Source organism: Streptomyces sp. NPDC048441 (assembly GCF_043200235.1).
Lineage (GTDB): Bacteria > Actinomycetota > Actinomycetes > Streptomycetales > Streptomycetaceae > Streptomyces.
This window is the reverse complement of record NZ_JBICXM010000017.1, coordinates 113,845-169,096: the sequence shown is the minus strand read 5'-3', so window position 1 is coordinate 169,096 and position 55,252 is coordinate 113,845. Positions and strand designations below refer to the sequence as shown.

The 55,252-nt window shown below is 71.7% G+C and carries 55 protein-coding genes and 1 pseudogene (2 of these 56 running past the window's edge); 21 read left to right on the top strand and 35 right to left on the bottom strand.

Going from position 1 to position 55,252, the window contains the following annotated elements:
• The 3 genes from ACGFSB_RS33035 to ACGFSB_RS33025 form a co-directional block, all read left to right on the top strand.
• Window positions 1-1,318 carry the 3' portion of an amidase gene (locus ACGFSB_RS33035; RefSeq protein WP_393406949.1) on the top strand. 128 nt of this gene lie to the left of the window's left edge, so only the last 1,318 of its 1,446 coding nucleotides appear in the window; its start codon lies beyond the left edge, outside the window; its stop codon occupies window positions 1,316-1,318.
• Between the two features lie 196 nt (window positions 1,319-1,514).
• A complete protein-coding gene (locus tag ACGFSB_RS33030; RefSeq protein ID WP_393406947.1) occupies window positions 1,515-1,901 on the top strand; it encodes a gas vesicle structural protein GvpA in 387 nt (128 codons plus the stop codon).
• Window positions 1,898-2,677 (top strand): GvpL/GvpF family gas vesicle protein, encoded by a 780-nt coding sequence (locus tag ACGFSB_RS33025; RefSeq protein ID WP_393406945.1) that lies wholly within the window; start codon window positions 1,898-1,900, stop codon window positions 2,675-2,677. Before ACGFSB_RS33030 ends, ACGFSB_RS33025 begins: the two co-directional genes overlap by 4 nt.
• Window positions 2,678-2,751: 74 nt before the next feature.
• Here ACGFSB_RS33025 and ACGFSB_RS33020 read toward each other — a convergent pair.
• Window positions 2,752-3,002 (bottom strand): annotated as a pseudogene (locus ACGFSB_RS33020) (hypothetical protein); the annotation flags it as partial.
• 130 nt (window positions 3,003-3,132) lie between these two features.
• Here ACGFSB_RS33020 and ACGFSB_RS33015 point away from each other — a divergent pair.
• Both ACGFSB_RS33015 and ACGFSB_RS33010 read left to right on the top strand, forming a co-directional pair.
• Window positions 3,133-4,143, top strand: coding sequence for a Ppx/GppA family phosphatase (locus tag ACGFSB_RS33015; protein ID WP_393406943.1), 1,011 nt, complete (start codon window positions 3,133-3,135; stop codon window positions 4,141-4,143).
• A 130-nt stretch (window positions 4,144-4,273) separates the two neighbouring features.
• Window positions 4,274-4,558, top strand: coding sequence for a type II toxin-antitoxin system Phd/YefM family antitoxin (locus ACGFSB_RS33010; RefSeq protein ID WP_393406940.1), 285 nt, complete (start codon window positions 4,274-4,276; stop codon window positions 4,556-4,558).
• Between the two features lie 84 nt (window positions 4,559-4,642).
• Here ACGFSB_RS33010 and ACGFSB_RS33005 read toward each other — a convergent pair whose 3' ends face one another.
• Window positions 4,643-5,653: an ABC transporter permease gene (locus tag ACGFSB_RS33005; RefSeq protein ID WP_393406938.1), complete on the bottom strand. Its 1,011-nt coding sequence runs from the start codon at window positions 5,651-5,653 to the stop codon at window positions 4,643-4,645.
• A 108-nt stretch (window positions 5,654-5,761) separates the two neighbouring features.
• Between ACGFSB_RS33005 and ACGFSB_RS33000 the strand changes: the two genes are divergently transcribed.
• The 8 genes from ACGFSB_RS33000 to ACGFSB_RS32965 all read left to right on the top strand — a co-directional run bounded on the left by ACGFSB_RS33000 (window position 5,762) and on the right by ACGFSB_RS32965 (window position 12,902).
• On the top strand, window positions 5,762-6,382 hold the full coding sequence (locus ACGFSB_RS33000) for a TetR/AcrR family transcriptional regulator (protein ID WP_393406936.1): 621 nt from the start codon (window positions 5,762-5,764) through the stop codon (window positions 6,380-6,382).
• A 198-nt stretch (window positions 6,383-6,580) separates the two neighbouring features.
• Entirely contained in the window at window positions 6,581-6,883 is a 303-nt protein-coding gene (locus tag ACGFSB_RS32995; RefSeq protein WP_361040408.1) for an urease subunit gamma, read from the top strand.
• Between the two features lie 32 nt (window positions 6,884-6,915).
• Window positions 6,916-7,227: an urease subunit beta gene (locus ACGFSB_RS32990; protein WP_393407002.1), complete on the top strand. Its 312-nt coding sequence runs from the start codon at window positions 6,916-6,918 to the stop codon at window positions 7,225-7,227.
• Window positions 7,220-8,941, top strand: coding sequence for an urease subunit alpha (locus tag ACGFSB_RS32985; RefSeq protein ID WP_393406933.1), 1,722 nt, complete (start codon window positions 7,220-7,222; stop codon window positions 8,939-8,941). The genes ACGFSB_RS32990 and ACGFSB_RS32985 overlap by 8 nt, the downstream gene beginning before the upstream one ends.
• Window positions 8,942-8,952: 11 nt before the next feature.
• The gene (locus tag ACGFSB_RS32980; protein WP_393406931.1) at window positions 8,953-9,627 is read left to right on the top strand and encodes an urease accessory protein UreF; all 675 of its coding nucleotides are present in this window, start codon (window positions 8,953-8,955) and stop codon (window positions 9,625-9,627) included.
• Window positions 9,628-9,693: 66 nt separating this feature from the next.
• Window positions 9,694-10,377, top strand: a complete 684-nt coding sequence (gene ureG, locus ACGFSB_RS32975; protein WP_393406929.1) for an urease accessory protein UreG — start codon at window positions 9,694-9,696, stop codon at window positions 10,375-10,377.
• The gene (locus ACGFSB_RS32970; RefSeq protein WP_393406926.1) at window positions 10,374-11,147 is read left to right on the top strand and encodes an urease accessory protein UreD; all 774 of its coding nucleotides are present in this window, start codon (window positions 10,374-10,376) and stop codon (window positions 11,145-11,147) included. Before ureG ends, ACGFSB_RS32970 begins: the two co-directional genes overlap by 4 nt.
• A gap of 150 nt (window positions 11,148-11,297) precedes the next feature.
• Entirely contained in the window at window positions 11,298-12,902 is a 1,605-nt protein-coding gene (locus ACGFSB_RS32965; RefSeq protein ID WP_393406924.1) for an alpha/beta hydrolase, read from the top strand.
• A gap of 58 nt (window positions 12,903-12,960) precedes the next feature.
• On the opposite strand, the gene ACGFSB_RS32960 is transcribed toward ACGFSB_RS32965, so the two are convergent.
• The 23 genes from ACGFSB_RS32960 to ACGFSB_RS32850 all read right to left on the bottom strand — a co-directional run bounded on the left by ACGFSB_RS32960 (window position 12,961) and on the right by ACGFSB_RS32850 (window position 38,451).
• Window positions 12,961-13,455, bottom strand: coding sequence for a YbaK/EbsC family protein (locus ACGFSB_RS32960; protein ID WP_393406921.1), 495 nt, complete (start codon window positions 13,453-13,455; stop codon window positions 12,961-12,963).
• A 23-nt stretch (window positions 13,456-13,478) separates the two neighbouring features.
• A complete protein-coding gene (locus ACGFSB_RS32955; protein WP_393406919.1) occupies window positions 13,479-14,207 on the bottom strand; it encodes a lysophospholipid acyltransferase family protein in 729 nt (242 codons plus the stop codon).
• 283 nt (window positions 14,208-14,490) lie between these two features.
• A complete protein-coding gene (locus ACGFSB_RS32950; protein WP_393406916.1) occupies window positions 14,491-17,022 on the bottom strand; it encodes a hypothetical protein in 2,532 nt (843 codons plus the stop codon).
• Window positions 17,019-19,112: a hypothetical protein gene (locus ACGFSB_RS32945; protein WP_393406913.1), complete on the bottom strand. Its 2,094-nt coding sequence runs from the start codon at window positions 19,110-19,112 to the stop codon at window positions 17,019-17,021. The genes ACGFSB_RS32950 and ACGFSB_RS32945 overlap by 4 nt, the downstream gene beginning before the upstream one ends.
• On the bottom strand, window positions 19,109-21,673 hold the full coding sequence (locus ACGFSB_RS32940) for a hypothetical protein (protein ID WP_393406911.1): 2,565 nt from the start codon (window positions 21,671-21,673) through the stop codon (window positions 19,109-19,111). Before ACGFSB_RS32940 ends, ACGFSB_RS32945 begins: the two co-directional genes overlap by 4 nt.
• A 125-nt stretch (window positions 21,674-21,798) precedes the next feature.
• Entirely contained in the window at window positions 21,799-24,258 is a 2,460-nt protein-coding gene (locus tag ACGFSB_RS32935; protein ID WP_393406908.1) for a hypothetical protein, read from the bottom strand.
• A 5-nt stretch (window positions 24,259-24,263) separates the two neighbouring features.
• A complete protein-coding gene (locus ACGFSB_RS32930) occupies window positions 24,264-24,635 on the bottom strand; it encodes a hypothetical protein (RefSeq protein ID WP_393406906.1) in 372 nt (123 codons plus the stop codon).
• Complete coding sequence (locus ACGFSB_RS32925) at window positions 24,632-24,961, bottom strand: hypothetical protein (RefSeq protein WP_393406903.1); 330 nt, start codon at window positions 24,959-24,961, stop codon at window positions 24,632-24,634. Before ACGFSB_RS32925 ends, ACGFSB_RS32930 begins: the two co-directional genes overlap by 4 nt.
• A complete protein-coding gene (locus ACGFSB_RS32920; RefSeq protein ID WP_393406901.1) occupies window positions 24,962-25,453 on the bottom strand; it encodes a phage baseplate assembly protein V in 492 nt (163 codons plus the stop codon).
• Window positions 25,453-26,526, bottom strand: coding sequence for a phage late control D family protein (locus ACGFSB_RS32915; RefSeq protein WP_393406898.1), 1,074 nt, complete (start codon window positions 26,524-26,526; stop codon window positions 25,453-25,455). Before ACGFSB_RS32915 ends, ACGFSB_RS32920 begins: the two co-directional genes overlap by 1 nt.
• A gap of 2 nt (window positions 26,527-26,528) precedes the next feature.
• Window positions 26,529-26,801, bottom strand: a complete 273-nt coding sequence (locus ACGFSB_RS32910) for a hypothetical protein (RefSeq protein ID WP_393406896.1) — start codon at window positions 26,799-26,801, stop codon at window positions 26,529-26,531.
• 5 nt (window positions 26,802-26,806) lie between these two features.
• Complete coding sequence (locus tag ACGFSB_RS32905) at window positions 26,807-27,406, bottom strand: hypothetical protein (protein ID WP_393406894.1); 600 nt, start codon at window positions 27,404-27,406, stop codon at window positions 26,807-26,809.
• Window positions 27,397-27,582, bottom strand: a complete 186-nt coding sequence (locus ACGFSB_RS32900; protein ID WP_393406891.1) for a hypothetical protein — start codon at window positions 27,580-27,582, stop codon at window positions 27,397-27,399. Before ACGFSB_RS32900 ends, ACGFSB_RS32905 begins: the two co-directional genes overlap by 10 nt.
• Complete coding sequence (locus ACGFSB_RS32895) at window positions 27,579-29,510, bottom strand: ATP-binding protein (protein WP_393406889.1); 1,932 nt, start codon at window positions 29,508-29,510, stop codon at window positions 27,579-27,581. The genes ACGFSB_RS32900 and ACGFSB_RS32895 overlap by 4 nt, the downstream gene beginning before the upstream one ends.
• Complete coding sequence (locus ACGFSB_RS32890; RefSeq protein WP_393406887.1) at window positions 29,507-30,634, bottom strand: DUF4255 domain-containing protein; 1,128 nt, start codon at window positions 30,632-30,634, stop codon at window positions 29,507-29,509. Before ACGFSB_RS32890 ends, ACGFSB_RS32895 begins: the two co-directional genes overlap by 4 nt.
• Window positions 30,628-31,380 (bottom strand): hypothetical protein, encoded by a 753-nt coding sequence (locus ACGFSB_RS32885; RefSeq protein WP_393406884.1) that lies wholly within the window; start codon window positions 31,378-31,380, stop codon window positions 30,628-30,630. The genes ACGFSB_RS32890 and ACGFSB_RS32885 overlap by 7 nt, the downstream gene beginning before the upstream one ends.
• A 778-nt stretch (window positions 31,381-32,158) precedes the next feature.
• A complete protein-coding gene (locus ACGFSB_RS32880) occupies window positions 32,159-32,839 on the bottom strand; it encodes a hypothetical protein (protein ID WP_393406882.1) in 681 nt (226 codons plus the stop codon).
• Window positions 32,840-32,842: 3 nt separating this feature from the next.
• Window positions 32,843-33,340 (bottom strand): phage tail protein, encoded by a 498-nt coding sequence (locus tag ACGFSB_RS32875; RefSeq protein ID WP_393406880.1) that lies wholly within the window; start codon window positions 33,338-33,340, stop codon window positions 32,843-32,845.
• A 1-nt stretch (window position 33,341) separates the two neighbouring features.
• On the bottom strand, window positions 33,342-35,339 hold the full coding sequence (locus ACGFSB_RS32870; protein WP_393406878.1) for a phage tail sheath family protein: 1,998 nt from the start codon (window positions 35,337-35,339) through the stop codon (window positions 33,342-33,344).
• Between the two features lie 113 nt (window positions 35,340-35,452).
• Entirely contained in the window at window positions 35,453-36,214 is a 762-nt protein-coding gene (locus ACGFSB_RS32865) for a hypothetical protein (protein ID WP_393406876.1), read from the bottom strand.
• Entirely contained in the window at window positions 36,208-37,350 is a 1,143-nt protein-coding gene (locus ACGFSB_RS32860) for a DUF4157 domain-containing protein (protein ID WP_393406874.1), read from the bottom strand. The genes ACGFSB_RS32865 and ACGFSB_RS32860 overlap by 7 nt, the downstream gene beginning before the upstream one ends.
• A gap of 23 nt (window positions 37,351-37,373) precedes the next feature.
• Window positions 37,374-38,153 (bottom strand): BTAD domain-containing putative transcriptional regulator, encoded by a 780-nt coding sequence (locus tag ACGFSB_RS32855; RefSeq protein WP_393406872.1) that lies wholly within the window; start codon window positions 38,151-38,153, stop codon window positions 37,374-37,376.
• 94 nt (window positions 38,154-38,247) lie between these two features.
• Window positions 38,248-38,451: a hypothetical protein gene (locus ACGFSB_RS32850; protein ID WP_393406869.1), complete on the bottom strand. Its 204-nt coding sequence runs from the start codon at window positions 38,449-38,451 to the stop codon at window positions 38,248-38,250.
• 90 nt (window positions 38,452-38,541) lie between these two features.
• On the opposite strand from ACGFSB_RS32850, the gene ACGFSB_RS32845 reads away from it, so the two are divergent.
• Window positions 38,542-39,417 carry a hypothetical protein gene (locus ACGFSB_RS32845; protein ID WP_393406867.1) on the top strand — a complete coding sequence of 292 codons (876 nt, stop codon included), beginning with the start codon at window positions 38,542-38,544 and terminating at the stop codon, window positions 39,415-39,417.
• A 131-nt stretch (window positions 39,418-39,548) separates the two neighbouring features.
• Window positions 39,549-39,965, top strand: coding sequence for an SSI family serine proteinase inhibitor (locus ACGFSB_RS32840; RefSeq protein ID WP_393406864.1), 417 nt, complete (start codon window positions 39,549-39,551; stop codon window positions 39,963-39,965).
• Window positions 39,966-39,996: 31 nt separating this feature from the next.
• Here the strand turns inward: ACGFSB_RS32840 and ACGFSB_RS32835 are convergent, their stop codons facing one another.
• The 5 genes from ACGFSB_RS32835 to ACGFSB_RS32815 all read right to left on the bottom strand — a co-directional run bounded on the left by ACGFSB_RS32835 (window position 39,997) and on the right by ACGFSB_RS32815 (window position 44,476).
• Window positions 39,997-40,158, bottom strand: a complete 162-nt coding sequence (locus ACGFSB_RS32835; RefSeq protein ID WP_393406862.1) for a hypothetical protein — start codon at window positions 40,156-40,158, stop codon at window positions 39,997-39,999.
• Between the two features lie 85 nt (window positions 40,159-40,243).
• A complete protein-coding gene (locus ACGFSB_RS32830) occupies window positions 40,244-41,197 on the bottom strand; it encodes a cytochrome c oxidase assembly protein (RefSeq protein WP_393406860.1) in 954 nt (317 codons plus the stop codon).
• A gap of 102 nt (window positions 41,198-41,299) precedes the next feature.
• Window positions 41,300-42,325 carry a 6-phosphofructokinase gene (locus ACGFSB_RS32825; RefSeq protein WP_393406858.1) on the bottom strand — a complete coding sequence of 342 codons (1,026 nt, stop codon included), beginning with the start codon at window positions 42,323-42,325 and terminating at the stop codon, window positions 41,300-41,302.
• A gap of 143 nt (window positions 42,326-42,468) precedes the next feature.
• Entirely contained in the window at window positions 42,469-43,197 is a 729-nt protein-coding gene (locus ACGFSB_RS32820) for a type 1 glutamine amidotransferase (protein WP_393406856.1), read from the bottom strand.
• Between the two features lie 40 nt (window positions 43,198-43,237).
• Window positions 43,238-44,476 carry a MurT ligase domain-containing protein gene (locus tag ACGFSB_RS32815; protein ID WP_393406853.1) on the bottom strand — a complete coding sequence of 413 codons (1,239 nt, stop codon included), beginning with the start codon at window positions 44,474-44,476 and terminating at the stop codon, window positions 43,238-43,240.
• A gap of 142 nt (window positions 44,477-44,618) precedes the next feature.
• Between ACGFSB_RS32815 and def the strand changes: the two genes are divergently transcribed.
• A complete protein-coding gene (gene def, locus ACGFSB_RS32810) occupies window positions 44,619-45,158 on the top strand; it encodes a peptide deformylase (RefSeq protein WP_393406851.1) in 540 nt (179 codons plus the stop codon).
• Between the two features lie 20 nt (window positions 45,159-45,178).
• Here the strand turns inward: def and ACGFSB_RS32805 are convergent, their stop codons facing one another.
• Complete coding sequence (locus tag ACGFSB_RS32805; RefSeq protein ID WP_393406848.1) at window positions 45,179-45,826, bottom strand: TetR family transcriptional regulator; 648 nt, start codon at window positions 45,824-45,826, stop codon at window positions 45,179-45,181.
• A gap of 167 nt (window positions 45,827-45,993) precedes the next feature.
• On the opposite strand from ACGFSB_RS32805, the gene ACGFSB_RS32800 reads away from it, so the two are divergent.
• From ACGFSB_RS32800 to ACGFSB_RS32785, 4 genes are all read left to right on the top strand, one after another.
• A complete protein-coding gene (locus ACGFSB_RS32800) occupies window positions 45,994-47,220 on the top strand; it encodes an acyl-CoA dehydrogenase family protein (RefSeq protein ID WP_393406846.1) in 1,227 nt (408 codons plus the stop codon).
• Between the two features lie 147 nt (window positions 47,221-47,367).
• Window positions 47,368-47,820 carry a MarR family winged helix-turn-helix transcriptional regulator gene (locus ACGFSB_RS32795; protein ID WP_393406844.1) on the top strand — a complete coding sequence of 151 codons (453 nt, stop codon included), beginning with the start codon at window positions 47,368-47,370 and terminating at the stop codon, window positions 47,818-47,820.
• Complete coding sequence (locus ACGFSB_RS32790) at window positions 47,817-49,214, top strand: MFS transporter (protein WP_393406842.1); 1,398 nt, start codon at window positions 47,817-47,819, stop codon at window positions 49,212-49,214. Before ACGFSB_RS32795 ends, ACGFSB_RS32790 begins: the two co-directional genes overlap by 4 nt.
• A gap of 47 nt (window positions 49,215-49,261) precedes the next feature.
• Window positions 49,262-49,810 (top strand): isochorismatase family protein, encoded by a 549-nt coding sequence (locus ACGFSB_RS32785; protein ID WP_393406839.1) that lies wholly within the window; start codon window positions 49,262-49,264, stop codon window positions 49,808-49,810.
• Between the two features lie 41 nt (window positions 49,811-49,851).
• Here the strand turns inward: ACGFSB_RS32785 and ACGFSB_RS32780 are convergent, their stop codons facing one another.
• The 4 genes from ACGFSB_RS32780 to ACGFSB_RS32765 form a co-directional block, all read right to left on the bottom strand.
• Complete coding sequence (locus tag ACGFSB_RS32780) at window positions 49,852-50,640, bottom strand: GNAT family N-acetyltransferase (RefSeq protein ID WP_393406836.1); 789 nt, start codon at window positions 50,638-50,640, stop codon at window positions 49,852-49,854.
• Between the two features lie 51 nt (window positions 50,641-50,691).
• The gene (locus ACGFSB_RS32775; RefSeq protein WP_393406834.1) at window positions 50,692-51,732 is read right to left on the bottom strand and encodes a type III polyketide synthase; all 1,041 of its coding nucleotides are present in this window, start codon (window positions 51,730-51,732) and stop codon (window positions 50,692-50,694) included.
• A 107-nt stretch (window positions 51,733-51,839) separates the two neighbouring features.
• On the bottom strand, window positions 51,840-52,661 hold the full coding sequence (locus ACGFSB_RS32770; protein ID WP_393406832.1) for a helix-turn-helix domain-containing protein: 822 nt from the start codon (window positions 52,659-52,661) through the stop codon (window positions 51,840-51,842).
• Window positions 52,662-53,105: 444 nt separating this feature from the next.
• On the bottom strand, window positions 53,106-53,996 hold the full coding sequence (locus ACGFSB_RS32765) for a Gfo/Idh/MocA family protein (protein ID WP_393406830.1): 891 nt from the start codon (window positions 53,994-53,996) through the stop codon (window positions 53,106-53,108).
• A gap of 228 nt (window positions 53,997-54,224) precedes the next feature.
• Here ACGFSB_RS32765 and ACGFSB_RS32760 point away from each other — a divergent pair, with 228 nt between their 5' ends.
• A protein-coding gene (locus tag ACGFSB_RS32760) for an MFS transporter (RefSeq protein ID WP_393406828.1) crosses the window boundary here: on the top strand, window positions 54,225-55,252 show its 5' portion. The gene runs 469 nt beyond the window's last position; 1,028 of the gene's 1,497 nt are visible here — the first part of the coding sequence; its start codon is at window positions 54,225-54,227; its stop codon lies off the right edge, out of view.

Below are 55,252 nucleotides of genomic sequence, written 5' to 3'. Positions count from 1 at the left end.
GGACCGGATCGAGCAGGTCAACGGCGCGGTGAACGCCGTGGTGACCCTGGTGGCCGAGCGCGCGCTCGACGAGGCGCACGCCGCCGACGAACGGGCCGCGCACGGCGAACCGCTGGGCCCGCTGCACGGGCTGCCCATCGCCCACAAGGACACCCACGACACCCGCGGTATCCGGACCACTTACGGGACGCCGCTCCTCGCCGACAACGTCCCGGACCGCGACGAGCTGATCGTCGAGCGCATCCGCGCCGCCGGGGCGATCACCATCGGGAAGACCAACGTGCCCGAGTTCGCGGCCGGTTCGCACACCGTCAATCCGGTCTTCGGGGCGACCCGCAACCCGTACGGCCTCCGGTGCTCCGCCGGCGGCAGCGGCGGGGGAGCGGCGGCCGCGCTCGCCTGCAACATGCACCCCCTCGCCGACGGCAGCGACATGGGCGGATCGCTGCGCAACCCCGCGTCGTTCTGCAACGTGGTGGGCCTGCGCCCCTCGCCGGGCCGGGTGCCTTCCTGGCCGGACACCGACCCGTGGTCGACGATGGCCGTACAGGGGCCGATGGCGCGCACGGTCGGCGACGCGGCGCTGCTGCTCTCCGTCATCGCCGGGCCCGACCCGCGTTCACCGATCGCCCTGGAGACTCCGGGCAGCGCGTTCGGCGGGTCACTGGAGAGTGATCCGAGGGGGCTGCGGATCGCGTGGTCGCCGGATCTGGGAGGGGCGGTGCCGGTGGACCGCGAAGTCACCGACGTACTCGCCCCCGCCGTACGGGTGTTCGCCGACCTGGGGTGCATGGTCGAGGAGGCTTGCCCCGATCTGTCCGGCGCCGACGAAGTGTTCCGGACCTTCCGCGCCTGGCAGTTCCACCTGGGGCTCGGCGCGCTCCTGGAGACGGAAGCCGACCGGATGAAACCCAGCCTGGTCAGGAACGTACGGCAGGGAAGCACGCTCACCGGCATCGACCTGGCGCGGGCCACCGAGCTGCACGGCCAACTGTTCCACCGGGTGCGGGAGTTCTTCGAGAGGTACGACGCCCTGGTCCTGCCGACCAGTCAAGTGGTGCCGTTCCCCGTCGAGTTGGAGTATCCGGAGCAGGTCGCCGGGGTGCCGATGGATGACTATCTGGACTGGATGCGCTCGGCGTACCTGGTGTCCGCGACCGGCAGCCCGGCCCTTTCGGTGCCCGCCGGGTTCACTCCGGGGGGCCTGCCGGTCGGGCTGCAGATCGTCGGTCCGCACCGGGCCGACCTACAGGTGCTGCGCATCGGGTACGCCTTTGAGCAAGCGACCCGGCACGGCGAGCGCAGGCCTGAGGTCTGAGATGTTTGACCAATGGCTTACGGGCCACTCGGGTGTTCGAGGTGGCCGTATGGAACACATCGTCGGATCCGGAGAAGAAGGCGAGTCCAGCGGCTGTAAGAGCGCGAGTCCAGCGGCTGTAAGAGCAAGAGCGCCGTTCCGTGCGGGTCTCCGTAGATCTCCCACAGATTTACCAGAGTAAGGAGGGCCGGTCGGCATGACCGTTGTCCCTGCACAGCAAGCCGGCGGATCGGGCGGCACCAGGGGCCTGTACGACGTCCTGGAGCTCGTCCTCGACCGCGGCCTCGTCATCGACGCCTTCGCGCGCGTCTCGCTCGTCGGCATCGAGATCCTCAAGATTGATGTACGGGTGGTTGTCGCGAGCGTCGACACTTATCTGCGCTTCGCCGAGGCGTGCTACCGCCTTGACCTGGAGGCGGGCCCGCACAGGGACCCCGGCCTCCCCGACCTCATGGGCGAGCTTTCCGGTGCCGCCGAGACGATTTCCGACGCGTTCAAGCAGTCCCGTGAAGAAGGCCAGGCGGAGCCCCGGCCGCGCCCCCGCAAGAGCACAGCCGCGCGCAGGAAGGAGGAGCAGGAGTGAGCACGTACGTCTACGGTGTCACCGCGAGGTCGCACCCTTCGCTTCCCGAAGGCATGAACGGCGTGGGAAAGCCGGCGCGCTCTGTGCGCATCCTCGAGGAAGGCGAGCTCGCGGCCATCGTCAGCGACGCGCCCGAGGGGTTGCGCGCCAAGCGCAACGACCTGCTGGCCCATCAGAACGTGTTGAACGAGGCGGGCGCGGCAGGTCCGGTGCTTCCCATGCGGTTCGGCAACGTGGCCCCGGACGACACGGCCGTCACGAGCGTGCTCGCGGAACGCGCCGAGCACTACCGCGAGCGGCTCTCGACGCTTGCCGGCAAGGTCGAGTACAACGTCAAGGCCAGCCACGACGAACAGGGTGCCCTGCACCGCGTGATGGCCGACACCCCCGAACTGCAGACTCTCGTCGAGGCCAACAGGCAGGCGGGCGGCGGCAGTTACGAACAGAAGCTCCAGCTCGGCGAGATGGTGGTGGCCGCACTCCAGAACCGGGAGGCCGAGGACGCGGTCCAACTGCACCGCACCCTGGAGCCGACGGCGCACGCCGTCAGCGTGGGCCCCGAGTCCACGGGATGGCTGGCCAACCTGTCGTTCCTGGTGGAGCGCGATGCGGCCGGGGTGTTCCTCGCCGCGGTCGAGGAAGCCCGGAAGGCGAATCCGCACGTCGAACTGCGCGTCAACGGCCCGCTCCCGCCCTACAGCTTCGTAGAACCCGGACCCTCCGACCCGGCGGGCGCCACGCCTGAGGCCATGGGTTCGCGGAGCGGCCGGGAGTAGGCGCATGGGACTGATCGGCGAAGTGCTGATGCTGCCGTTCACACGCAGTCCTTCGCTCTCCTCGATCGCCGCCCGGACGGGCTTGTGGTGCCGAACAGGTCCGCCCGCGAGTTCAGCACCGTCGGATCGATCAGATCGCCCGGGAGAGGGAAGACGGAACCCTGCTCGAGGCCGCTGCCCATCGTGTGGATGCTCGTCACGCAGATGTCGGCGCCCGCGTCCATCGCCCAGGACCGGCGAGGATCAGGGCGGAGACGACCGACTTGTGCGCGTCACGCCCGATGAGCAGTTCCTCGTGCGGACCCGCGGCCGACAGCATCGCCGCGGGACCTCCCGAACCAGCGGACCGGCCGGGGGGCTCGCGCGTGGTCGACGGTTGTGGATCACGGGTTCCCTGTTCCCGCCAAGGCCAATCAGGTTGACTGACCACTGCCTTGATGGGTACTCAGAGTCACATGCGAATGAGTGTGATGGATGTGGGCGCGAACGCGGTCCGGCTGGTCGTAGTGGACGCCGAGGACGGTGTGCCCTTGCCGGTTCACACCGCCAAGTGGAAGCTGAGACTTTCCGATGAGGTCGGGCCGAGCGGGGTGATCCCCGAAGAATCCGTGGGGCAGCTGGTCTCCGCGGTCTCCGCGGCTGCCGGGACCGCCCGGCGGTGGGGCTCGGCGGAGCCGCTCGCCTATGCGACGACGGTCGTACGCGGCGCGCCCAACCGTCTTGACGTGTTGCGGACGATCACCGAGGAGACCGGTGTACGACTGTGCACGCTGCCCGGCGAGGTGGAGGCCGAGCTCACCTTCCTCGGGGCCCGCCGGTGGATGGGCTGGCGCGCCGGACCTCTTGCGCTGTTCGACATCGGCGGCGGCTCGCTCGAGGTGGCCTTCGGGCGCGGGCGGCTGCCGGATTACGTGGCCTCGCTGCCGCTGGGCGCACGCCGGCTGACCAGGGACTTCTTCGACGGCGATGACCCGCCGAGCGAGGAGAGCGTGAAGGCGCTGCGGCGCAACGTGCGCCACCAACTGCGGGACGTCGCCGCCCGGATCCGCTGGGAGGGACCGCGCACCGCCGTGGCGACCTCGCGGACGTTTCAGCAGCTGGCGCGGCTCGGTGGCGCCGCCCCTGGCCGCCAGGGTCCTTTCACGGCACGGCAGTTGAGCCGGGCCGAGCTGCGCAAGTGCCGCGACCGGCTCGCCGCGCTGCCGGCGGCCGAGCGCGCCGGGCTGCCGGGGGTCTCCGCGCCGCGGGCCGCGCAGAGCCTGGCCGGAGCGATCGTGGGGCACACGGCGATGAAGCTGACGGGCGTCAAGACGGTCACCATCTGCCCCTGGGCCATCCGCGAGGGTGTGCTGCTGCGGCACATGGAGGACGGCGGAGCATGGTGGGCGGAGGTCAGTCTGCAGGACGGGGGAGCACTGCCCGCCGCACAGCTGACAGCACTGCGGATCGCGGCTCTGCAGAACTGAGGCGTGCGCGGAAGCGGGACTGAGGTGGTGCGCGGACCTCTCGGCAGTGGGCGACGCCCCATCTGACCTGCGATGAACGGGTCCCGCGGGGACAGGATGGCGGCGCCGGGTGCCGGTTAAGCTGGGGAGCATGGCCTACGAGATTCCGGTGACGCAAGCACGAGCAGAGCTCGCCGAACTGATCAACCGCGTCGTCTACGGCGGTGAGCGGGTGGTCGTCACCCGCCACGGCAAGCCACTCGTGGCCCTGGTCTCCGCCGCCGACCTGGAGCGACTCCAGGAGTTGCCGGACGAAGGCGAGGAGCAGGTGATCAGTTCCGTGTCGTCGGTGCACTCCACCTCGTCCACGTCCGGTGCGGGCGAACGGCAGCGATTCGGCATCGCCGCCGAGCACCGGGGCCCCAAGGCGACATAGCCGTACGGCTATTGAGCGCGTGAAAGGCCGTACGCCCCCGTCCGCTACAGCGGAGGCGTACGGCCGTCTCTGTGCGGTGCCGGGTCAGCCGACCGGCGCCGCTTCCCTCGCTGCCGGCGCCTCCTCGCGCACCGGAGTGGTGCGGCGCCGGAGCGAGCCGAGCAGTACGGCGGTCAGGCCGAGCAGGGCCCAGACGCCGAGGGTGAGGGCGGGGCCAGCGATGCGCGCACCGTCGAAGAACGAGACCGAGCGCAGGAGGGTGCCGCCCGCTCCCGGCGGCAGCAACTGGCCGATGTATCCCACCGGTTCGGGCAGCAGCTGCGGTGCGGACGTCACGCCGGAGAACGGGTTGCCGAGCAGCACCATCGCAAGCGCGCCGACCCCGATGCCCGCCGTGCCGATGAGCGCGGCGACCCCGGCGACCGTGCCGCTCACCGCGAGCGTGGAGAGGCTCAGCACCCCCGCTTCCGCCCACCAGTTGCCCGTCAGTACGCCCAGCCAGGTGTGTGCAAGGGCGGCGGCGACCATGCCGACCGCCGCGGCGGCGATGGTGAGGGCGACCGCCGCGCGGATGCCGCGCAGCCCGAGCATCGTCACGATCGCACCGGCCGCGACGCCCGCGATCGCGAGCGGCAGGACGCTCGCGCCGAGTGCGGCGCCCCGCGGGTCGGCCGAAGGCGCGGCCACCACATCGGTGGTCGTCACCTTCGTCCCTTCCGGGGCCTGACCGGCCACGGCCTTCTCCAGGAGCTGGGCGACCACGGGGCTCGCGGCCGTCGCGGTCAGCAGCTTCATCCCCTGCGGCGTGACGGCGACCGCTCCGTATACGGACCGGTCCTTGATGGCTTCGCGGGCCGCGCCTTCATCGGCGTAGCGATGGACATCGAACGCCCCCTTCTGCTGCTGGAGCTGAGACTGAAGGGGAGCCGTCGCCGTGGCGGGCCCCGCGACGCCCAGCGGGAGGTCGCGGGGAGCGGTCCTCGCGGCGGGCCAGGCGAAGGCCCATAGGGCGAACGCCGCGATCGCGGAGACCAGGACGGCCACCGCCACGATGCGGCGGCCCTGCGGGGGTGAGGTGGCGGGCGGCGTGGACATGGCCGGGCTCCATTTAAAGAGAAGGATCGTTCGTTTTACGGGATGTCCTCACTGTGCTTCCGGCGCGGACGCTTGTCAAGAATGAATGTTCGTTCTATTTTTGACGGCATGGCCCGCGTATCCCAGGAGCACCTCGACGCACGACGACGCCAGATCCTCGACGGCGCCGCCCTCTGCTTCGCCCGCAACGGCTTTCACGCCACCTCGATGCAGGACGTGCTCAAGGAGGTCGGCCTCTCGGCCGGAGCGGTCTACCGCTACTTCCGGGGCAAGGAGGAGCTGATCGGGGCGATCGTCGGGGAGGTCCTCGAGTGGATCCAGGCGACCTTCGAGGCCGCTGCCCAGGAGACCCCACCCCCGCCGCCGGACGTCCTTGTCGGCCGCGCCCTGACCCAGGTGCTCGGTCGGAGGCCGGGGGTGGCGGAGGAGACGGTCGACTACCTCCCGCGCCTGATCGTCCAGGTGTGGGCCGAGACCCTGCGCAACGAGGAACTCGCCGCCGTCCTGAAGCAGGGGTACGCCAAGGTGCGGGTGGCCTGGGTGAAGATCGTCGAGGGGTATCAGGCGGCGGGGATGATGCGTGACGACATCCCGGCCGACCATGTCGCGCGGGTGATGGTCGGCGCGGCTCAGGGGTTCGTCGCTCAGCTGGCGCTTTTCGACGAGGTTCCGGTCGACGCCCTCCAGGACGGCCTGCGGGGCCTGATGAGTATGGGGAAGCCCAGCTGATGGTCATGGGACGGTCAAGCGCTGGTTAACCTCGTTGAAACTCCTCCCAACTAGCCTGCAATGCCACGCCACCAGGGGTTTTCGTAGCCGGGGTGCGCAAGATCGACGCGCTGCTTGTGTGTTACATCTATATCCGTCGCGGTGGCCGCGGCAGCCGGGCCCCGCACGGTCCGGAGCGAGGACTGTGAGGTGGGACGCGTGCAACTGACGCCGCACGAGCAGGAGAGACTGCTCATCCATGTGGCCGCGGATGTGGCCGAGAAGCGAAGGGCGCGGGGGCTGCTGCTCAACCACCCCGAGTCGATCGCGCTCATCACGTCCCACATTCTCGAGGGCGCCCGGGACGGCCGTACCGTCGCCGAACTCATGTCGTCGGGGCGCAAGGTGCTCACCCGCGACGACGTCATGAGCGGCATCCCGGAGATGATCCACGACGTCCAGGTCGAGGCCACCTTCCCCGACGGCACCAAGCTCGTCACTGTCCACGACCCGATCGTCTGACGGGGGCCCGGCACATGAGTCCCACGCAACCCGTGGTCCCCGGCGAGATCCTCTTCGCCGACGAGCCCGTCACCTTCAACGAAGGCCGCGAGGTCACCGCCCTCACCGTCCTCAACGCCGCCGACCGCCCCGTCCAGGTCGGCTCGCACTACCACTTCGCCGAGGCCAACCCCGGTCTCGACTTCGACCGTGCCGCCGCGCACGGCAAGCGGCTCAACATCGCCGCCGGCACCGCCGTGCGCTTCGAGCCCGGAATCCCCGTCGACGTCGAACTCGTCCCCCTGGCCGGTCTGCGGATCGTGCCCGGACTGCGCGGCGAGACCGGAGGTGCCCTCGATGCCTGAGCTGTCCCGTGCCGCGTACGCGGACCTGTTCGGCCCCACCACCGGCGACCGGATCCGGCTCGCCGACACCGACCTCCTGGTCGAGATCGAGGAGGACCGCTCCGGCGGCCCCGGACTCTCCGGCGACGAGTCGGTGTTCGGCGGCGGCAAGGTCATCCGCGAGTCGATGGGGCAGTCGCGCACGACGCGCGCCGAAGGCGCCCCCGACACCATCATCACCGGCGCCGTGATCATCGATCACTGGGGCATCGTCAAGGCCGACATCGGCATACGCGACGGCCGGATCACCGGAATCGGCAAGTCCGGCAACCCGGACACGATGGACGGCGTCCACCCGGACCTCGTCATCGGCCCTGAGACCGAAGTCCTCGCGGGCAACGGCAAGATCCTCACCGCAGGCGGCATCGACACCCACATCCACTTCATCTCGCCGACCATCGTCGACGAGGCGCTCGCCTCCGGGGTCACCACCCTCATCGGCGGCGGCACAGGACCGGCCGAAGGCAGCAAGGCCACCACCATCACGCCGGGTTCGTGGCACCTGGCCCGGATGTTCGCGGCGATGGAATCGAGCCCCGTCAACATCGGCTTCCTCGGCAAGGGCAACACGGTCTCCAGCGAGTCCATGCACGCCCAGCTGCGGGCCGGAGCCGTCAGTTTCAAGATCCACGAGGACTGGGGTGCGACACCCGCCACCATCGACGCCTGCCTGAACGTCTGCGAGGACACCGGGGCGCAGCTCGCCGTCCACACGGACACCCTCAACGAAGCGGGCTTCGTCGGCGACACGTTCAAGGCCGTCGCGGGCCGCACGCTGCATGCCTTTCACGTCGAGGGCGCGGGCGGCGGGCACGCCCCGGACATGATCACGGCGGTGTCCCTGCCGAACATGCTCCCGAGCTCCACCAACCCGACCCGGCCGCACACCGTCAACACCATCGAGGAACACCTCGACATGCTGATGGTCTGCCACCACCTCAACGCGGCGGTCCCCGAGGACCTCGCCTTCGCCGAGTCCCGGATCCGGCCCACCACCATCGGGGCCGAGGACATCCTGCACGACCTCGGCGCCATCTCGATCATGTCGTCGGACTCGCAGGCCATGGGGCGCATCGGCGAGGTCGTCATGCGTACGTGGCAGACCGCGCACGTGATGAAGCGACGGCGTGGCTTCCTGCCGGGGGACACGCGGGCCGACAACCGGCGTGCGCGTCGCTACGTCGCCAAGTACACGATCAACCCCGCGGTCGCGCAGGGCTTCGACCACGAGATCGGCTCGGTGGAGAGCGGCAAGCTCGCCGACCTGGTGCTGTGGGATCCGGCGTTCTTCGGCGTCAAGCCGCAGGTGGTCATCAAGGGCGGGCAGATCGCGTACGCGCAGATGGGTGACGCGAACGCCTCCATTCCCACGCCGCAGCCGGTCCTTCCGCGGCCCATGTTCGGCGCCCGGGGCGCGGCACCGGGGCTTAACTCGGTCAACTTCGTGACCCAGTCAGCTTTGGATGACGGCCTGCCCGAGCGCCTCGGTCTGGCCAAGGAGTTCACCGCGATCCGCTCGACGCGAGGCCGTACGAAGGCGGACATGCGCGAGAACGATGCCCTCCCGAGGGTGGAGGTCGCCCCCGACAGCTTCGCCGTCACCATCGACGGGGAGCTCGTCGAGCCGTCGCCCGCCGCCGAACTGCCGCTCGCGCAGCGGTACTTCCTGTTCTGACGGGCGCTGTCATGTCCAGAGCCGCACTACTTGTTCTGGCCGACGGCCGGTTTCCCGCCGGAGGGCACGCGCACTCCGGCGGGGCCGAGGAAGCCGTCAAGGCCGGGCGGATCACCGGCGCCGCGAGCCTGGAGACGTTCTGCCGGGGCCGGCTGCACACCACGGGGCTCGTGTCCGCCGCGTTGGCGTCGGCCGCCGCCCTGGGGATCGATCCACTGGAGCTCGACGAGGCCGCCGACGCGCGGACACCTTCCGCTGCTCTGCGGGTCGCGGGGCGGCGCCTCGGGCGGCAGATGATGCGGGCCGCGCGGGCCGCGTGGCCCGATCCCTCGCTGGACCAGCTGGCCGCCGCCAGGCCCAAGGGCGCGCACCAGCCCGTCGTGCTCGGGCTCGCGGCCCGTGCGGCGGGTCTTGGGGCACAGGACGCCGCGTACTGCTCCGCGTACGAGTGTGTCAGCGGGGCCGCGACGGCGACCGTGCGGTTGCTGAGCCTTGATCCGTTCGACGCCACGGGTGTGCTGGCCCGGCTTGCGCCTGAGCTTGATCTTGTGGCGCGGGCCGCGGCGGAGGCTGCGCGGGCTGCCCTTGAGCAGGGGGTCGATGCGTTGCCTGCGGCGTCGGCGCCGCTGCTTGAGGTCGGGGCGGAGGCTCATGCGGCCTGGCCTGTGCGGCTGTTCGCCTCCTGAGGAACACCCGCCCCCCCAGCCCCGTCACCCAGGGCGAAATGAACTTTGAACCATAGGAGTCGCACCATGCACCTAGACCACTCCCACGACGAAGCCGCGGCCGTGAGTGCTGACGCGCACCGCCCCGACGGACGTCGCCGGGCGCTTCGGATCGGGCTCGGTGGGCCCGTCGGGTCCGGAAAGACCGCCACTGTCGCCGCACTCTGCAAGGAGCTGCGGGACGAGCGTGCCCTCGCTGTCGTCACGAACGACATCTACACCCGCGAGGACGCCGAGTTCCTGCTGCGTGAGGCCGTCCTGCCGCCCGAGCGGATCACCGCAGTGGAGACCGGCGCCTGCCCGCACACCGCGATCCGTGACGACATCTCCGCCAACCTGGAGGCCGTGGAGGACCTGGAGGACGAGGTCGGGCCACTGGACCTGATCCTCGTCGAGTCCGGCGGGGACAACCTCACCGCCACCTTCTCCAAGGGGCTCGTCGACGCGCAGATCTTCGTCATCGATGTCGCGGGCGGCGACGACATCCCGCGCAAGGGCGGGCCTGGCGTCACCACCGCCGATCTGCTCGTCGTCAACAAGACCGACCTCGCCCCGTACGTCGGCTCCGACCTCGCCGGCATGGCCGCGGACGCCAAGGCGCAGCGTGCCGAGCTGCCCGTCGTCTTCCAGTCGTTGAGGTCGGACGAAGGTGTCGGCCCTGTCGCCGCCTGGGTACGTGCGCAGTACGCCGCCTGGACCGCGTCCGCATGAGCGTGGACACCGTCGTGGCATCCGGAGTGCGCGGCACCGCCCGCATCACCGCGCGCGGCGACGGGCGGGGTGGCACCGTCCTGCCCGTGCTCGACGGGCAGGGGCCGCTCGCCCCGCGCCGCACCCGGTCGGCCGGAACAGGTGCCCAGGTCACCCTCGTCGGAGCGATGAGCGGCCCGCTCGGGGGTGATCACCTCACCGTCGAGGCCGCCGCCATCGACGGGGCCCGGCTGCGCATCGGTTCGGCGGCGGCCACCCTGGCCCTGCCGGGGCAGTCGAAGGAGGCGGCGCGGTACGACGTGCGGATCACTGTGGGTGACGATGCGGAACTCTGCTGGCTGCCGGAGCAGTTGATCTCCGTGCGTGGCAGTGAGCTGCGGGTCAGCACGCGGGCCGAGCTCGCCGGGAGCGCGAGCCTTGTGCTGCGGGAGGAGCAGGTGCTCGGGCGGACCGGGGAGGAGCCGGGGCGTCTCACCAGTCGGCTCACCGTCCGGCGGGCCGGCCGGCTCCTCCTCGACCAGGAGCTCTCCTGCGGGCCCGGCGCACCCGGCGGCTGGGACGGTCCTGCCGTCCTTGCGGGGCATCGGGCGATCGGGCAACTCGTCGTCGTACGACCGGAATTCGAGCAGAACAGGCCCCAGCCCGCGCTTCTCGGCGACACGGCCGCGCTGACTCCGCTCGCCGGGCCCGCCGTCCTGGTCACCGCGGTCGCCCCGGACGCGCTGCGGGTCCGCCGCGTCCTCGACCAGGCGCTGCGCACACTCACGTGAACGGGGCATAACCGCTCAGCGGAGTTCCGTGCACCGTCTATCGGATTGGTAAAGAAATACCTGCCCGGTCTGTCGCACTGAACCCGTTGACCGACAGGATCCTCCTACTGTTCGAAAATCGACAGGGAAATCGACAGGGGGAGGAACCAGTTGAGACGCACCACAGCATTCGGCGCCGCCGGCACGCTGATCACGGGCTCGCTCATAGCGGGCGCGATCATGGCGCCGGTTGCCAATGCCGACGCCCGCCAGGGCAGCGGCGGCGCTGACGCCCGTCAGCGCACCAGCTCGGAGGCGCGCGGTGTCGCGCTCGCCGCGCAGCGTGCCGCCAAGGCCGGTATCGACTGGCAGGCGTGCCCCGCCGACTGGGGTCTGGACAAGGCGATCAAGTGCGGCTTTGTCACCGTCCCGCTCGACTACGCCAAGCCCGACGGCAAGAAGATCAAGCTTGCCGTCGACCGCATCGGCAGCACCGGGACGAAGAAGGAGCGCCAAGGCGCTCTTCTCTACAACCCGGGCGGCCCCGGCGCCTCCGGGCTCCGCTTCCCCAACCGCGTGGTCACCAAGGCCCCGCTCTGGGAGAAGACCGCGAAGGCGTACGACTTCGTGGGCTTCGAGCCGCGCGGTGTCGGGCATTCGGCGCCCATCTCCTGCGTGGACCCGCAGGAGTTCGTCAAGGCCCCGAAGCTCGACCCGGTGCCGGACTCCGAGGCGGACAAGGGTGCTCAGCGCAAGCTGGCCGCCGAGTACGCGGACGGCTGTGCCGAGCGCAGCGGCGAGATGCTGCCGCACATGACGACGCCGAACACCGCACGTGACCTGGACGTCATCCGGGCCGCGCTCGGTGAGAAGAAGCTGAACTTCCTCGGCGTCTCCTACGGCACCTACCTCGGCGCGGTCTACGGGACGCTCTTCCCGTCGCACCTGCGCCGTATGGTCGTCGACTCGGTGGTCAACCCCTCGAAGAAGAAGATCTGGTACGAGGCCAACCTCGACCAGGACGTCGCCTTCGAGATCCGCCTCAAGGACTGGATGAAGTGGGTCGCCAAGTACGACGCCACCTTCCACCTGGGTGACACGGCGGAGAAGGTCAGCGAGCAGTGGACCAAGCTGCGTGCCGCCGCGAAGAAGGAGCCGCTGGGCGGGACCGTCGGCCCCGCCGAGCTCATCGCGTACTTCCAGAGCGCTCCGTACTACGACTCCGCCTGGGTGGAGATCGCGACCAACTGGAGCAAGTACGTCGCCGGTGACGCGAAGCCGCTGATCGAGGCAGCCAGCCCCGACCTGTCGGACACCGCGGGCAACATCGCGTCGGAGAACAGCAACGCCGTCTACACGGCCGTCGAGTGCGCGGACGCCAAGTGGCCCACGAGCTGGCAGAAGTGGGACCGCGACAACACCCGCATCCACCGCGACAACCCGTTCATGACGTGGTCCAACGCCTGGATGAACCTGCCCTGCGCGACCTGGAAGAGCAAGCAGCACGAGCCGGTCGAGGTCAAGACCGGCAAGGGCCTGCCGCCCGTCCTGATCGCCCAGTCGACCCGCGACGCGGCCACCCCGTACGAGGGTGCCGTCGAGCTGCACAAGCGGTTCAAGGGCTCGCGTCTGATCACGGAGAAGGATGCCGGATCGCACGGCATCACGAACCTGGTCAACCCGTGCCTCAACGACCGTGTCGAGGCGTACCTGCTGACCGGCAAGCTGGACAGCAAGGACGTGACGTGCACCCCGCACGCCACGCCCAAGCCGTAATGGTCTGCCGCTAGGCATCTGAGTAAGGGGCGACCGGGATCTCCCGGTCGCCCCTTCGCTATGCCGCCTCCTGCGCGATCGCGGCCCTGCGCGGCTCGGCGATCGCCTCGTAGTCCGCGGTCCGCAGCGCCAGCGAACGGTCCAGGCGCGCCGCGTTGAAGAACAGCTCGTCGTGGGCCAGGAGCGCCGGGTCCACGACCAGTTCGAGCTCCGGGTCGAAGGAGAACGGCAGGATCGTGCCGCTCACGCTGCCCGCGAGCCGCTCGGCGGCCTCCTGCGTGGCGAACCCCGCGTACGTACCGCCGAGCAACTGCTTGACGGCGTTCAGGTCGACGCGGCGGTCACCGGGCACCACCGCGAGCACGTACCGCTTCGTCTTCTTGCCGATCTTCACCATCACCACGATGCACTTGGCGGCCTGCTGGAGGGTGTTGCCGCGCAGCGCGCTCACCGCCTCCGTGGCGCCCTGTGCCTCGTGCTCGATGACGCGGTACGCCGCGCCCCGCTCATCGAGGAGTCCGACCAGCTTGGTGTACAGGCTGTGTTCGCTCATGGGCACGACCGTATGTCAGGACCTCAACTCAGCGGCATCCGGGGGAATTTCCGCCTGCTCGCCGCGGCGGCCCGCTCGGCCTCCTCCGCCTTCACGACCGCCGCGTACTTGTCGACGTACTCCTGTCCTGAGAGCCCGAGGATGGCGTACATGATCTCGTCCGTGACCGCGCGAAGGACTGCCTTCTCGTGCTCCATGCCCGCGTAGCGCGAGAAGTCGAGGGGAGCGCCGAAGCGGATGGACACACGCTGGAAGGTCGGCCACTTCTGGCCCGGCGGCTGCGCCTCGAACGTGCCGATCATCGCGCACGGGATCACCGGCACCTGCGCCTTGAGCGCCATCGCGGCGACGCCGACCTTCCCCTTGTACAGGCGGCCGTCGTGCGAGCGCGTGCCCTCCGGATAGATGCCGAGCAGCTCGCCCTTGCGCAGTACGCCCAGCCCCTCGCGGATCGCGGCCTGGCCCGCCTCCTTGCCGGAGCGGTCCACCGGGATCTGCCCTGCGCTGTGGAAGAACGCGGCCGTGAGGCGGCCCCGGATGCCGGGCCCCGTGAAGTACTCGGCCTTCGCGAGGAAGGTGATCCGCCGCCTGATGATGGCGGGCATCAGGAAGTGGTCCGCGAACGACAGGTGGTTGCCCGCCACGATCGCCGCGCCGGATTCCGGAATGTGCTCGAGCCCCTCGATGCGCGGCCGGAACATGAGCCGCAGCAGCGGCCCGAGGACGACGTACTTGAGCAGGTAGTAGAACACCCGTTGCTCCTTGACGTAGGTGGACCGGCCTGGGTGCTGCGTCGTCGCAGGTCACGGGTCCTCGCGCAGCGGTCAGTTTAAGTGCGCCACTCCCACGGGAGAAGGGACCGAAGCCTGGTGGCCTCGGTCCCTTCGTGTAACTGTGTGCCCGGCTAGAGGAGTCGAACCCATTGAGCTTGCGGAGACGGCGAACCGCACCCCGAAGATCACGCCCAGCGCACCTAGCGCATTACCGGAACACTTCAGACGTACTGCGGAACCGGTGGCCCGTCAAGGTCCGCCGTTACGCCAGGAACAGAGGCATGGCTATGTTGCGTTCCTGCTCCGTCAGGGCGAGGTCCGGGGCGACCAGGGCCGCGGACGCGCCCTCGGCCGCGGTCTCGCTGACGCGCCACAGGCGGTTGGCGGACACGGGGCGCTCCGAGACGGCGACGACGCGCACGCCGGTCGTGAACCGGGTGAGGCTGGAGTCGCGGACGACGAGGCGGGCGCCGCGCCTGCCGTGGACGCGGATGGCGTCGGTGGGGGAGTTCTCCAGGTTGCCGCGCCGGGCCAGATCCGCGACGGTGCCCAGCACCGAAAGGCGCAGCGCGTCGGCGACGAACACCGCGTGCCGGGCGCGGTTGTAGACGGCGGGGAAGCTCACCTGGATCACATTGCCGGAGATCAGCACCTGACCGGCCGCCGGGCCGCGCGCGGTGCCGACGTGGATGCCCTGCGCCGCCCCTTCGATGACGTTGTCGGAGATACGGGCGGTGGCCAGGGTGTGCCCGGCAAGGACGATGCCCTGCAGCGCCCCGCCCAACTGTGCGGCGGTGGTGGCCGCGACGAGCGTGTGCAGCCGGTCGCGTGGGCCCGCGTCGATCCGGTCGCGGGCCACGGTGCGCCGGGCCAGGCTCAGGGAGAGCCCGGGAGTGCGGGCCATCAGGGCGGCGACCGCCGACTGGAGACTGCTCCGGATCTGCGTCAGTTCGGGCCCGTAGCGGGTCGTGCTGGGGTCGGCCGCGATACGGGTCAGTTCCGTGGCGATCAGCACCGGGGAGATCCTGATCGGCGTCGCCGTGGGGACGTACTGGATGCGATTGCGGCTGACGAGCGCGGAGCTCGCGTCGAGGATGAGGATCCCGATCTGGCGGACACCCACCTCCAACCGGTTGTTCTCGAAAGCCACTTCGGGCACCACACCCGCGGCGAAGGGGCCGCGGAAGGTGAGGCAGGTCTGGGACCGTTCATCCCCGGGGGAGTCCACGCACGCCACGTCGCAGTCGCGCACCCGGACCTTGGTGCACCCGGTGAAGGTCAGCGCGCCGTCGAGATGCTCGCCGCCCGGGGCGCCCTCGGCGCGCAGCCCGCGGACCTCGACCTCCGCGCAGCCCTCGAAGAGCAGCGCGCCCTCGCTCAGCGTGGGGGCCAGGACGGTCGCGGGGCCGACACCCGTGACGACGATCCGGCGGCGCCCGATCACCCGTACCGGCGAATTGAGGACGAACCGGCCCGCGGCCAGGCAGAGTTCACCCCCGGTCGACGGCAGCTGGTCCACCGCTGCCTGGAGATCCTCGCCGGGGAAGGCGGTGACCGTGCAGGTACCGCGCGGTAGCCGGGTCAGCTGCGGGAACCTGGGGCGGCCGTCCTCGATCACGGTCTGGGCGCTGAAGTCGACCAGGGCGAGGGGCAGTGCGGTGTGCGGGGTGCCGTCCGGTGGTGCCGAGGTGAGCCGTTCCACGCCCTCCGCCGAGGCCGGGCGGAGCCGGGCACCCCACCAGTCGCCCGGCAGGTAGGTCCCGGCGCCCGCACTGAACCGCAGGCCCAGGTCGGCGCCGTGCACGGTCGCGGTGACCGGGGCGGTCGCGCCCACGGCCTGGCCGTCCCAGCGGCGGACCACCAGGCCGGTCGCGTCCTGTGGCGCGGACACCAGGCGGTTCAGTACGAGGACGTCCCCGGCCACGTCCGGCGTGACGGAGACGACCGTGTACAGCTCGCCGTGCGGCAGCCGGTCCGCGCGCCGGGTGCGCCAGCCGACCTCCACCAGGTCCTGCTGGGCGAGTTTCACCGCGGGCGAGGCCGCGAGGGTCACTTGGGTGCCACTGAAGGTCTTGATCCGGGCGGCGGTCGCTCCGTTGTCGGCGGCCCAGACGAAGCGCGCGGTGGCCGCGGTGCCGCCGTCCAGGACCTCGACGCGCAGGATTCCGTCGGGCAGCAGGCCGAGCGGATCACCCGGCGGGTCGCAGGGGTCCGGCGTCGTGGTGGGGCTGGTCCGGGTGACGGTCAGGCGGCCGGTGGAGAGCCGGGGGAAGGCGAGGGCGTCCAACGCCGCCCGCGCGGAGCCCAGCACGGTGGGCACGACCCGCACCCGGTAGCCGACTCGGGTGCGGGCGCCCGCGTCCAGCGGCTCCAGGGCGGGGTCGGCGATCTCCTCCCAGTCCTCGGCGGGCTGGAGGTGCTCGCTGAACACGTCGAGGAAGACCACGGCTCGCCCGATGCCGGGGAGGGGCGGCGGGCTCTCCTGGGAGAAGTAGAAGAACGGGGCGGGCGCGAACGCGCACAGCCCGTCCGCCCAGATCCGCCCGGCCTGGACGGTGACCTGGCGCAGCGCGGGGAGCACGTTCGGGACGAAGCCGACCTGGAACGCGGGACTGCCTTCGGGCACCCCGCCCGAAGGCCCGACCACGTCGCGGAACGCGTCGGCCGCGGCGCGCGCCGACGCGTCGAGGTTGAGGTTCCACTCGTGGTCCAGGAGGACCCGGCCCTGCTGCATCCGCGCACCGGTCCAGCGCTCCGCGTCCCGCAGCGGGACCTTGGTGTAGTCGCCGGTCATCGTTCCTCCCAGGGTGCGACGGACACCTCGGCGGTGAGGCCGAGGGGGGTGAATTCGCCGATCCGGCGGCGGAGTTGGCGGATCCGAAACGCGCGCCGCGAACGGTGGTACGCCCCCACTTCGCCGCCGTCGCCCGCGGCGGCGAGCAGCGGATGGTCGGGTTCCAGCTCCAGGCAGTAGTAGCCGGACGACTCGAACGCGTCGGAGACGAAGGCGGGGGCCGGCGCGGTCACGGAGCGATACGTCGCCGGGTGCCGGGCCGGGGTGGTGAGTGCGGGCCCGAGGTAGCTGGTCCGGATGCACCCTTCTTGTTGTTGCACGGCATCCACCCCGTCCGCGAAGACACAGTCGCGGGCGTCGACGGCGTCCGCCCTGACAGGTCCCGCGAAGGTGACCGAGTCGGCGTGCAGCACCGGGCCGAAGCGGTTGACCTGGGCCACCGCGTCCGTGCGCACGCCTTCGTCCGCCGGGCCGCACGCGCGAAAGCGGCGCAGCCGGCCGTCGACGACGCACTCGGTCAACTCGACGGGCAGCGCCGAAAGTTCGGCCCGGACCGGGCCGAGCACGCAGCGCGTCGCGCGGAGATCGAGTTCCCAGGCGTCCGGGTCCGTACGCAGCCCGCCCGCCCCCGGATCCATCGTGAGGCCATCGGCGAAGAGCCCGGCGAGCCGGGGCCCGGCGGTCAGTGAGCCCTTGAGGAAGAAGCCCTCCAGGCTGACGCACGCCCCGGCGAGGTCCAGCGTGAGGTCGCCGACGACGACCGGGGTCGCGAGCGGTGGCGCGACGATGCGCCAGCGTGGCAGCCGCGGCGTGAAGGACTGCGGCGGCGGCGCTTCGAGGCGGTCACCGGCGAGCAGCCGGATCTCCACGTCAGGGACTCCGGCAGCGGATTCCTCCGGTGCGAGGCCCGCGCTGCGCTGCTCGGCCAGCTTGAAGGCGTCGGCGAGGGAGCCCACGACACCGGGCCCGCTGCTCTTCGACACCTCGACGACCACGCGCGCCGCCGGATCGGTGTCCGCGAGGGCGGCGAGCGCGCCGACCCGGCCCGGCACCGCCCGGTACCAGGTCGCCCGCACCGGCCCTGCGAGCTCGCTGCCGAGCTGGACGAACCCGCGCTGCGTGTCCACCAAGACCTGGAATCTCGAAGGGGGCGCGGCAACCGCCCCCGTGGGCGGCACGCTGCCGAACCGCAACTGCTCCCACAGCACGGCACCCGCGGGCGTGGACAGCGAGATCAACGGCGGCTCCGCACCGGGCACCGTGGCCAGCGGGTGAGTCGCGGCGAGCGTCAACGAACCGCCGTACGTGATGTCCCCGGGGCCGGCGAGCGCCTCCAGGACGCGGTAGGTCGCCCGCGTCGGAGCGTCCGACTCGTCGCCCGTGCGGTTGGCCGGATCCGCGCCCTCGGCGGCCACCCGCGCCTCACGGGGCCGCAGATACAGGGGTGCGGCGATGCCCAGCGGATGCAGGGCGAACCGGCCCTTGAGCTTCGTCTGGTCGAACGGCGCCGCCTCGGTGGCGACCAGCTGCCGTACGGACCACGGCCATACGACAGCGGTGACGGACCGCGGCGTCCACGGCCCGGCGGGGCGCACACCGCGCCTGCTTCGCTCGAACGGCGTGCCGAGTCGTTTCACCGACGCCCTGTCGCGCAGGTCGAGCGCGGCGGTCCGGGGCGGCGGCGGATGACCGAGGCGCTGCGTCCACAGCGTCGTCTGCCAGCCCTCGCTCACACGCGCGATCAGCCCCGTCACGGCGAACGCGAAGTCCTCGAGGGCGGCCGGAGTGCCCTTGCGCCGCCGCAGAGCGACCGCGTGGGCGACCTCGAGCCGCTCGGCGTCCTGCCCCAGGCCCAGCAGGGCACCGATGTAGGGCACGGCCCAGTCGGCGCAGCTGTCGATGAACAGGTCGTCGTACGCCCGCTGAATGTCCTCGGAGAGCAGCCGCCGCTGCCGGTCGACGGCGGCCAGCAGCGCGTCGAGGAGGCGTGGCCCACCGGGTTCCGCCGCGTCCCGTAGAGCGGACGGCAGCCAATGCGCGACCCCGTCCGGGTCCGCGGGCGTCACCGGCTGCGGCGGGGGCTGGGTCATGGCTGCTCCACCCGGATCGTCAACTCATCGGCCAGTGCGAGGAGTTCATGGCGCTCGGCGAGGACCCGCACCGGCGAGTCCGCGCCGACGTGCAGGGCGAGCGCGAAGACGCCCAGCACGCCCGGCACTCCATGGATCACGGCCAGGACGTCGGAGCGGTCAAGGGCGCGGCCCAACGGCCGTTCCGACGGGTCGAGCGGGCCGCCGCTCCGGGTGAGCGCCGCCCGCACGGCGCCGGTCACCTCGCCGGGAACGCGGCGCGGATCCACGGACACCCCACAGGAAAGGGGGAGTTGGCTCACGACCGCCCCCGCGACACACAGCGGCACCGTCACATCCCGGCGGCCGTCGAGGAACGCGGCGAGCGCCCGCACCTCCTCCTCCGCCGGAGCCTTCGGCCGCCCGTCCGCCGCGAGCCGCAGGAAGGCCACATGCTCACCCGTGCCACCGCAGCCACAGCCCGGCGGTCCCGCGCCGTGCCAGGCGGTCGAGTGACTCACGCCGGGGAAGGCGAGCGCCAGATCGGCCAGGTCGGAACGGGAGACCGCACGGCCGAACGCACGGGCCCGGCCCGGGGCGAGGCGCACGATACGCCGCTCGTCGTCCTGGTCTGCGCCCCCGCTGGTGGGCCCCGCACCGCGCACCCCGGTCACCCCGGGCACCCGGCCGAGGAGTGTGTCGATCACGCCGGACGGCACCTCGCCCGCCGTACCGCCACCCGTGCGGTGCGTCTCGGTGACGTTGCCGCGTCCGGTGGGCAGCCGCGCCCCGGAGGCGCCGTCGCCGAACCTGACGCGCTGCGACCCGTCGGCGTCCAGGAGGGCGGCGTAGGCCTCGGCGGGACCGGCGCCGAACAGCGAAGGCAGCTCCTGCCACCGCACCCCGCCGACCCGGACCTCCAGACTGGACACGATGCTGCCGTCGGCGGCCACGTCATGGGCCACCGGCGGCCTGGCCACCGCCATCTCCTGCCCCGGCAGGGCGGCGTCACCGCTGCCGAGGGTGCCGGACTCGCTGCGGCCGTGCCGGACGGGCAGCAGATTGGCACAGGCAGGGGCGCGGCCGACCGGGGCGGTGCGCACCGGGTCGTCGGGCGCGAGAGCCAGGTCGAGGACCAGCCCGGCGGGGAGCGGGGGTCCGGGGAACGGCGTGCCGGGGGCCGGTCCCTGAGGCGCCTCCTGATCGGCCGCGGCGGCACACGCGTACACACGCCAGTCGCTGTCCCGCGGACCGCCGCGGACGGCGATACGGGACGGAGTCTCGACCGGCGCGGGGAACACCCGGACGCGGGCGGGCCCTTGGGTACCGATCAGGTCGGGGATGACATGGGTACGGGCCACCACGCGGCGGTCGACGACATAGGCGGTCACCGGCAGCCTCGCGCGGAGCGCGCCCCCGAGCGTGGGCACGTTGCCGGCGAAGTCGAGACGGGACGCGCGGGTGCGGGTGCCGGGGGCGGCGAGCCAGTCGACCGGGGCGTGGCGGTCGGCCGTCACGATGTCGCAGGCTCCCGTCTGCCAGTCGACGAGTGCGACCGTGCGCTGGGCGGAGAGTTCCTCCAGGGCCGCGTCGAGCACGAGATGGCGGGCGGAGAGCGGGGCGTCGGTCGTCGTGTTGTAGAAGGGGCTGCCGAGGGGCACGTTCGTCGGCGTGCCGGTCGCCGACAGGTGCACCAGGTCGGTGAGCCGCCGTGCGCTGCCCGCGGTGGCGAGCACACGGTAGGCGGCGAACGGCGTGGTCTGAGGACTCAGCAGCTCCTTGAGATCGCGGTCGAAGGTGACGACGACCGTGCCGAGATCCTCCGCCCGCTCCTCCACCACGGCCAGTGCGACGGGCCGGCTCTGTGCGGGCTGAGCGAGACCGAGGAGCTGCAACAGCCACAGCCAGTAGTCGAACCAGTCGAAGCCGGCCGGCAGCACCGGCAGGCCGGCCCCCCGCTCCGCCACGAACAGCACCCGGTCGCCGGGCCGGAACCCCGGCTCCCGCAGGAACCGCATCGACCGGCCCTCGGGCAGCGCGGGCCGCGGCACCGGCGTCACCGTCAACCCGGCCCAGTCCGCCCGCAGTTGTACGTCCCTCTCGACCTCGAACGTCTGGGCGTCCCGGCCCGGCACGGCGGGAGACTGCAACCGGGTCCCGGCCGGTACCAGCGGCGACGCCCCCCGGTCGGTCTCCGCGACGGCCCAGCCGCGCGCGGCGACCCGGGGGCGCGGCCGGAAGCCCACAAGTGCCGCGATGCGCCGCAGGTCACGCCAGTCGGACGCGGCGGTGAGGAAGGCCTCGGAGGTGGTCAGCGAGGTGTAGGCGGCCACCCCGTCGGCGACGTACGCCCACAGCCGGGCCAGCGGCAGTGCGGCCGGATCCCCCTCGATGTCCCAGCCCCGCCCGAGCACCGGCGCCCCCGGCGCGGGCCTGCTCTGCTCCACGTCCCGGATCAGGGCGGCCAGGAAGTCGTCGAAGGTGCCGATCGCGCGGTCGGGCCGCGGCAACCCGGCCGCGGGCGCGGGAGGTTCGAGCGTGGGCAGGTGCTCACCGCAGGGGCGGCCGGGGGTGCAGCTCATGTGTCACCTCGTACGGTGTCGTCGGGTCGAGTCGGGCCGACTCGACCCGGCCCGGGATGTGTGGCGCCGCGGGGCGACGTTCCCCGCCGCGCGGCCCGCGCGGCGTCGCCTGCCCCCTGCCGCTCTCATGCGCCGCCTCGCACCGTGATGTCGAGGCGGCCGCGCTCCGGCCTCGCGGGATCGTCGTCGAGCACGGGGAGCTCCGCCGCCCCCACCCGAATCACCTCGTGCACCGTGCCCGGAGGTTCTCCGCTCCGGCGTGCCTCGAGCAGCTCGACCCCGTCGACGCCCGGAACCGCGGCGACGGCGGCCAGCGCCGCGGACACGTACACCGGCTTGCCCAGCTCGAGGCGGGAGGAGTGGAAGAGGCCCGGCCGCGCGGCGGTGCCGGGGCGCAGTGCCGTCAGGGCCGCGCGCCGGATCGCCTCGGGGTCGTTGCCCGGCAGCGCGCACAGACGCAGGGCGATGAGGAGACCCACCGGCGCGCCCTCGGCGACCGTCGCCTCGGTCCCCAGCATCCGGATGTCCGCCAACAGCACGTCCAGGGACGCCAGTCGGGACGCGTGATCGGCCGGGTCCGACGTGTCGAGCAGGTCGACGACCGTACGGATCAATGGCCAGGAGCCCGACGTGCCGCGCTCCGCCGCCGCCCCTTGCACGCCCGGCACGCGGGCCGCCGCGACCGCGTGGTCGGCGGTGGTCACCGCCCGGCGCGGGGTCACGGCGAACGCCTCGGGCGCGTCACGGCGCACCACGTCGAGTGCCGCCGCGTCCCGGCCGCCGGTGGCGGGCAGCGGATTGCGGGCCACGAGCGAGGGCACCGCCTGCCAGCGCGGGGGAGCGCCGAAGTCGAGCGGGTCGGCCGTGTCGTGCTCCAGCAGACGCAGCGCGTTCGCCGGTACGTTGCCCACCGCGCCGCCCCCGGTCTCGTACCGCGCCGCGACCCCGTCGGCGAGTGGGGGCAGCAGCCCCACCGCGCCGGTGCGAAAGCGCAGCAGGGGTGGTTCGTGGTCCTCGAAGTCCAGGACGCAGGCGAGTCTGCCCGGCGAGGTCACATCGAGCAGCGCGCGTACCTGGTCGACCTCGACCCGCGGGCCGGAGGGCAGCGCGGCACGGACCTCCAGGAGGTAGGGAACCCCGGTGGGCCGCAGGGCGACGCCCGCCCCGCCGCGCCCGGGAACTCCCGCGGAGGTCAGCGCGTACTCCCCGGGCACCCCGCCGTCCCGCCGCCGCAGCACCCCGGTGCCTGCCACCAGGCGGCCGTGGTGCGCCGGCACCGCGTTGCCGCGCGCCACCGTCACCTCCGCGCCCCCGGCGCCGGTGTCCACCGACGCCGGATACGCGCGCGCAAGCGCTTCCGCCGCCGCCCAGCGCACCCGGTACAGGCGCAGCTCGGGCGGGGCCAGCGGATCGTCGAACTCGGCGACCTCGGTGAGGCTGACCGCGGTCGCGCGGCGGCTGGGCAGCGGCTCACGGAACCGGGGCCGCCCGTCCGCGCCGACGGCGGGCCAGTCCGTCCCCGGGAGCCGCGCCGCCCAGTCCCGGTGCCGCGCGAGGTCCTCCGGATCGACGGCTTCGAACACCAGCTGGTCCCCGGCGCGCAGCCACGGCGCACCCGGCGCGTCGGTGGGCCTGGGGCGCACCAGAACGCACTCGGTGGCGCCCTCGGGAAGGCAGCACAGGTCCTCGCCCCAGTCGTAGAGCGCGATCTCGCCGAGCCCCGGATGGACCACCCGGTCCTCCTCCAGGACGAAGCCGAGCCCGGCGCCCTCATCGGCGACCGCCGTGTCCCCGCGCACCACGTGGACCGTTCCGCCGCTCGGGTCCGCCTGTAGCAGGACGAGGGTCCGGGACGACGCTGCCTCGGGCACCTCGTAGTCGACCAGGTGGGCGTGGCGGCGCACGGACGTGCGCAGCCGGGCCGTCTCCAAATAGGCCTCGGTGGCCACCCGGTCGAGTCGGTAGTGCAGCAAGTCGCCCACATGCGCGAAGAGTTCGAGCACGGTGATCACCGGATCGGCCGGTGACAGGTCCGCCGTCGGGTCGTCGCGGCGCAGGAACTCCACGAGGGCGGCGCGCAACGACTGCCAGTCGCGGGCGAGATAGTCGTGCACCGGGGACGGCCCGGCCGTCGCCACGGCCGCCTCGGGTGTGGCACACGCCCCGGGGTCCGGGCACTCCGTACGCAGCCGCACCGGCAGCCGTACCCGGAGCGGATCGAACGGGATCGGCGGCAGCGCGGGATGCGTTCCGTCGGCGGGCCGCTGCGGGAACACGGACAGGAGGTGCCGCCCGGCATCCGCCCGCCCGTTGATCCGCAGCTCCACGTGTGGTTGTGGCGCTGCCACCACCAGCGCGGAAGCCACCTCGGCCCGCCGCCCACCGGCCGGCGGCCGCAGCTCCCAGCGGCGCGGGTCGGCGAGGGCGGCAGGCGGGTCCGCGTACAGCCAGACGTCGACGGCGATTCCCCCCGGGACCGGCCGCGCACCCGCCGCCCGCAGCCCGTGCGCGGCGGCACCCGGGGCGCGCAGCCGGGCGGGGCGGTGCAGTGGGGGACAGGCGGGAAGCAGCGGGTCTTCGGCCATCGCCCTCACGCCTCCAGTCGCGCCGTGACGGTCGCCACGGGTCCGGGCGGGCTCTGGGGGCGGTAGTCGACGGTGATGTCCAGGGTGGAGTCGCCGACCCGCGTCACCGTGATCCGGTCCACCAGGACGCGGCCCGCGAGTTCCCGTTCCAGGGCGCCCTTCGTGCGCATCTCCAGGAGCCCGTCCAGGAGTTGGGGCAGCGGCTCGAAGAGCGCGGTGGCGCCGAGGCCGGGGCCGAAGCCCGGCCGGTGCAGCCGCTCGGTGGCGCCGGTGAGCAGCACCAGACGTACGAGATCGGCCAGATGCCCCGCCTCGTCGGTCACCGCGACGCGACGCCCGGACGTCAGCCGGAACGGATGCTCGGCCGCCGCGCTCATATCGCCTTCACCTTCGTCTGGAAGCCACTGACCTGGGCGGTGCCCTGCGGGGCCCCGGCCGCGTTGACGCACAGCGCCAACGAGTCGGACAGCAGCACCGCCTTGCCGCCCGCCGTCACTTTGGTCGCGGGCAGCTGCCACTCGACCCGCAGGCAGGGTGACGGGGCGGTACCGATGGTGAAGGCGCAGCCGCTGATGGTGGTCGCATCCTGGGCCAGGGCCACCTTCCGGCCGCCCACCAGGAGTGTCGACGACGGTGTCAGACGTCCGTTGCCGCCGTGCGGACAGGCGATGGTGATTCCCTCGTGCAGGAGATGGCCCGGCACTCAACTCACCTCCAGAGAACCGCCGTTGAAGGAGATCTTCGAAGACGTGACCTCGATCTTCTGCTTCTTGAACTCGGCCGTGATGCCGCTCGCGTCCATCCGCACGACCGCCCCCGAGGCCGCCGTGAGCCGCAGCGCCCGGTCCCCCGACGGCTCGTCGATCAGCTCGATCTTGTGACCGCCCGGCGTGATCAGCAGCACCGCGTTCGGTCCGGCCCCGGGCACGCCGTTCCCGTCCGACCACACCGCGCCCGACCACACGGGGACCCGGCTCACATCGCCCGCGGGCCATTCGACGAAGACAAGGGCCTTGACGGGCGGCACGGCGGCGAAACCGATCCCGGGCCCCGCCCACGGCGAGCTGGGCAGGCACCAGCCGGACGTCTCCTCACCGAGCACCTCCGGCACCCGCACCCGCACCCGGCACAGGTCCTTGGGATCCTTGTTGTCGGTGACCTGGCCGATGTACCGGCCGTGGAATCGGTCCGTCATTACAGTCCTCCCAAGCCGAACCCCGCGGTGCCCAGGGCGTTGCGCCGCAGGGTCACCTCCTGCCGATGGGCCTCCAACGTGACGACATGCCGCACCCGGTCCACCAGATAGCCGCCGGACAGGACCGGCCCGAGGCCCCGCACCAGGACCGTGCGCCGGGCCCTCAGCAGCAGGCCGGTCCGGTCGGTGTCCAGGGCTGCTGTGAGGGTCACGCCGTACGCACTGCGCAGCGCGCGCCCGGTGGCCGCCTGCTGTACGTCCACCTCTCCCGCCACGTCCTGCGGCGCGAGCAGCTCGGTCACCTGGGCAGCGAGCGACACCTCGGCCATCGCCTCGTCGTCGCCCGCCGCGTCGTGGGTGACGGGGGCGGCGGCAAGCGGCGGTATCCGACGGGCCAGCACCCGCCGCCCGGCGAGCAGGTCGACCCGCACCTGCGCCTGGTGGGCGTCCCCGCCGAAGCCGAGCGCCAGCTCGCCCTGGGGCTCGGCGAGCGGCGTGAGGGGGTGGAAGTGGCCGGTCACCTGTCCGCTGTCGTCGGCCTCCAGATACGCCACATACCCCCATTTCACGGCCAGTTCGCGGACGAAGGCCCAGTCCGTGCCGCGCTGCATCACCGTGTGCACATCAGGGTCGAAACCGGCCGGCGTCGGCTCGACCCGCGCCCGCAGTTTGTGCTCGGTGAAGATGGTCTCGGCGATCGCGCTGTCGCGCTGACCGGGCCAGGCGACGGCCTTCTCCTCGCGGTCCAGATCCAGGCTGCGGTCGACCGCCTTGACGGTGAGCGTGGAGCGCCCTTCGGCGTCCAGGTCCCAGACGGCCTGAGCGGAGTAGCCGTCGAACAGGTAGCTCCTGCCGTCCCGTTCCAGGCGCACGGTCAGCGGCGTACGCGGAGTGACGAGCGGGTCGAGGAGGCTCGGCCAGCCGCCGGTCGCGTCGGGATCGACGCGCATCGTGACCGTCGCGGCGTCGGCCTCGTCGGTAGCCTCCTCGGCCCGCACCTCGATCACCGCGTCCAGCGCGTCACGGCCGACTTCCGTGCCGTCGATCTCCAGCAGCATCCGGGTGGGGGGCACGGTCAGCCTCCCGGCAGGTCGACGGCGATGCCGGGGGTCTCGAGCCGGGTGGCGTCCGCGAACGGGTTGGCGTCCGCGACGCGCCACCACTGCGTGGAGTCACCGGTGAGTTCCGCCGCCATCAGATCGAGGCGGTCACCGGGCGCCGTAAGCCGCTGCCCGCCCGGCGGCGGCGCGGGCGCGGTGCGCGGCGCCGACATGGTACGGACGGTGCCGTCGGGCAGCGTCACGGACAGCAGCGGCTGCCGGGCGTAACGGGACGAGGGATCCAGCACGCCGCTCACCCGCCGAGCTCGGACATCTGCGGCAGTTGCAGCACGGCCTTGACCTCGCGCAGTCCCTGGTAGAAGTCGGCGGCGAGGCGCGCGAGGCGGTCGTTCTCGGGGAGTTCGGCCCTCAGGAGCACGGTGAGCCCCAGGTCCGCTGTGGCGTGCACCGGGTTGAGCGCGCTGTCGAACGCGGTCTCCTGGATCGTCAGGGATTTCAGCGTGACCGGCGTGATCCTCCCGGGTCCCCAGACGAACAGCGTCAACGGCAGCCGTCCGGCGGGGATCGCCGTGCCCTTGGACGCCCCCGGGATGCGCGGCAGGACCTGGCCGCCGACCGGCTGCATCAGCATCTCGATCGCGGCGAGCCGGGGCCCGATGCCGAACGCCATCGTGATGGCGCCCTCCGTCTCCAGGCCGTCGGTGGCGTCCAGTTCGAGCTTCAGCGCGTACGTCTCCCTCGCGGGCTGTGCCGCGGCGCTCGCGCTCGCCCCGCTGGGGCCGGTCAGGACGCGCGTGACGTTCACCGGGTTGTACTGGAACGACACGATCACCGGCACGAGCCCGAGCAGCGGGTCGGAGTACGAGAGCAACATGCCCTTGATCAGCGCCATGGACCCGCCTCCCGCAGGACGTGCGCGGCCACGGCCTGCGCGACGGTCGCCTCCGGCCCCTCGGGAACCGGGCGCCCCGCGAGGCGCGCGGCGATCAACGGCCGCAGCAGAAAGGGGTCGGGGGCCACCGGGACCTCCACCGTGATGCCCGGTGGACCTGTCAGGTGATCGGTCATGCCGTCTCCTCCGCCCAGACCTTGCCGAGCTTGTCGTATTCGCGCCGCAGCGCGTGGGTGAGATGCGCGGGCCGTACGCGTCCGCCGTCCGACGCGGCGAGGAACGCGGCCGCGAGCGCCGCGTTCCGCACCGAGCCGCCCGCGAGCTCCCGCCGGGACAGGGCGTCCACGTCCAGCTCCTCGCAGGGCGCGTCGGCGGGGAACGAGCGCAGCCACAGCTCGCGGCGCAGCGCCCGGTCCGGCAGTTCGAAGCGGATGGAGAAACGCAGCCGCCGCAGGAACGCCTCGTCCAGCGCCTGCTGTTTGTTCGTCGCGAGGATCACCAGGCCGGTGAACGTCTCCACCCGCTGCAACAGGTAGTTGACCTCCAGATTGGCCCAGCGGTCGTGGGCGTCACGCTGCTCGGTGCGCTTGCCGAACAGCGCGTCGCACTCGTCGAAGAACAGCAGCGCGCCGCAACGTTCCGCGTCGTCGAAGGCGAGTGCCAGGTTCTTCTCGGTCTCGCCGATGTACTTGGAGACCACCGCCGAGAGATCGATACGGAACAGGTCCTGGCCGAGACCGTTCGCCAGCGCCTCGGCTGCCATCGTCTTTCCGGTGCCGGGCGGCCCCGAGAGGAGCACCGCCACGCCCTGCCCGCGCGGCAGCCGCGCGCGAAACCCCCAGTCGTCGAGGACCACGTCCTGTAGGGCGACATGGGCGATCACCTCGTCGAGCTGGGCCCGCACATCGGCCGGCACGCTCAGGTCGTCCAGGACGAAGGCGGGCGTCAACAGGTCCGCGAGACGCCCCAGTTCGTGGCGCGGCAGACGCCGGGCGGCACGCCACACGTCGTCCACGGTCCAGTCCCGGCCCGCCGCTGCCGCCTCCGCGCGCGCCTGCGTCAGGGCGGCGGCGGCCTGGGTCCCGTCGAGTGTCAGCCGTGCCCCGAGCCGCCGCCCCTGCGCGCGCGCCTCCTCGGGCGCGAGACCGGCGGAGCCCAGGGCCCGATCCCACGCTGTGGCGCGATCCGCCGGGGACGGCTGCGGTACGTCCACCACCTGTACGCCGCACGGATCCGAATCGGCGCTGCCCCAGCCGATCAGCGCACCGTCGCCGGGCGACCAGGCCAGTGCGGGCAGCCGGTCCGCGGGCAGTACGGGAACGTACCCGCCGAAGCGCGCGGCGACGCGCACTTCGGGGTCGCTCAACTCCCGTGCGTTCAGTGGCAGTCGGTCGATCTCAGCCGTCGCGTCGTACGCCATCCCGCTGAGGTCTCCGGACCCGCGCAGGAGGACACCGCCGCCGAGCAGTGCGGCGATCCGCGCGGTGAGGGCGGTGCGGGCGTGGGCGCGCACCGGGTGCGGTGCCGTACCGGGCAGCGGAAGCCCCGAGAGGAGGCGGCGGGCCGTCGCCGTCAGCGCGAGTGGCCCTTCGGGGCCGGCCCCCGGGGCGAGCACACCGAGACGGATCAGCGGATCGGCGGGCTCCCAGGACGGGGGAGGCGCCGCGCCGAACGGCAGGAGAACGAGGCGCAGGAGCGAGGCGGAGGCATGGCGCCGTGCGCCGTCGTCGTGACCGCAGCCGAGCAGCACACCGAACTGCGGGTCGGTCTCCGCCCACCAGACGGCGGCGGTGGTCAGCCGCTCGACGGGGTCGAGGCCGAGGGCGGTGCACAGCCGTGCGTACGGCTCGTCGCGGACCGTGGGAACCATGACGCCCGCGAGGTGCGTACCGAAGTGCAGCCGCGTCGCCTCGTCCGCGCCCGGCGGCGTGCCGACGGTGCCGAACAGCTTCTGGAGGTCCGTGACATCGGTCGCCGGGCCCCACACCGACCGCAGCCTGCCCAGATAGCTGCCCAGCGCGCAGCACAGCGCGTCGAGGGCGGAGCCGATCGCCGGGCCGGGCGCGGAGTCCGGGGCGGGCACGGGTGCGGCGGCCTCGCTCATGAGCGCACCTCCACGGGACGCGGCTCGCCCGCGAGGCGCCGGGAGCGCAGCGACACCATGGGCCGGCCGGGCCGGTCCGGCACATCGAAGGTCACCGAGGTGGAGGTGACCGCCACGGTGGGGACCGCGACCCCGTCGAAGAAGAGCTCGGTGTCCGCGCCGCAGTGCGCGGTGGCCAGGGTCACCCGGCCGCCCACGGTCAACTGCCCGTTCCCGGGCACCGATACGACGACCGGGGCCACGGCGAGTGCGACGCCGCCGTGCCCTATGGGCAGACCGTCCGCGCTCGCCACGGCCACCAACTCCCTTACACCGGGCGCCAGATCGTGCCGGGGAAGCCGGAGTGTGAACTCCCCCTGCTCCTGCGCGACCGTCGTCATCGGCCACCCCGGCGGCCCATGGCCCGGGGGGTCGCCCGGCGCCGCCGCGAGGAAGAAGGTGTCGCCGGGCCCTGCCCCTTCGACGCGCACCGAGGTCGTGGCGTCACCGCCGATGCGGTCGGGGCGCGGCGCTCCGAGCCGGGGTCCCGGGGACGTGGACGACAGGGTGCGCACGGACGAGACCGGCGGCGCCTCCGTGTGCGTACGCTGCGGCTCGATCACCACCAGGCTCACCGTGTACGCCACCGAGAGACGCAGTGGTCTGGTGGAGGCTGTCCAGAGCTTCGAGTAGTTCTCGAGGTCGAACTCCTCCAGCGTGATGCGCAGGGGCTCGGCGAGCGCGGGCTCGGGTGACGGGAGGAAGGGCGACCCCGGGCTGACGATGGGACTCTCGTGCAGGCGGCGCATCACGGCGGCGAGCGAGGTGTGAATGATCTGCTCCGAGTCGCCCCCGGTGGTCGGGGTCGCGCCGTACGCGCTGAGGAGATAGTGCAGTTGTACGGCGAGCGGCGGGGCGCCCATCGAGGTACGGCTGCCCGTGCGGGGGTGCTCCATGGAACGGAACGCGGTGTTCGGCGAGATCCGGTAGAGGAACCAGTTCAGCCGGGGCCCGGGGTCGTCCCGGTCCAGCGGCCCGACCGTGACCGCGGGCTTCGCGCTGATACCGGCATCGACGAACCCCGCGTCGGTCAACCGCTTGAGCGTCTCGTCGACGGCCATGAACGCGTTCGCCGGGGTCACCATGCGTCACCGCGCCGGGAGCGGCCCTGCCTGCGGTCGGCCAGTGAGGCGAGAGGGTCGGGGGCGGCGGGGGTGGAGACGGGCGGTGACACGACGGTGATCTGCCCGATGTGGACGTCGGGGGCGCGAGGCATGGTGCCGGGTGAGGGCTCGTGGGTGGCGGGTGAGGGCTCATGGGGGGCGCGTCGAGCTACGAAATCGCCTGCGTCATACGGGAATTCGCCGGATGCGAAGGTGGATGGCCGCGCCACTGCCTCGATCTCCGGGCTTGCGGATGGGGCGCCGTCGGCCGGGGGCCGGATGTCTCGTGCGGGGGTGGGCACGTCTGCGCGGGCCAGCCGGGAGAGGAGGCCGGTAGGGGTGGCAGGGCCGGGCGCGCCGCCCCCGGCGGCCGGAGCGTCACGTGTCTGCCGCGCGGCGTCGATGCCCCGGCTCAGGACTCGATCGAGACTCCCGGCCAAGGGTTCGGCACGGCTGCCGACCGAGGCTCCCGCGTCCGACCTGAGGCCGGCGGCTTCCCGGGTTGCTGATGGCTCGGCACTCACCCGGGCCGCCGCGCCCGGCTCGGGGTCGGTGCCCGGCGGGCTCACCGCGCCAGGGCCGACGATCGCGCCCCGCCTGGTGCCTGCTCGATCCCCGGCAGTCATCCCTGAACTTGCTCCCGCCTCAACCTCGTTGTCGGCGTGGGCCCGAGGGGCCGCCGTGGCCGAAGACTTCGCCGCCTCGGATGCGGCGCTGGTATCGGGCATGACTCCCACAGGGGCCCCGGTGATCACACGCGCCCGAACGGCTGCCGAGTCCGGTCCGCCACCCGTGCTTGCGCCGACTACGGCGCCCGCGCCGGTGCGTGCCTTGACCTGGGCAACTGCCGCTGAGCCGCAGCCGGTGTCGGGCCCGGCACCTGAACTGGCGCCGGCTCCGGTACGTGGCGTGGCCGCCGGATGCGACCCGATATCGGCCTGGGCCCGGGTGGCTGTCGAGTGCGCGTCGGCATGTCGACCGGGCTTGCTGCTTGTACGGGGGGAGGCGTAGGTGCCTGGCCCGGGATTCACCCCCGTCTCCGTCTGACCCTGAGCGGTTGACCTGCCCGAGACGTCATGGATGGGGGACCTGGTGCCTGTGCCGGCGCTGGGTGCGGCGCCGCGCGTGGCCGCGGGATTCATGCCGGTGCCCGCGCGTCCTTGAGCAGCTGTCGTGCCCCAGCCGACCTGCGCGAGAGGCCTGGTCCCTGTACCGGCGTCGGCTTCGGTGCCGCCTGGCCTGGCTCCCCGATCTACCCCGGTCTCCGCGTGACCCAGGGGCGCCGCCATCCCCCGGCCGACACGTGCGTCGCGCCCGGCGACCGCACCCGACCATGCCGCCCTGCCCGCACCGCCACCACCGATGCTCATACCGATACCGGGCCAAAATTCCGGCCCCGTACCTCTCCGAACCCCGGCCCGTCCCGCACGGCTCGCCATCCGGGACAGGGTGCTGCCCTGCCCCCCGACGGCGGAAGGGACGCCGCCACCCGGGTCCTTCGCCACGTCACCCACCCCCCACCGCGAACGCGGCCAGTCGGCGTCGGCGGTCGCGGGGCAGCGCGTCTATTGCGGCGAGGTCCCAGCCGTACGCGGAGGCCAGTACGTGTACGTCGTGGTCGAGTTCGTCGAGCAGCGTCAGCAGGCCGCGCAGCACCAGTGTCTGGACATCGACCGGGTACGACACTTCGGCGCCGCACGCCGGGCAGTCGAAGACCAGAGGGCCGGCGAGTGAGTCGTCGACCGCTTCGAAGTCCCCTGGTTCCGGGGGACGTTCGGGGTGGCCGACGGTGCACCTGCGCAGCAGCTCCGCCGCCCCGGACTCGCCGGGCGGCAGGCCGAGCAGATCGCCGTACGCGGGCTGCCTGAGTCCGCCGCCGCGCCCGAGCACCGCGGTGCGGGGCCGGGGCGGCGGTACGGTGTCGGCGCCCAGGCGTACCGTGCTGAACTCCCCGCAGCCACAGGTCAGTACGGGCTCGATGTCCTGGCCTGTGAGGTCGCGGTACAGCGCGAGCAGCAGCCGGTCGCCGGTGGCGACGGGCAGGTCCGCCGGGTCGTGTCCCGCGGCGGAGAGGACCGCGATGACCTGGCCGAGCTCGGTCGTCCGCTCCCGTGCACCGGCCAGCGTGGCGAGGACGGCGAATTCGGCGAGCTCGGCAGGCCCGGTCCCGGCGGGCGTCCGCGTCATGGCCTAGGGCTCCGCCGGAGTGACCCAGGCGGTGTCGCGGTCGAAGGTCTCGAAGGACAGCTTGATCGTCTCGATCGCGACCGCGGCGGTCGCCGCGTCGAGCTGGGGGAGCGCCGTGTACTCCGAGACCCAGCACCGGTTCAGCTTGTACGAGAGGACCTTCTGCTGGGCCTCGTTGTAGAGGTCGACGATGACGTCTTTGCGGAAGTCCTTCAGTGACATGGGACTGCCGGTGGCGTGCACCTTGTTCGCCCAGGCCTCGAACTCCCGGTCCAGCGTCACCCCGCGCTCCAGGGCCACATCGTCGTAGCTGGTCACCCCGGGACTCTTGCGCTGCCGCGCTGGATCGGAGCCGTCCCGATGGGCGACGACAGTGGTCTTGCGGCTGAGCGGCCCCATCTTGGACAGGCCCGCCACGGTGCGCCCGTCCCACAGCACACGGAACATGAAACTCTTGTAGGGGTCGAAGCGGTCGACACCGCCGACCTTGAAGGGGGCCACGTCATGCCTCCAGTTGCGAGATCTGCGTGATCGTCACGACCACGAACTCAGCGGGCTTCAGCGGTGCGAACCCGACGACGACATTGACCCGGCCCAGATCGATCTCCGACTGCGGATTGACGGTCTCGTCGCAGGTCACGAAGAAACTGTCGGCCTCGGCGCGGCTCGTACTCTGCTGGAAGGCCCCCTGGTCGAAGAGCGTGCGCATGAACGCCGTCACCGCGAGCCTCAACTGGGTCCACAGATCAGGGTCGTTGGGCTCGAACACTGCGAACTGGGTGCCCAGGTAGAGCGAACTGGCGATGAGGTCCGTCAGCCGCCGCACCGGTACGTACTTGAAGTCGGAGCTCTGGGTGTCGGCCCCCTTGAGCGTCCGCGCGCCCCACACGACGGCCCCCGCTCCCGGGAACGTACGCAGCACATTGACGCCGCGCGGGTTCAGTACGCCGGACAGCGCGTCGTCGGTGGGCACATCGAGCCCGGCGATGCCCGCGAGAGGGCCGTCCGCGAGGCCGGCGGGCGCCTTCCACACACCGCGTCCCGCGTCGGTGCGGGCCATCACCCCGGCCACCGCGCCGCACGGCGGCAGACTGAGCGTCACCGGCAGCCCGCCGGGTCCGGTCTCGATCATGGTGACCCGCGGATAGTAGAGCGCGGCGTGTTCGCCGAGGGCAGGCAGTCCGCCGAGGCCGGGGGCGGGACTCACCGGCCAGTCCCGGGGGGTGTCGACGATCAGGAAGGCACGCTCGCGCGTGCAGAACGCCATCGCCTCGGTCAGCTTCTGATTGTTCACCAGGGTCGCGGTCTTGGTGAGGTCGGTCGCGGGCAGGTCGGGCAGGCACAGCAGATTGAACCGGGGGAACTCGAGTGTGCCGAAGGCGTAGATGCCGCCGGAGCCGGATGACGGAACGACGCTGTCGGCGGAGAACGTGCCGTTCGATCCACCGGCGAACCCGATCGTCCCCGACGTCGTCTCGTTCGGCCTGACGCCGGCCGCACCGGAGATCTCGATGCCGCCCCAGGCCCGGCCGAGACCGAGCGTCTGCGAGGCGTCGTTCTGCGCCGCGGGCAGCACGGTGACGGAGCGGTCGGCCCCGCCGCCGGTGGCGGTCGTGGTGAGCTCGAACCGGTTGTCGGGCGTGGGGATGTTCCCCTTCGAGGTGAGGAGCAGCCCGGCGGCCAGGGCGGCGGCGTCGATCGCGTCGCGCACGGCGCTCTTCGTGAGATCGGCCGGTGTCGTGAAGGGGAGCACCAGATCGACGGGCGGCCCGTAGTCGGCCGAGACCCGCAGCGTCGCGTTGGACGCCCCGAGCCTGACCGTCGAGATGCCGACGTCGACGCCGCGGGACACGGCTTGGTCGGTGGTGGTCTGCGCGCCGGTGGCGAGCGTGGCCGCGACGAGAGCCGAGTCGGCGAGCACCCGTGGCGCGAAGCGCGGATGGGCTGTGGACATCGACAGGCCGGTGTACGTCTCCTCCGTGAGCACGGCCGATTCCCCGGTCCGCGGATCGGGCCCCCGCAGCCGCACGGTGACGCCGAACTGATCCTTCGGATTGTCGGAGGTGCCGTACGTGACGGCCCCCTCCATGCCGGTGCCGCCGACCTTGTTGGCCCATGTCCCGGCCCCGCGCGCGGTGAGCACGAGCCGCGCGGGCGGTGGGCTCCCGGTGCCCCCGAACAGGGTCGCCGAGGCGGCGGGAGCGGGGCTGACCGTGCCGCTCACGGTGACTGTGCCGACGACCCGCACCACCACGGCCTGGGAGCCGCCGTTGGCGAAGAACAGCTGCACCGCGTGCCCCATGGGCCGTGCCTCGTCCCAGGGCGCCCCGAAGGTCCGTACGTACTGCGCGAGCGAAGTGACCGGCACCGGCACATTCACCGGCCCCCGCCGGGCCTGTCCCACGAACGCCGCCACCGACGTGGCGACACCCGTGATCGTGTGTGCGCCGGAGGCGACCTCCTGCACATAGACACCCGGATATGAGGTCTGCACAGGCATCGTGTCCTCCTTGGCGACGGGCCGGGCTCGGCGAGAGGCCGGGCGGCGAGGTGGCGAAGTCCTGACCGCGACCCCCGGACGGCCCAGATTCACCGCCGCCCGTCACCCGGCCGTCACCGCGGGGGCGCGGGCAGTACGATTCCGGCCCCTCTGTCGAGCGAGCGCACCCGAATCCGTCGGCCGCCGCGCAGCTGCCCGAACCCCGCGACCCGGTAAGGGAATCGGGACTCGGTCCACAGGCAGGCCGTTCCGCCCGGCGAGAACGACAGAGCGGACACGGCACCGAAGCGGAATCCCCGTACGGGGTGCTGGTGGTAGGGGAAGGTGAAGTCGAACTCCGACACCCTGCGCCCCGTCACCGCGTACCAGGCGGGGCGGAGCGGCGCCGCCGCCGGAAGCCGGCCCTCCGTGAGATCCGCGGAGCGGTCACCGCTCAGTGGGAGCAGGGCGAGGCGGCGGTGCACCGACTCGTACACGATGACGTTCCCGCTCAGCCAGGCCAGCGAACTGGAGATGTGCGGCGGCGGGTTGGCACCCATGATCTGCCACCCGGTCCTGTCCCACAGCCACAGCCCGACCGAGGCGTGCGGGCCCTGCGGCAGGACGGTCACAAGGAGCCGGTCACCGTCGGGAGCCGCGGCGAGCGCGCCGATCCGCGGCCCGGGTCGTGGCACCGGCTCGGCGGTCAGTCCGGGCAGGGTGATGCGGACCAGATGGGCCGCTCCGGGGCCGGTCGCCGCCCACAGCCTCCCCGCCGCGTCCTGGGCGAGATGGACGGCCGCCGGCGCACCGTCACGCACGGCCAGTGGCCGCCCCCGGTCGCCGATCCCCTCGTAGAGCTGCCAGCCCGCCGCCGTACTGAAGAAGCTCAGCATGTGGGTCCCGGCGGGCAGTCCTTCTTGCCACCTCGGTACGGAGCCGGTGGATCGTCCCAGCCGATGCAGGTGCCGAGCGCCTTCGGTTTGGGGTCCATTCCGGCACAGCACGCACGGGCCAGGGTCCCGGCGAACGTATTGCTGTTGGGGCCCGAGAGCTTGTAGAGGCTGGGGTTGTTGTACGCGCGGAATGTGGTGGCCATGCACTCGGGGACGGAGGCGATCCCGGGCTTCGGCTCACACGTCAGACAGGTGGGGGTCTTGCCGCAGGGATCGGGGGAGTCGTCCCACTTCTGCCCGGAGGTTCCGGTGAGCGGGTTGTCCCACTTGTTCTGCGGGCACATCGGGCTGATGATCGCGTAGTTGAAGGGCGGGGCGTCGATATAGGCGTGGTTGCCGAACGGGCCGATCTGCAGGGGCCTCGCGCACACCCGCACCCCGCCGCTGCCCTTGACGGGCCCCATGGTCGGCGGCTGACGCGGCGCCACCCGCGGAGCCGCCCGGCTTCCTGTGCCCTCGATGGACTGATCGTCCCAACTGCCGCTGGCCCCGCCCCCGCCGGACTCCCCGCCGCTGAAACTCGACCCGGACCCGGAGCCAGACCCGGACCCGGAGCCAGACCCGGACCCGAACATCCCGGCGGAGAAGCGCCGCACCACCTGATCGGCGCGCACGTCGGCCGCGCGCTCCTCGGGATCGGCGGAGTGCCCCACCCGCATCGGCTGCGGTCGCGCACCGGCCCCGCCGGAGCCCCGCTGCTGCAGCACATGCGTCAGCTCATGGGCCAACATGCGCGCGCCCGCGGGCTCTTCGGGCCGGAAACCGCCCGCACCGAACACGACGTGCTCGCCCACCGTGTAGGCCTCGGCATCGAGTTCCTGCGCCGTGGCGGCGGCGAGGGGACCCGTGTGCACCCGCACCGAGCCGAAGCCCGCGCCGAAGCCCCGCTCCATCTCCCGCCGGACCCGCGGCCGCAGTGGCTGCCCCGCCTGCCCGAGCACCTGATGCACCCCGGAGGGCACCGGGGGTGAGGCACCGGCCCCGCCGGTGCGCCGCAGCTTGTCGCGATCGCAGCCCTGCGGCGGGCACGTATGGCCGCCGCAGCGCCGCACTACGGGAGGCGCGTACGAACTCATCGCCCCAGACCACCAGTTCCGCGTCACCGAGGCGTCACAGGCCGGGGCTCGTACTCCCGCCGCCGGGCGGGCCGGTGCAGCAGGGCGACGACTTCCGGCGCGGGCCGCACACCGAGCTCGCGGTCCAGGAGCCTCGTGTACGCCTCCAGGCTGCGGCGTCCCTCGACCCAGTTGCCCTCCGCCAGATGGGCCTCGATCAGTACGCGCTGCGCGCTCTCCCGCAGTGGCTCGGCGCTCACCGCCACCATCGCGGCCTCCACGGACTGTGCGTGCAGCCCGCGTATCGCCAGCTGACGGCTCTGTGCCTCAAGCGCGTGGAGCAGCCGCTGCCGGACGCGTTCGCGCTCGATCAGTGCCCAGTCCTCGTACCAGCCCGGCAGCAGGTCGAGGGCCTCAAGACCGCGTGGCACCATCCGCAGCTCGGCCGTCGACGCGGCCCCTTCGATGACCCGGGTCGCCCACCGGCCGACCGCGTCGACGTCGAGGACGACCTCGGCACGGAGACAGAGCCCGTATGTGTCGGTGTCGAGCAGCGGCACGTCCATCTGCCGCAGCCGCCACAGCGCCGAGCGCAGGTTCCCACCGGCGCGGGCCTCGTCGTTGACCGGCCACAGCGACCCGGCGGCGGACATCCGTTCCACACGCCCGTGACGCAGCGCGACGTAGACGAGCAGGCGCTTGCCGCTCCGGGGCACCTCCAAGCGGCGGTCGCCCACGCTGACGAAGGGCTCACCGAGGAGGTGCAGGACGGGGAGCGGGCCCGGTGTATCCCCCGCGATGAGTGCCTGAGAGAAGTCGGGCACGGTCACGCACCCCCTCGACGGCCGGCCGGCCGCGGTGCGACGGGGACGGATTCGTCACCAGTCAGTCGGTCACCGGGCTCTGAGTGCCGGTGTATCAGGTGTCCCGGTGCCCGGCGAGAAAGTCGAGCAGGAATTCCCGCACGGTCTGTACGGCGGATTCGGCATCTGTCGTAGAGGTCCGCGCGGCCGTCGTGTCGCGCTCGACGTCCGTATGGGTCCGTACCGTGATCAGCACGCCACGGGTCTGGACCTCCACCCGCACCAGACACACTCCGGCCCTCGGCTGCTCGGGAAGCATGAGGGCAGCCTCCCAGGCCACCGTCACCGTGGCGTTGGGCCGGGCGCGGACCGTGACGCGGCGGTGATGCGGCGTCGCTCGACTGAACGTATGAGCGTGTACGACAGGGCCGCCGCGGCGGCGCACCGCCACCCCGTCCCGGCCGCCCCCGCAGCCGTGCGATCCACAAGGACGGGCGCTCGGGCGTCGTCGGCGCGGGACGGACACCCTCCCCTGACCCACGAACTCACCCAGGTACTGCGGCGACAGGGCGGCCGTGGGGACCGTGGTGCGCGAGAGGGCCGCGAGGAGAACCGCACGCTGGAGGCGGAGCGGGACCAGAGCGAGGACACGCGCCGAGGGCGCAGGCCCGAGGGCGGCAGCTCGCGCTCCCGCCTCGCGGGCGGCGACCTGGAGGCCGACTGGGCCGGTCTTGCCATCCTCCGGCGCTATCTCGGCGGAGAGGGTGACTGGCACATCAGGGACGTACCGGAGTGGACGCGGTACATGCAGCGCAGCGCGCTGCTGCGCGGCCAGCTGCTCCCCAGGATCGCCGCCTTCGCCCGGACGCTGGCGAAATCGGGCCAGGAGGCGCCCGTGCCGGTCGGTCTGAGGTTCCACGCCGAGGTGGAGAACGGCGAGGGCATCATCGGCTACCAGTATCTGCACGGCACGCACGCGGGCAAGGGTGATTTCACTGTCGACGGGACGGCCGAGGCCCGGCACGACTACCCGCGGTCCTACGCGGACCGAGAGGAGACAGTACAGCCGGGCACTACGGTCCGGATGCGCCTGCGATACCGGTGGAACGATGTCATCGACCCCAACCCCAAGTACGGGACCGACCGGATCAAGAGCATCGCCGCCAAGATCATCACGCTGGGGGAGGCGTCCTCGTACGACATCTCGATCTCCTGGGAAGAAGAGTGCACGGTGTGGCTGCCGGACGAGGGCGACATGGTCGTCTTCGGATACCCCGGCTCTTGACGGGTGAGCCGTCCGGACCAGGCGCTGTACCCGTACGGGTGACCGTCCGGCGTGTCCGCCCGGCGCGCGCGGGGTGCGGGGGTGGCCTGGCCTCTCTCCGACGCAGCGCGTCACCGTCTCAGGAGGTCCCCATGAGGTCTCGTCCCACGTCCCGCCTGCGCCCGGTCGCGGTCACCGCCGCCGCGCTGATCTCCCTCGCCGCGGCCGCTCCCGCCCACGCGGCAGGCGAGACCGCCCCCGCGCGGTCGGGCGGAGTCTTCCTCACCGTCTCGGGGGACGACAACGCCTGGATCCGCGGGGTGCTCCTGGACTGTGTGACGCGGGCACCGGGGCATCATCCGTACGCGGCCGAGGCGTGTGCGGCGATCGACGCGGCGGGCGGCGACTTCGACGCGCTGCCCGCGACATCGGGGATCTGCACCAAGCAGTACGCCCCCGTCACCGTGCGCGCGACGGGGACCCACCGCGGCAGGCCGGTCAACTGGCACAAGACGTACGGCAACGCCTGCGAGATGGGGTACGCGACGGGCGCCGTCTTCCGTTTCTGACCTTTACCCCGCTACTGTGCCGCGGCGCCCCTCAGGGGGTGCCGCGTGACAGCACCATCGCCAGGGTGAGCATTCCGATGACGACCCAGCCGAACCACAGCCAGCCGTTGCTCCCGAGCGCGACTGTGTAGGCGGTCACCGCGACCAAGCCTCCGATGGTGAATACACCCATCGTCTTCGTAGAATCAGGCATCGCCCTGCCTCCTCCCGGCAGCCCCGACGCCCAGACGCCAAGACCGCGGCCTGAGGCCATTTTGACCCGTGAAGACCCTTTGCCGCTAGCGCCCGCGCGCGGCCAGTGAGGCCAGATAGGCGTTGTACGCCTCCAGCTCCTTGTCACCGTCACGGTCCGCGGCCCGGTCCGTACGCCGTGCCTGGCGCTGATCGGAGCGGTACCACTGGAAGAGCAGCGCGAGCAGCACAAGCACCGAAGGCACCTCGCTGAACGCCCACGCGATGCCGCCCGCGGCGCTCTGATCAGCGAGTGCGTCGATTCCGAGGGAAGCGGGCGGGTTCTTGTACGTGCCGATCATCGGCTCGGACGCCATCATCAGGGCGATGCCGAAGAACGCGTGGAACGGCATACCGGCGAACAGCTCCAGCATCCGCATGATGTAGCCGGGCCGGTGCGGGCCTGGATCGACGCCCATGATCGGCCAGAAGAAGACAAGACCGACGGCGAGGAAGTGCACCATCATCCCGATGTGCCCCACCTTGGACTCCATCAAGGTGTCGAAGATCGGCGTGAAGTACAGCGCGTACAGGCTCGCGATGAACAGCGGGATGGTGAACGCGGGGTGCGTGATGATGCGCATGTAGCGGCTGTGCAGGAACCACAGCAGCCACTCGCGGGGGCCCTTGTGACCGCGGCGGGCCGCGACCGGCAGCGCGCGCAGGGCGAGGGTGATCGGGGCGCCCATCAGGATCAGGATCGGCGAGAGCATACTGATGATCATGTGCTGCACCATGTGCACGCTGAACATGACCATTCCGTAGTCGTTCAGCTTGGTGCACATCACGAGCAGGATGGTCAGCACGCCCGCCACGAAGGAGATCGTGCGGCCCACCGGCCACTTGTCGCCACGCCGCACGAGCCGGACCACTCCGAAGCCGTACAGGGCGAGGGCCACCAGGCAGCTGATGAGGAAGAAGGGGTCGGCCGAGAGCTCAAGACCGCGCCCCAGCGTGAACGGCGGCAGATCCATGTTCATGCCGTGCCCGCTGTGATCCATCCACTGGCTCCTGATTCGTGCGGTTGTGCGCTGTGTGTCCGCACCAGACTAGAACGGCCCCCGGACGCAGAGGCGTCCGGGGGCCGTTCCGAAAGACCATTCCTACAGGACGCACTCCGCCTCGGCGTACCGCTCGTCCGGCACCGTCTTCAGGGTCTCGACCGCCTCGGCGAGCGGCACCATCGTGATGGCCGTGCCGCGCAGCGCCGTCATCTTGCCGAACTCGCCGCGGTGCACGGCCTCCACGGCGTGCCAGCCGAAGCGCGTGGCGAGCACCCGGTCGTACGCGGTCGGGGTGCCGCCGCGCTGGACGTGCCCGAGGATCACCGGGCGCGCCTCCTTGCCCAGGCGCTGCTCCAGTTCGCCGGAGAGCCGCGTGGCGATGCCCGCGAAGCGCTCGTGGCCGTACATGTCCTTGGAGCCCTCGTCGAACTCCATCGTGCCCTCGCGGGGCTTGGCGCCCTCCGCGGCCACGACGATCGCGAACTTCTTGCCCGCGGAGAACCGGTCGCCGACCTTCTGCGCCAGTTCCTCGATGTCGAAGGGCCGCTCCGGCACGACGATCGCGTGCGCGCCCGCGGCCATGCCCGAGTGCAGCGCGATCCAGCCGGTGTGCCGGCCCATGACCTCGACGATCAGGACCCGCTGGTGCGACTCGGCGGTCGTCTTGAGGCGGTCGAGGGCCTCGGTGGCCACGCCGACCGCGGTGTCGAAGCCGAAGGTGACGTCGGTGACCGCGATGTCGTTGTCGATCGTCTTGGGCACCCCGACGATCGGAAGCCCCGCGTCCGAAAGAAGCCGGGCGGCCTTCAGCGTGCCTTCGCCGCCGATCGGGATGACCGCGTCGAGGCCCAGGTCGGCGAGGTGGCCCTTGGCCCGCTCGACGCCGTCGCGCAGATGCGCGGGCTGGACCCGCGATGAGCCCAGAATCGTTCCGCCACGCGCCAGAATGCCGCCCACCGCGTCCAGGTCGAGCTTGCGGTAGTCGCATTCGAGCAGGCCGCGCCAGCCGTCGTGGAAGCCGATGACCTCGTCGCCGTGGTCGACGACGGCGCGGTGCACGACCGAACGGATGACGGCGTTCAGGCCGGGGCAGTCGCCGCCGGAGGTGAGGACACCAATGCGCATAGCCCAAAATACCTTTGCAACGTGGGCCGAAATCCGGACCACGTCGTCCGGCTTGAACCCCGCCACCTTATAGGCGGCAGGGGGCGGGGCAGCACCGGGCGTCCGACTGCTGGACGCCGCCGCTCACCTGTGCGGCGGGGGCTTCAGGCGGGCTGCTGTGCGGCGGCCACGCGCTCGGCGCGCAGCGCCTCGTACCAGCGGTCGTCCGTCGGCGGCAGGGCGTTCACATCGAGGGCCAGCTTCAGGAGCAGGTCCGCGATCAGCGGGTTGCGGGCGAGGACGGGGCCGTGCATGTACGTGCCGAAGACTGTGCCGTTGTACGCGCCCTCCGTGCCGTCACCCGTGCCGTTGCCCCGGCCGAGCGAGACGCGCGCGAACGGGCGCGCGGACGGGCCGATGTGCGTGATGCCCTGGTGGTTCTCGAAGCCGGTCAGCTGGGGGAGGCCGAGCTGCGGGTCGATGTCGCCGAGGACGTCGCCGACGCAGCGGTCGCCCTCGCCGCGCGTGGAGACCACGTCGAGCAGGCCGAGGCCCGGCTCGCGCTGGCCGAGGTCGTTGATGAACTCGTTGCCCAGGATCTGGTAGCCCGCGCAGACCGAGAAGACGATGGCGCCGTTGCCCACGGCGCGCTGCAGCCCGCCGTCGCGCCGCAGGCGCTCGGCCGCGAGGCGCTGCGGGCGGTCCTCGCCGCCGCCGATCAGATAGATGTCGCCGGAGGTGGGCACCGGCTGGTCGCTGCGCACGTCATAGCGCTCGACCTGGAGGCCGCGCTGGTGGGCGCGGCGCTCCACGACCAGGGCATTGCCCTGGTCTCCGTACGTGCTGAGCAGGTCGGGGTAGACCCACACCAGCCGCAGGCTGTTGTCGCTCATGCTCATTCGTCCCTACGAGGGTCTAGAGGGTCCGGTGGGGTCAGTTGCCGACGCGGCGGCGCAGGTCCTGGAACGCGGTGTAGTTCGCGATCGTCTCGATCCGGCCCGGCGGCGCCAGCTGCACGGCCTCGTCGAGGGTCTCGCAGACCCGGAAGTCGAGGCCCGCGACCTCAAGACGCACGGCGAGGTCAAGCTTGCGGTCGCCGAGCACGAAGATCGGGTGTCCGGCAAGGCGGGTGTAGTCGACGTCCCACAGCCAGGAGGTGTCGGTTCCGTCGGCGCCACGGGCGTTCACGGAGAGCACCACGGGGGTGGGCGGCGGGTCGATCAGGGAAAACGTTTCGAGCCAGCCCGCGGGGTTCTTCGCGAGCAGCAGGCGCAGATCGCGGCCCTGGAACTGCACGACGTCATAGCGTCCGGCGACCGCCTGCACCTGGTACATCCGCTCCAGGGCGACCTGCGGCGGCACTCCGAAGACGGCGGCGACGGCGGCCGACGTGGTCGCGTTCGCCTTGTTCGCCCGGCCCGGCAGCTGGAGGTGGATCGGCCAGGCCGAGCCGTGCGGGTCCAGGACGTGGTCGCCGGAGAGCACCCAGCTGGGCGCGGGGCGGCGGAAACCGCACTCGCCGCAGAACCAGTCGTCCCCGGGGCGCTGCATCACGCCGCCGCAGGAGGGGCACGACCAGGCGTCGTCCTTCCACTCCTGGCCCGCGGCCACCCACACCACGTTCGGCGACGAGGACGCCGCCCAGACGACCAGCGGGTCGTCCGCGTTCGCGATCACGACCGCCTTGGATCCGGCAAGGCCCTCGCGCCAGGCCTCCGCCATCATGCGGGTCTCGCCGGCGCGGTCCAGCTGGTCGCGCGAGAGGTTGAGCAGCGCGATCGCCTTCGGCTCCACATCGCGGGCGACGCCGGCGAGATACTTCTCGTCGACCTCGATGACACCGAACCTGGCGTCCGAACCGCCCGCGAGGGCCGAGGTGATCCCGGCCGGCATGTTCGCGCCGAGCGCGTTCGAGACCACGGGCCCGCTGGCGCGCAGCGCCTCCGCGAGCAGCCGGGTCGTGGTCGTCTTGCCGTTCGTGGCGGAGACGAGCACCACGTCCAGGTGCGTGGCGAGACGCCCGAGCAGGTCGGGGTCGAGCTTGAGTGATACGCGGCCGCCGATCACCGATCCGCTGCCGCGGCCCGCCGCGCGCGACACCGCCGCGGCCGCCTTGCCCGCCGTCACGGCCAGCTTGGCCCGCGGCGACAGCGGGTCCGTGTTGCCTGCCATCAGTTCTGGATCCTCCTTGCTTACGGCGCCGCGCCTGCCCCCGGCAACGCGATGAACCTCAGCCTATCGAGATCCACTGACAAGCCCGAACCGCGGCACCACCCCGACCCCGGGGTTCTCCAAGGACCGTACCCTTGCGGCCATGCGACATGGCTCGATCCCGGGCGCCTCAGGGCGCGTACGACCTCTGACCCTGCTCGGTGACCCCGTGCTGCACAAGCCGTGTGAGGAGGTCATGGCCTTCGGCCCCGAACTGGCCCGGCTCATCGAGGACATGTACGCCACGATGTACGCCGCTCAGGGCGTCGGCCTCGCCGCCAACCAGGTCGGCGTGGCTCAGCGGGTCTTCGTCTACGACTGCCCGGACGACGACGATGTCCGCCATCTCGGATACGTGGTGAACCCACGCCTCGTGGTGGCGGACGGCGTCAGCGTGCGCGGCCCGGAGGGCTGTCTCTCGCTGCCGGGCCTCGAAGCGGGCACACCGCGCTTCGACCACGCCGTGGTGGAGGGTGTCGACGTGCTCGGGGAGCCGGTGCGGGTGCACGGCACCGGCTGGTTCGCGCGCTGCCTGCAGCACGAGTGCGACCACTTGGCGGGCGGCGTCTACACCGATCACGTCACGGGCTGGCGGCGGCGCAGGGTGCTGCGGGCCGCCGCCAAGGCGCCCTGGAGCAGCTGAGGTTCGGCGCCCTGCCGTTCTCAGAACCCGGGGCCGCCGACGCGGTTGCCCGCAGCGGCGAGCCGTCCCCACAGCAGATCCGCCAGGCTGCTCACCAATTCCGCGCGCGGGCACGGCCGTTCACCGAGCCACCAGTCGCCCGCGGCGTGCATCATGCCGACGATGCCGTGCCCCCACACGCGCGCGAGCTGCGCGCTGCCGGGGCCGAGGTCGACCCGCTCCTCGATGACCTGTGCCAGCTCCTCGCCCATGCGGCGCAGCAGGGGAGCGGAGTGCAGACCCACGTCGAAGCCCTGCTCGCCGGAGGTGACGCCGTCCGACGGATGCATCAGGAAGCGGTAGACCTGCGGGCGTGCCTCGATCGCCGCGAGATAGGTGTCGAGCGTCTGCTCCACCCGTTCCCTGCGCTCGGCGGGGGCGTCCAGGGCGGCGCGCAGCGAGTCGAGGAGTGCGTCCGTGTGCCGCTTGGCGAGCGCGGCGTACAGTCCGCCCTTGTCGCCGAAGTGCCGGTAGAGGATCGGCTTGGTGATGCCCGCCTCGGCTGCGATGGCGTTCATGGAGGCGCCGGGCCCGTCACGAAGCACCACCCGGTCCGCGGCTTCGAGCAGCTCGCGCCGTCGGCGCGCGGCAGACCGTTGCTGCTCGGTCTGCTGTGTGGTGGTCTCCATAGCGTTTCTCTCCCCGCCCGTGCGATTGCGCCCCGCACGCGCAACGTAACACCCCGCGCGAGGCGCCCATCGAACGGGCGGCCGGGAGTTGACATCTGCTACCGACCGGTAACATACTCCAGTTACCGCAAGTAACGCACGTCTTCACCGCAGGTCCTGGAGGGGTCATGGCCGAGTTCACCATGGAGCTCAACGACGAACAGAAGGAGGTCCGGGACTGGCTCCACGGATTCGCGGCTGACGTGATCCGTCCCGCGGCCGCCGAATGGGACGAGCGCGAAGAGACTCCCTGGCCGATCATCCAGGAGGCGTCGAAGCTGGGGATCTATTCCCTCGACTTCTACGCCCAGCAGTTCTTCGACCCCACGGGTCTCGGCATCCCGATGGCGACCGAGGAGATCTTCTGGGGCGACGCGGGCATCGGCCTCTCCATCATGGGCACGGGCCTGGCCGCCGTCGGCGTCCTCGCCAACGGCACCGAGGAGCAGATCGGCACCTGGATCCCGCAGATGTACGGCGACGTGAACGACGTCAAGGTCGCCGCCTTCTGCTCCTCCGAGCCCGACGCGGGCTCCGACGTGGCGGCGATGCGCACCCGCGCCGTCTACGACGCGGCCAAGGACGAGTGGGTCCTCAACGGCACCAAGACCTGGGCGACCAACGGCGGCATAGCCAACGTCCACGTCGTCGTCGCGGTCGTCGACGCCGAGCTCGGCTCCAAGGGCCACGCCTCCTTCATCGTGCCGCCGAACACCCCCGGCCTCTCGCAGGGCCAGAAGTTCAAGAAGCACGGCATCCGCGCCTCGCACACCGCCGAGGTCGTCCTGGAGGACGTGCGCATCCCCGGGCACTGCCTGCTCGGCGGCAAGGACAAGCTCGACGAGCGCATCGCCCGTGCGCGGGAGCGTGCCAAGACCGGTGGCGAGCGCGTGAAGAACGCCGCGATGGCCACTTTCGAGGCCTCGCGCCCGGCCGTCGGCGCCATGGCCGTGGGCACGGCCCGTGCCGCGTACGAGGAGGCCCTCGAGTACGCCAAGACGCGTACGCAGTTCGGTCGCCCGATCATCGACAATCAGGGCGTCGCCTTCCAGCTCGCCGACATGGCTACGCAGATCGACGCGGCCCGGCTGCTCGTCTGGCGCGCTTCGTGGATGGCGAGCACGGGCAAGAAGTTCGAGTCGGCCGAGGGCTCCATGTCGAAGCTCTACGCGAGCGAGGTCGCCAAGAAGGTCACCGCGCAGGCGGTGCAGATCCTCGGCGGCAACGGCTTCACGCGGGAGTACCCGGTGGAGCGGATGCACCGGGACGCCGCGATCTACACGATCTTCGAGGGCACCAGCGAGATCCAGCGCCTGGTGATCGCGCGTACGTTGTCGGGGATGCCGATCCGCTAGCGCGCCCGCCGCGCCCTTCCGTACCCTGTTGCACGTGAAACATCCACCCCTGTCGCTTTTGCGACAGGGGTGGTTTTCGTTGTGCGGGTCGGAGATATAGGCAGGCACACTTGCAAGGTTACCTGCCTATCTCATACGGTGGTCCCCATGGTCCACATGAGCGCACCCTCCGACGGCTCGGCTCCCGAGCAGGTCGCCGCCGATCTGTCGAACGTCGTCCGGCGGCTCGTGCGGCGCCTGCGCGGTGTGACACCGGCGACCGGGCTCAGCCCCTCGCAGCGTTCCGTGCTCGCCCGCCTCGACCACGCGGGCCCCGCCACCACCGCGGTCCTGGCCCGCGAAGAGCTCGTCCGGCCCCAGTCCATGCGGCTGACCGTGGGCGCGCTCGAGGACATGGGGCTCGTCGAGCGGGCCCCCGATCCCGACGACGGGCGGCAGTCCGTCGTCTCCGTGACCGATCAGGGGCATCGCACCCTCACCGAGATGCGGGCCGCCAAGCACGACTGGCTCTCGACGGCCCTTGCCGACGGATTCGACCCGGCCGAGCGCCGCCAACTGGCCGATGCCATCGTGCTGTTGGAGCGGTTGGTGCAGAAGTGAGGACGAGGGCGGACGCCCCGGCCCGCCCGGCGGCGGACGAGCGTCCCGCCTTCGGGGCCCGGCTCACCGCGCCCCTCCTCCTCGGCTCACTGCTCAACCCGCTCAACACCACGATGATCTCCACCGCTCTGGTGGCGATCGGGCACGACTTCGGGATCGGTGCCTCCGACACCGTCTGGCTCGTCTCCGTGCTCTACCTCGCGAGCGCCGTAGCCCAGCCCGTGCTCGGCAAACTCGCCGACGGCATCGGGCCGCGCCGCGTGTTCATCGGTGGCCTGGTGACGGTCGTGGCGTCGGGCCTCGTCGGGGCCTTCGCCCCCGGATTCGGCTGGCTGCTCGCCTCGCGGCTCCTGCTCGGTGTCGGTACGTCGGCCGCGTACCCGGCCGCGATGGCCGTACTGCGCGACGAGTCACGCAGGCTCGGCGCGCCGACGCCGCGCATGGTCCTCGGCCGCCTCTCCTTCGCCGCGCTCGGCAGTGCGGCGATAGGCCCGACCCTCGGCGGGCTCCTCGTGGCGACGGCGGGCTGGCGCGGCATCTTCGCGGTGAACGTCCCCGTCGCGCTCATCGCGCTCGGCTGCGCGCTGCGCTGGATCCCGGCGGACGGTCCGCGGGCCGCGCACGAGAAGGGCGGCGGTTCCAGCGCGCTCGACCCGCTCGGCACCCTGCTCTTCACCGGCGCGCTGACCTGCCTGGTCGTCTTCCTGCTCGACCTGGCCCACCCCCTGTGGTGGCTGCTCGCCCCCGTAGCGGCGCTCTCCGCCGCGCTGACCTGGTGGCAACTGCGCCACCCGCACCCCTTCATCGACCTCCGTATGCTCGGCCGCAACCACGCCCTCGCCCGCACCTACCTGCGGCACGGCCTCAGCTACCTCGTCGTGTACTGCGTCATGTACGGCTTCACCCAGTGGCTGGAGGAGGCGCGCGGCCTCTCGTCCCTCCACACCGGCCTCGTCATGCTGCCCATGTCCCTCGCCGCGCTGGCCTGTTCCCTGCTCGGCGCCCGTACGAAGGGAATCCGCGCCCCGCTGAGCATCGCCTCCGTACTCCTCGTCGTGGGCGGCACGCTGCTCTTCTTCACCTCGGGCGGCACCCCGCTCGCCGTGCTCCTCCTGACCGGCGCGTGCTTCGGCATCCCCCAGGGGCTCATGGGCACCAGCAACCAAGCGGCCGTCCAGGCCTATGCCCCCGCCGACGCGATCGGCTCCGCCGCGGGGCTCCAGCGCACGGCCCAGTACATCGGGGCCATCGCCGCGTCAGGACTGATCGGCCTCGCCTACGGGCAGCGGGCCGACGACGGAGGTCTGCATCTCATGGCCGGGGTCGGCACCGTACTGGCGCTCGCCCTGGTCGCCCTGACCCTGACCGACCGGGCCCTGCGAACCCGTCCCTGAACCAACTCCCCACCCAGCCCCATCCACGTAAGAAAGAGATCTGAGCCATGACTGCCACCACCCTGGACCCCACCACGGCCCTCGTCCTCGTCGACCTCCAGAAGGGCATCGCGGCCCTGCCCACGGCCCACCCCTCCGCGGAGATCATCGAGCGGTCCGCCCGCCTCGCCGCCGCGTTCCGCGAGCGTGGCCTCCCCGTCGTCCTGGTACGCGTCACCGGCGGCGCCCCCGGCCGCACCGAAGGCCACGTCGGGGGCGGCGACATGCCCGCCGACTGGGCAGAGCTGGTCCCCGAGCTCGGCCGCCAGGACAGCGACATCGTCGTCACCAAGCAGCAGTGGGGTGCCTTCTACGGCACGGACCTCGACCTACAGCTGCGCCGCCGCGGAGTCACGCAGGTCGTGGTCGCCGGAATCGCGACGAGCATCGGCGTCGAGTCCACGGCCCGCGCGGCACACGAACACGGCTACCACGTCACGGTCGCCGTCGACGCCGTGACCGACATGGACGCGGACGCGCACCGCAACAGCCTCGAGAAGATCTTCCCGAGGCTGGGCGAGACGGACACGGGCGAGGCGATCGCGAAGCTGCTCTGAGTCCTTGGGCCCTAAGGCTGTTGGGCTGAGGGGCCGTACAGCTAGGGCGCGTACACGAACGGCGTCGTCACGCTCAGCGGCTCGAAGCCCAGGCGCCGCAGGATCGGGCGGCTGTCGTCGGAGGCATCCACCTGGAGGTAGCGGTAGCCGCGTTCGGCGGCGATGCGGGCGCGGTGGGCGGTCAGGGCGCGGTAGATGCCCTTGCCGCGCCACTTGGGCGCGGTGCCGCCGCCCCAGAGGCCGGCGAAGTCGGTGCCGGGGTAGAGCTCCATCCGGGCCGAGCTCACCGGCTCGTCGCCCGCCATCGCGACCACGGCGACGATGGTGTCGGGGGTCTCGGTCAGCTGCGTGAGGACCCGCTTGGCAAGACGTTCGCCGAGCCCCGCGCTGTCATCGCCGAACGCCATGTCGTGGGCGTCCGCCATGAGCCGGACGCCGGACGCGTCCGTCACCGGCAACAGGCGTACGCCCTCCGGCAGTTCGGGCTCCGTGGGGAGGTCGGCGACCTCGGCCACCATCACGGTCTCCGGCGGCTCGGCGACGAAACCGGCGGCCCGCAGCCGGTCGGCGAGGTCGGCCGGGCGGTCGTGGGAGTACAGCTTCCACTCGAACTCGCGGCCCGCTGCCGTGAAGTACCGCACCTGCTCGGCGATGACGGAGTCCGCCGTGGCGGCGTCGACATCCGCCCAGTGCACGCCGTTCCAGTCGTGCGGCGCGCCGGTCTGCCGGATGACGGCCCCGGCCCGCTCGACGCGCGCGCCGGGGCTGTCCGTCTGTGCGTCACGCCGAATCTGCCGGTCGTACGCCGCCAATACCGTTTGGTGATCCATGCGGGCACTTCAGCAGGGCGGGCGGGGCGCGGCAACCGAATTAGGGGCGGGTCATGACTGCCAGTGGCAGCGCAGCGCGGCGGTGGCGAAGCCGGGCCCGAAGGCGATCATGACGCCGGATGCGCCGTCGGCCGGGGGATCGCTGTGGGTGCGTTCGAGGACACGCAGGACGCTGACGCCGCCGAGGTTGCCTTCGTCGGCGAGGGTGTCGGTGGAGTGGCGGGAGTCATGAGGGGTGAGGCCGAGGGCGGTGGCGGTGGCGGTGATGATGCGGGGGCTGCCGGGGTGGATGACAGCGAAGTCGGGCTTCTGGGGGCCGAACCAGTCCTTGACGTGGGGCAGGACATCGCTGGCCGCGCTGAGAGCCTTCTTGGTGGAGTCGAAGTGGATTCCGTCGACGCCGATTCGCCCGCGCTGCCGGTCGAGGCTGTCCGGCAGGACGTACTCGAAGGCCTCCTCGACCACGATTCCCGGACCCAGCCTGTCGCCGGTGACGACGGTCGCGGCAGCGGAGTCCCCGAACAGGGCCTTGTAGATCATCGACTCGATACTCGTGTCGGAATGCTGGTAGATGGCCGAGAGGACCTCCGCGCCCACGACAAGAACCCTGCTGCCGGGGTGGGCGGCGACGAGTTCAGCGGCACGGATGAGTGCGTGGGTTCCTCCGGGGCAGGCCACCGTGGTCAGTGCGATGCGGCGCACGGTGGGACGCAGGCCGAGCCGTTCGATGAGGTGGATGTCCAGGTTGGGGATGGCCCAACTGGTGGTGTGCGTCGTGACGATCGCGTCGATGTCGGCTGCGCGGAGCCCTGCCGTGTCGAGGGCTGAGAGGGCCGCGCGTTCGGCCATGGCGAGTGCGTCGCCGAACGCCACACGGGCGCGCTCGCTCATATCGGCCGAACCGGAAACGGTGGGGGAGTCGAGAGGGCGCGTGAAGTGGCGGGTGCGGACGCCGGAGTTGTCGATGATGCGGAGAATCGCTCGCAGCCTCGGATGATCGGGATGATGGGCGCGTATGTCGTCGGCTATCTCGGAGGTAGCGACCTTGTGGTCGCCGACGACAGTCTGAGGTCTGGAGACATGAACGAGCACAGGGCGACTCCCACGGGGCTGGATGGTGGGGATTCAGCACAACGTACTTCACTGTGCTGAACGCGTCTCCCCTCCCGAGCTCGGAGTTCGTGCCGTATGACGTGTCGTCATAGAGCGCGCAGCATGGGCGCACGTGGGTGGGAACGCCGCGCTCCGGGATGGAACACGAGGACCATGAGGCGGGCTCCGGGTGCGGTCAGGGGCTGAGCGGTGCACATGGTGACCCAGCCAGGCCCCAGTTCCGCGTGCAGTAGCGGGCGTTCGTCGCCATCGGGGTGAGGGTACGAATTGCCGGCGTCATAAGGAGCGGCTGTCTCGGGATCGGCGAGGACCTCCTTCTCTATCTGGCGCAAGATGTTGTCCTCGGGCCGGGACGCGAGCGCTGCGCGAAGCTGTGGCAGCACCATGGGGGCCCATGCCGTGTTCCAGTCCATCAGGTTCCGGCGGCCGGCAGGGTCGAGGACCATCCAGCGCATGATGTTGCTCGGGACTTTCCTGCCGGGGAACATGCCGGTGAGGGCTTCGTTGTAGGCGAGCATCTCCCATGAGGCATCGGTGATGTACGCCATGTGCCGGATCCCGTCGACCGCCTCCTGCCACACCCCGGGGATCTCCTTTCCGGATGACTGGTGGAGCGGCCCCGGCGGCTCCTGCAACAACGCGTACCGGCAGAGCGACACCCACTCCTGCTCGTTGAGCCCGAACAGCCGCGCCACGTCCCGCAGCAGTGACGTGGGTGCGTTGGGGTAACTGCCGGACTCCAGACGGTGATACGTCCCGATCGTCCGGTGCAGCAGTTGGTCGACCTGATGCTGGGAGAGACCGCGGGCCCGTCGCCCCTGGCCCGTGGGGCGGGCGAAGCCGTGCGATTCGGGGGCGATGAGGGCGCGTCGTTCGCGGAGCAGTGCGCGGAGCGCCGTCTTGTTCATGGTGGGTAATCCCTCTTGGAGCATGCCGAGTTGAGCATCAGCAGTCTAAATATTCCCACCACCTTTGGTAGTAAAGATTGCCCGAAGAAAAAGATCAGTCGATGCGGCATCATGGATCTCGCGGGACCACCGACCTGCAAGTTCGATCGTCGATGGGCACGCGGACACAACTGTGGGGCACCTTGACCGGGGAGCTCGAAATTGGCTGAAATTCCTCGGCGTTGGGTACCCCCTAGGCCCATCGGGCCGTTGCGGGAAGAGTATGGATCGGTTGTTCGTATTCCGATGTGTGTGGTCGGAAACGTCGCACTCGGGACGTACGGCGCATGACTTCCCGGATCGGTTCATGGGTCCACTGGCTGCGGCCGGTGCCGTCACTCGCCATTACGTAGCGGCCACGGTACCGGCCGCCCGCGGTTGTCCCCGGGCGGTCCAGCAAGTCGATCAGCGGGCGTCTTCCCCGGCAGGCAGCTGCTCCTGGGCCTGGGCCAGGATCTCCGTCACGCGCAGTCCGAACCGCACGTCGCAGGCGTGCGGTCGGCCGGATCGCGCCGCATCGACGAGCGCGTCGACCGCCGAGCGGAACGCGTCGAGCGGAACGCCCCCCGACGGCATCAGCGCCGTCCCCGCCTCACCGCGCAGTTCCACTGTCGAGCCCGAGGCCTTCGCGGGCGTGGTCAGGCTCAGTGTCGCGGTGCTCGAAGCCCCGCTGTCGTGCCGCAGGATCAGATGGACCAGGTCCGCCTGGCCAGGCGCCGCCGTCACGTCCGTGACATCGCCGAGCACCGGCATCAGGACGGACAGGGCATGGGGGCCGACGTCCCACAGCCCGCCCCGCCGCGCGCGCCACGGTGACGAGAACGGGCTGCTCCCGTCCGGCGAGTAGAACGAGCTGTACCAATCGGCGCGCCCCGCGAACCAGCCGTCCGTCGCCGCCTGTTCCGACACCCAGGCCGATGTCGGACCGGCGAAACGCAGCGTGAAGAAGACGACGGACGCCACCCGGGCCGCTTCGGCAGCCGCCGCGAGGTCACGCGCCGCGGCCACCGTCGTCGCCACCGGCTTGTCGAGCAGCAGATGGCAGCCCGCCGCCGCGGCCCGCGCGGCCAGCGGTGCCTGGACGTCCGGCGGCACCGCGAACGCCACGGCGTCGCTCGCCGCGAACAGTTCGTCCACGTCCGCGTACGCCGTGGTGGCGTGGGCGGATGCCAGCGCGGCCGCCGCGCCGGGGCGGCGGCCCCACAGACCGCTGAGCTCCACGTCCGGGTGCGCGGCGAGCGCGGGGGCGTGCGTGGACGAGGCCCAGGGGCCCGTGCCGACAAGTCCAATTCGCATATTTTTCATGGTCGGCATTATGGCTGACTCCCTACCGCCGGTGGAGGCCTGGACCCAGTGCCCACAACGGAGTTGGCCGCTCTTCGCTGTGGTGTCCAAGCCGCGTGTGGCCGGATCTCGTATCCAAACTCATCGGTAGTGAAAGCCCATTCACCCGCTATGGTGAATTCCCATTCACTTCGCTTCGCCTTTCGCTTCTCTGCTCTTCGTGCCCGCTCTGGAGTGATCATGAAGGTCGTCCCGATATCTCCCGTCGATCGCACAGGCATACGCACCCGGCTGACCGTTCCCGTCCTGGCCTTCGGCGGCATTCTCATGGCGGTCATGCAGACGGTGGTCGTGCCGCTGCTCCCCGATCTGCCCCGCCTGACCGGCAGTTCGCCCGGCGCGGTGTCCTGGCTGGTCACCGCCACGCTCCTGGCCGGTGCCGTGCTGACGCCCGTGCTCGGCCGGGCCGGTGACATGTACGGCAAGCGACGGGTGCTGCTCGCCGCGCTCGCGCTGATGACCGTGGGCTCGATCCTGTGCGCGCTCACCTCCGACATCCGGATACTGATCGCCGCACGCGCGCTGCAGGGCGCGGCGGCCGCCGTCATCCCGCTGTCGATCAGCATCCTGCGCGACGAACTCCCGCCGGAGCGCACAGGTTCAGCGGTGGCGTTGATGAGCTCGACGGTCGGTATCGGAGCGGCGCTCGGCCTGCCGCTCGCCGCGTTGATCGTGCAGTACGCGGACTGGCACGCCATGTTCTGGGCGACCAGCGCGCTCGGTGCCATCGGCCTCGCCCTGGCCTGGTGGACCGTACGCGAGTCGCCGGTCCGCTCGCCGGGCCGGTTCGACACATGGGGTGCGCTCGGCCTCGCCGTCGGGCTCGTCTGCCTGCTGCTCGCTGTGTCGCAGGGCGGCCAGTGGGGGTGGGGCAGCGCACCCGTGCTGGGTCTGTTCGCCGCTGCCTTCGTCGTCCTGGCCGTATGGAGGCGGCAGCAACTGCGGTCGAAACAGCCGCTGGTGGACCTGCGCCTGGCGTCCGGACGGCGGGTGGCGCTGCCTCATGTGGCGGCGCTCCTTGCCGGGTTCGCCTTCTACGCCAACTCGCTGGTGACCGCCCAGCTGGTGCAGGCGCCCGTCGCGAGCGGCTACGGCCTCGGCCTGTCGATCGTGGCCACCGGTCTCTGCCTGCTGCCCAACGGCGTGATCATGCTGGTGCTCTCGCCCGTGTCGGCCCGGATCTCCACCGCGTACGGCGCGCGCGTGAC

Excerpts from the sequence above, each read along its gene's own strand:
- ACGFSB_RS33005 (WP_393406938.1), bottom strand. The coding sequence starts at position 5,653 with ATGTCCACGCCGCCCGCCACCTCACCCCCGCAGGGCCGCCGCATCGTG.
- ureG (WP_393406929.1), top strand. The coding sequence starts at position 9,694 with ATGCACCTAGACCACTCCCACGACGAAGCCGCGGCCGTGAGTGCTGAC.
- ACGFSB_RS32935 (WP_393406908.1), bottom strand. The coding sequence starts at position 24,258 with ATGGCCGAAGACCCGCTGCTTCCCGCCTGTCCCCCACTGCACCGCCCC.
- ACGFSB_RS33000 (WP_393406936.1), top strand. The coding sequence starts at position 5,762 with ATGGCCCGCGTATCCCAGGAGCACCTCGACGCACGACGACGCCAGATC.
- ACGFSB_RS32920 (WP_393406901.1), bottom strand. The coding sequence starts at position 25,453 with ATGACGGACCGATTCCACGGCCGGTACATCGGCCAGGTCACCGACAAC.
- ACGFSB_RS32980 (WP_393406931.1), top strand. The coding sequence starts at position 8,953 with ATGTCCAGAGCCGCACTACTTGTTCTGGCCGACGGCCGGTTTCCCGCC.
- ACGFSB_RS32950 (WP_393406916.1), bottom strand. The coding sequence starts at position 17,022 with ATGACCGGCGACTACACCAAGGTCCCGCTGCGGGACGCGGAGCGCTGG.
- ACGFSB_RS32765 (WP_393406830.1), bottom strand. The coding sequence starts at position 53,996 with ATGCGAATTGGACTTGTCGGCACGGGCCCCTGGGCCTCGTCCACGCAC.
- ACGFSB_RS32905 (WP_393406894.1), bottom strand. The coding sequence starts at position 27,406 with ATGGCGCTGATCAAGGGCATGTTGCTCTCGTACTCCGACCCGCTGCTC.
- ACGFSB_RS32785 (WP_393406839.1), top strand. The coding sequence starts at position 49,262 with ATGACTGCCACCACCCTGGACCCCACCACGGCCCTCGTCCTCGTCGAC.
- ACGFSB_RS32900 (WP_393406891.1), bottom strand. The coding sequence starts at position 27,582 with ATGACCGATCACCTGACAGGTCCACCGGGCATCACGGTGGAGGTCCCG.
- ACGFSB_RS32930 (WP_393406906.1), bottom strand. The coding sequence starts at position 24,635 with ATGAGCGCGGCGGCCGAGCATCCGTTCCGGCTGACGTCCGGGCGTCGC.
- ACGFSB_RS32800 (WP_393406846.1), top strand. The coding sequence starts at position 45,994 with ATGGCCGAGTTCACCATGGAGCTCAACGACGAACAGAAGGAGGTCCGG.
- def (WP_393406851.1), top strand. The coding sequence starts at position 44,619 with ATGCGACATGGCTCGATCCCGGGCGCCTCAGGGCGCGTACGACCTCTG.
- ACGFSB_RS33015 (WP_393406943.1), top strand. The coding sequence starts at position 3,133 with ATGCGAATGAGTGTGATGGATGTGGGCGCGAACGCGGTCCGGCTGGTC.
- ACGFSB_RS32880 (WP_393406882.1), bottom strand. The coding sequence starts at position 32,839 with ATGACGCGGACGCCCGCCGGGACCGGGCCTGCCGAGCTCGCCGAATTC.
- ACGFSB_RS32885 (WP_393406884.1), bottom strand. The coding sequence starts at position 31,380 with ATGCCCGATACCAGCGCCGCATCCGAGGCGGCGAAGTCTTCGGCCACG.
- ACGFSB_RS32940 (WP_393406911.1), bottom strand. The coding sequence starts at position 21,673 with ATGAGCTGCACCCCCGGCCGCCCCTGCGGTGAGCACCTGCCCACGCTC.
- ACGFSB_RS32840 (WP_393406864.1), top strand. The coding sequence starts at position 39,549 with ATGAGGTCTCGTCCCACGTCCCGCCTGCGCCCGGTCGCGGTCACCGCC.
- ACGFSB_RS32770 (WP_393406832.1), bottom strand. The coding sequence starts at position 52,661 with ATGAACAAGACGGCGCTCCGCGCACTGCTCCGCGAACGACGCGCCCTC.
- ACGFSB_RS32815 (WP_393406853.1), bottom strand. The coding sequence starts at position 44,476 with ATGGCAGGCAACACGGACCCGCTGTCGCCGCGGGCCAAGCTGGCCGTG.
- ACGFSB_RS32865 (WP_393406876.1), bottom strand. The coding sequence starts at position 36,214 with ATGCTGAGCTTCTTCAGTACGGCGGCGGGCTGGCAGCTCTACGAGGGG.
- ACGFSB_RS32795 (WP_393406844.1), top strand. The coding sequence starts at position 47,368 with ATGGTCCACATGAGCGCACCCTCCGACGGCTCGGCTCCCGAGCAGGTC.
- ACGFSB_RS32830 (WP_393406860.1), bottom strand. The coding sequence starts at position 41,197 with ATGGATCACAGCGGGCACGGCATGAACATGGATCTGCCGCCGTTCACG.
- ACGFSB_RS32825 (WP_393406858.1), bottom strand. The coding sequence starts at position 42,325 with ATGCGCATTGGTGTCCTCACCTCCGGCGGCGACTGCCCCGGCCTGAAC.
- ACGFSB_RS33010 (WP_393406940.1), top strand. The coding sequence starts at position 4,274 with ATGGCCTACGAGATTCCGGTGACGCAAGCACGAGCAGAGCTCGCCGAA.
- ACGFSB_RS32835 (WP_393406862.1), bottom strand. The coding sequence starts at position 40,158 with ATGCCTGATTCTACGAAGACGATGGGTGTATTCACCATCGGAGGCTTG.
- ACGFSB_RS32960 (WP_393406921.1), bottom strand. The coding sequence starts at position 13,455 with ATGAGCGAACACAGCCTGTACACCAAGCTGGTCGGACTCCTCGATGAG.
- ACGFSB_RS32860 (WP_393406874.1), bottom strand. The coding sequence starts at position 37,350 with ATGAGTTCGTACGCGCCTCCCGTAGTGCGGCGCTGCGGCGGCCATACG.
- ACGFSB_RS32970 (WP_393406926.1), top strand. The coding sequence starts at position 10,374 with ATGAGCGTGGACACCGTCGTGGCATCCGGAGTGCGCGGCACCGCCCGC.
- ACGFSB_RS32820 (WP_393406856.1), bottom strand. The coding sequence starts at position 43,197 with ATGAGCGACAACAGCCTGCGGCTGGTGTGGGTCTACCCCGACCTGCTC.
- ACGFSB_RS32850 (WP_393406869.1), bottom strand. The coding sequence starts at position 38,451 with ATGCTTCCCGAGCAGCCGAGGGCCGGAGTGTGTCTGGTGCGGGTGGAG.
- ACGFSB_RS32895 (WP_393406889.1), bottom strand. The coding sequence starts at position 29,510 with ATGAGCGAGGCCGCCGCACCCGTGCCCGCCCCGGACTCCGCGCCCGGC.
- ACGFSB_RS32780 (WP_393406836.1), bottom strand. The coding sequence starts at position 50,640 with ATGGATCACCAAACGGTATTGGCGGCGTACGACCGGCAGATTCGGCGT.
- ACGFSB_RS32985 (WP_393406933.1), top strand. The coding sequence starts at position 7,220 with ATGCCTGAGCTGTCCCGTGCCGCGTACGCGGACCTGTTCGGCCCCACC.
- ACGFSB_RS32945 (WP_393406913.1), bottom strand. The coding sequence starts at position 19,112 with ATGACCCAGCCCCCGCCGCAGCCGGTGACGCCCGCGGACCCGGACGGG.
- ACGFSB_RS32870 (WP_393406878.1), bottom strand. The coding sequence starts at position 35,339 with ATGCCTGTGCAGACCTCATATCCGGGTGTCTATGTGCAGGAGGTCGCC.
- ACGFSB_RS32890 (WP_393406887.1), bottom strand. The coding sequence starts at position 30,634 with ATGGTGACCCCGGCGAACGCGTTCATGGCCGTCGACGAGACGCTCAAG.
- ACGFSB_RS32845 (WP_393406867.1), top strand. The coding sequence starts at position 38,542 with ATGAGCGTGTACGACAGGGCCGCCGCGGCGGCGCACCGCCACCCCGTC.
- ACGFSB_RS32805 (WP_393406848.1), bottom strand. The coding sequence starts at position 45,826 with ATGGAGACCACCACACAGCAGACCGAGCAGCAACGGTCTGCCGCGCGC.
- ACGFSB_RS33030 (WP_393406947.1), top strand. The coding sequence starts at position 1,515 with ATGACCGTTGTCCCTGCACAGCAAGCCGGCGGATCGGGCGGCACCAGG.